General features: G+C 70.9%; 46 protein-coding genes, 2 tRNA genes, 2 pseudogenes and 1 riboswitch (2 of these 51 running past the window's edge). Of the genes and pseudogenes, 27 read left to right on the plus strand and 23 right to left on the minus strand.

Annotated elements, in window-relative coordinates; all coding sequences use genetic code 11:
* Nucleotides 1–423, minus strand: the 5' portion of a protein-coding gene (locus tag ACFC09_RS24720; RefSeq protein ID WP_376532022.1) for a GNAT family N-acetyltransferase. Its footprint begins 39 nt before the window's first position; only the first 423 of its 462 coding nucleotides appear in the window; its start codon is at nt 421–423; its stop codon lies beyond the left edge, outside the window.
* Nucleotides 424–685: 262 nt separating this feature from the next.
* Here ACFC09_RS24720 and ACFC09_RS24725 point away from each other — a divergent pair, with 262 nt between their 5' ends.
* The gene (locus ACFC09_RS24725; RefSeq protein WP_376532024.1) at nt 686–1,453 is read left to right on the plus strand and encodes a LuxR C-terminal-related transcriptional regulator; all 768 of its coding nucleotides are present in this window, start codon (nt 686–688) and stop codon (nt 1,451–1,453) included.
* Here the strand turns inward: ACFC09_RS24725 and ACFC09_RS24730 are convergent.
* Nucleotides 1,412–1,909 carry a MarR family winged helix-turn-helix transcriptional regulator gene (locus ACFC09_RS24730; RefSeq protein WP_376532137.1) on the minus strand — a complete coding sequence of 166 codons (498 nt, stop codon included), beginning with the start codon at nt 1,907–1,909 and terminating at the stop codon, nt 1,412–1,414. The genes ACFC09_RS24725 and ACFC09_RS24730 overlap by 42 nt on opposite strands.
* 133 nt (nt 1,910–2,042) lie before the next feature.
* On the opposite strand from ACFC09_RS24730, the gene ACFC09_RS24735 reads away from it, so the two are divergent.
* Complete coding sequence (locus tag ACFC09_RS24735) at nt 2,043–2,858, plus strand: trans-aconitate 2-methyltransferase (RefSeq protein WP_376532026.1); 816 nt, start codon at nt 2,043–2,045, stop codon at nt 2,856–2,858.
* A gap of 100 nt (nt 2,859–2,958) precedes the next feature.
* Here the strand turns inward: ACFC09_RS24735 and ACFC09_RS24740 are convergent, their stop codons facing one another.
* The 3 genes from ACFC09_RS24740 to ACFC09_RS24750 all read right to left on the minus strand — a co-directional run bounded on the left by ACFC09_RS24740 (nt 2,959) and on the right by ACFC09_RS24750 (nt 5,361).
* A complete protein-coding gene (locus ACFC09_RS24740) occupies nt 2,959–3,573 on the minus strand; it encodes a Uma2 family endonuclease (RefSeq protein WP_376532028.1) in 615 nt (204 codons plus the stop codon).
* A gap of 109 nt (nt 3,574–3,682) precedes the next feature.
* A complete protein-coding gene (locus tag ACFC09_RS24745; protein WP_376532030.1) occupies nt 3,683–4,357 on the minus strand; it encodes a TetR family transcriptional regulator in 675 nt (224 codons plus the stop codon).
* Entirely contained in the window at nt 4,354–5,361 is a 1,008-nt protein-coding gene (locus tag ACFC09_RS24750; protein ID WP_376532032.1) for an acyl-CoA desaturase, read from the minus strand. Before ACFC09_RS24750 ends, ACFC09_RS24745 begins: the two co-directional genes overlap by 4 nt.
* A gap of 356 nt (nt 5,362–5,717) precedes the next feature.
* Between ACFC09_RS24750 and ppc the strand changes: the two genes are divergently transcribed.
* The gene (gene ppc / locus ACFC09_RS24755) at nt 5,718–8,450 is read left to right on the plus strand and encodes a phosphoenolpyruvate carboxylase (protein WP_376532034.1); all 2,733 of its coding nucleotides are present in this window, start codon (nt 5,718–5,720) and stop codon (nt 8,448–8,450) included.
* Nucleotides 8,451–8,756: 306 nt separating this feature from the next.
* Here ppc and ACFC09_RS24760 read toward each other — a convergent pair whose 3' ends face one another.
* Entirely contained in the window at nt 8,757–9,251 is a 495-nt protein-coding gene (locus ACFC09_RS24760) for a hypothetical protein (protein ID WP_376532036.1), read from the minus strand.
* Here ACFC09_RS24760 and ACFC09_RS24765 point away from each other — a divergent pair.
* Nucleotides 9,238–9,378, plus strand: a pseudogene (locus ACFC09_RS24765) (DUF397 domain-containing protein); the annotation flags it as partial. The gene ACFC09_RS24760 and the pseudogene ACFC09_RS24765 sit on opposite strands and share 14 nt — an antisense overlap.
* A 130-nt stretch (nt 9,379–9,508) precedes the next feature.
* On the opposite strand, the gene pth reads toward ACFC09_RS24765, so the two are convergent.
* The 6 genes from pth to ACFC09_RS24795 all read right to left on the minus strand — a co-directional run bounded on the left by pth (nt 9,509) and on the right by ACFC09_RS24795 (nt 14,675).
* A complete protein-coding gene (pth, locus tag ACFC09_RS24770; RefSeq protein ID WP_376532038.1) occupies nt 9,509–10,105 on the minus strand; it encodes an aminoacyl-tRNA hydrolase in 597 nt (198 codons plus the stop codon).
* A gap of 77 nt (nt 10,106–10,182) precedes the next feature.
* Nucleotides 10,183–10,779: a 50S ribosomal protein L25/general stress protein Ctc gene (locus tag ACFC09_RS24775; RefSeq protein ID WP_376532040.1), complete on the minus strand. Its 597-nt coding sequence runs from the start codon at nt 10,777–10,779 to the stop codon at nt 10,183–10,185.
* A 267-nt stretch (nt 10,780–11,046) separates the two neighbouring features.
* Nucleotides 11,047–12,027 carry a ribose-phosphate diphosphokinase gene (locus ACFC09_RS24780; protein ID WP_376532042.1) on the minus strand — a complete coding sequence of 327 codons (981 nt, stop codon included), beginning with the start codon at nt 12,025–12,027 and terminating at the stop codon, nt 11,047–11,049.
* Nucleotides 12,028–12,156: 129 nt separating this feature from the next.
* Entirely contained in the window at nt 12,157–13,605 is a 1,449-nt protein-coding gene (gene glmU, locus ACFC09_RS24785; protein ID WP_376532044.1) for a bifunctional UDP-N-acetylglucosamine diphosphorylase/glucosamine-1-phosphate N-acetyltransferase GlmU, read from the minus strand.
* 111 nt (nt 13,606–13,716) lie between these two features.
* A tRNA-Gln gene (locus ACFC09_RS24790) sits at nt 13,717–13,791 on the minus strand.
* 23 nt (nt 13,792–13,814) lie between these two features.
* Nucleotides 13,815–14,675 (minus strand): hypothetical protein, encoded by an 861-nt coding sequence (locus ACFC09_RS24795; protein ID WP_376532046.1) that lies wholly within the window; start codon nt 14,673–14,675, stop codon nt 13,815–13,817.
* A 166-nt stretch (nt 14,676–14,841) separates the two neighbouring features.
* Between ACFC09_RS24795 and ACFC09_RS24800 the strand changes: the two genes are divergently transcribed.
* Nucleotides 14,842–16,155, plus strand: coding sequence for a sensor histidine kinase (locus ACFC09_RS24800; protein ID WP_376532048.1), 1,314 nt, complete (start codon nt 14,842–14,844; stop codon nt 16,153–16,155).
* A 44-nt stretch (nt 16,156–16,199) separates the two neighbouring features.
* Here the strand turns inward: ACFC09_RS24800 and ACFC09_RS24805 are convergent, their stop codons facing one another.
* Nucleotides 16,200–16,697, minus strand: coding sequence for an SUKH-3 domain-containing protein (locus tag ACFC09_RS24805; protein ID WP_376532050.1), 498 nt, complete (start codon nt 16,695–16,697; stop codon nt 16,200–16,202).
* Between the two features lie 125 nt (nt 16,698–16,822).
* Nucleotides 16,823–17,374, minus strand: a complete 552-nt coding sequence (locus tag ACFC09_RS24810; protein ID WP_376532052.1) for a YwqJ-related putative deaminase — start codon at nt 17,372–17,374, stop codon at nt 16,823–16,825.
* Nucleotides 17,375–17,673: 299 nt separating this feature from the next.
* Here ACFC09_RS24810 and ACFC09_RS24815 point away from each other — a divergent pair, with 299 nt between their 5' ends.
* The gene (locus tag ACFC09_RS24815) at nt 17,674–18,702 is read left to right on the plus strand and encodes an SMI1/KNR4 family protein (RefSeq protein ID WP_376532055.1); all 1,029 of its coding nucleotides are present in this window, start codon (nt 17,674–17,676) and stop codon (nt 18,700–18,702) included.
* Nucleotides 18,703–18,867: 165 nt separating this feature from the next.
* Here the strand turns inward: ACFC09_RS24815 and ACFC09_RS24820 are convergent, their stop codons facing one another.
* On the minus strand, nt 18,868–19,020 hold the full coding sequence (locus ACFC09_RS24820; protein WP_376532147.1) for a hypothetical protein: 153 nt from the start codon (nt 19,018–19,020) through the stop codon (nt 18,868–18,870).
* 55 nt (nt 19,021–19,075) lie between these two features.
* Between ACFC09_RS24820 and ACFC09_RS24825 the strand changes: the two genes are divergently transcribed.
* Both ACFC09_RS24825 and ACFC09_RS24830 read left to right on the plus strand, forming a co-directional pair.
* Nucleotides 19,076–21,949 carry an SUKH-4 family immunity protein gene (locus ACFC09_RS24825; protein ID WP_376532139.1) on the plus strand — a complete coding sequence of 958 codons (2,874 nt, stop codon included), beginning with the start codon at nt 19,076–19,078 and terminating at the stop codon, nt 21,947–21,949.
* A gap of 164 nt (nt 21,950–22,113) precedes the next feature.
* A complete protein-coding gene (locus ACFC09_RS24830; RefSeq protein WP_376532057.1) occupies nt 22,114–23,001 on the plus strand; it encodes a cellulose-binding protein in 888 nt (295 codons plus the stop codon).
* A 267-nt stretch (nt 23,002–23,268) separates the two neighbouring features.
* On the opposite strand, the gene ACFC09_RS24835 is transcribed toward ACFC09_RS24830, so the two are convergent.
* The gene (locus tag ACFC09_RS24835) at nt 23,269–24,762 is read right to left on the minus strand and encodes an MFS transporter (RefSeq protein ID WP_376532059.1); all 1,494 of its coding nucleotides are present in this window, start codon (nt 24,760–24,762) and stop codon (nt 23,269–23,271) included.
* Between the two features lie 639 nt (nt 24,763–25,401).
* Here ACFC09_RS24835 and ACFC09_RS24840 point away from each other — a divergent pair.
* Nucleotides 25,402–26,190 carry an ABC transporter ATP-binding protein gene (locus ACFC09_RS24840; RefSeq protein ID WP_376532061.1) on the plus strand — a complete coding sequence of 263 codons (789 nt, stop codon included), beginning with the start codon at nt 25,402–25,404 and terminating at the stop codon, nt 26,188–26,190.
* Nucleotides 26,187–28,751, plus strand: a complete 2,565-nt coding sequence (locus ACFC09_RS24845) for an ABC transporter permease (protein ID WP_376532063.1) — start codon at nt 26,187–26,189, stop codon at nt 28,749–28,751. The genes ACFC09_RS24840 and ACFC09_RS24845 overlap by 4 nt, the downstream gene beginning before the upstream one ends.
* An 84-nt stretch (nt 28,752–28,835) precedes the next feature.
* Here ACFC09_RS24845 and ACFC09_RS24850 read toward each other — a convergent pair whose 3' ends face one another.
* Nucleotides 28,836–29,036, minus strand: a complete 201-nt coding sequence (locus ACFC09_RS24850) for a type II toxin-antitoxin system RelE/ParE family toxin (RefSeq protein WP_376532141.1) — start codon at nt 29,034–29,036, stop codon at nt 28,836–28,838.
* A 50-nt stretch (nt 29,037–29,086) separates the two neighbouring features.
* Nucleotides 29,087–29,362: a type II toxin-antitoxin system Phd/YefM family antitoxin gene (locus tag ACFC09_RS24855; protein ID WP_376532066.1), complete on the minus strand. Its 276-nt coding sequence runs from the start codon at nt 29,360–29,362 to the stop codon at nt 29,087–29,089.
* 143 nt (nt 29,363–29,505) lie between these two features.
* On the opposite strand from ACFC09_RS24855, the gene mfd reads away from it, so the two are divergent.
* The 15 genes and pseudogenes from mfd (at nt 29,506) to ACFC09_RS24930 (ending at nt 50,924) form a co-directional block, all read left to right on the plus strand.
* Nucleotides 29,506–33,105 (plus strand): transcription-repair coupling factor, encoded by a 3,600-nt coding sequence (gene mfd / locus ACFC09_RS24860; RefSeq protein ID WP_376532068.1) that lies wholly within the window; start codon nt 29,506–29,508, stop codon nt 33,103–33,105.
* A gap of 367 nt (nt 33,106–33,472) precedes the next feature.
* A complete protein-coding gene (locus ACFC09_RS24865) occupies nt 33,473–34,198 on the plus strand; it encodes an HNH endonuclease family protein (RefSeq protein ID WP_376532143.1) in 726 nt (241 codons plus the stop codon).
* Nucleotides 34,199–34,604: 406 nt separating this feature from the next.
* The gene (locus ACFC09_RS24870) at nt 34,605–35,432 is read left to right on the plus strand and encodes a glycoside hydrolase domain-containing protein (RefSeq protein ID WP_376532070.1); all 828 of its coding nucleotides are present in this window, start codon (nt 34,605–34,607) and stop codon (nt 35,430–35,432) included.
* A 374-nt stretch (nt 35,433–35,806) separates the two neighbouring features.
* Nucleotides 35,807–36,457, plus strand: coding sequence for a SurA N-terminal domain-containing protein (locus tag ACFC09_RS24875; protein ID WP_376532072.1), 651 nt, complete (start codon nt 35,807–35,809; stop codon nt 36,455–36,457).
* A gap of 229 nt (nt 36,458–36,686) precedes the next feature.
* Nucleotides 36,687–37,694 (plus strand): nucleoside triphosphate pyrophosphohydrolase, encoded by a 1,008-nt coding sequence (locus ACFC09_RS24880; RefSeq protein ID WP_376532074.1) that lies wholly within the window; start codon nt 36,687–36,689, stop codon nt 37,692–37,694.
* 176 nt (nt 37,695–37,870) lie between these two features.
* Entirely contained in the window at nt 37,871–40,102 is a 2,232-nt protein-coding gene (locus tag ACFC09_RS24885; RefSeq protein WP_376532076.1) for a hypothetical protein, read from the plus strand.
* Complete coding sequence (locus ACFC09_RS24890; protein ID WP_376532078.1) at nt 40,099–41,379, plus strand: cytochrome P450; 1,281 nt, start codon at nt 40,099–40,101, stop codon at nt 41,377–41,379. Before ACFC09_RS24885 ends, ACFC09_RS24890 begins: the two co-directional genes overlap by 4 nt.
* A gap of 194 nt (nt 41,380–41,573) precedes the next feature.
* On the plus strand, nt 41,574–42,662 hold the full coding sequence (locus tag ACFC09_RS24895) for a transglycosylase family protein (RefSeq protein ID WP_376532080.1): 1,089 nt from the start codon (nt 41,574–41,576) through the stop codon (nt 42,660–42,662).
* Nucleotides 42,663–42,844: 182 nt separating this feature from the next.
* Nucleotides 42,845–43,012, plus strand: a riboswitch (cyclic di-AMP (ydaO/yuaA leader).
* Nucleotides 43,013–43,016: 4 nt separating this feature from the next.
* Nucleotides 43,017–43,715, plus strand: coding sequence for a transglycosylase family protein (locus ACFC09_RS24900; RefSeq protein WP_376532082.1), 699 nt, complete (start codon nt 43,017–43,019; stop codon nt 43,713–43,715).
* A 560-nt stretch (nt 43,716–44,275) separates the two neighbouring features.
* Entirely contained in the window at nt 44,276–45,562 is a 1,287-nt protein-coding gene (eno, locus tag ACFC09_RS24905; RefSeq protein WP_376532145.1) for a phosphopyruvate hydratase, read from the plus strand.
* A gap of 199 nt (nt 45,563–45,761) precedes the next feature.
* Nucleotides 45,762–46,238 (plus strand): septum formation initiator family protein, encoded by a 477-nt coding sequence (locus ACFC09_RS24910; RefSeq protein ID WP_376532084.1) that lies wholly within the window; start codon nt 45,762–45,764, stop codon nt 46,236–46,238.
* Nucleotides 46,239–46,267: 29 nt separating this feature from the next.
* A pseudogene (locus ACFC09_RS24915) lies at nt 46,268–46,816 on the plus strand (DUF501 domain-containing protein); the annotation flags it as partial.
* Nucleotides 46,817–46,980: 164 nt separating this feature from the next.
* A complete protein-coding gene (locus ACFC09_RS24920) occupies nt 46,981–47,922 on the plus strand; it encodes an exopolyphosphatase (RefSeq protein WP_376532086.1) in 942 nt (313 codons plus the stop codon).
* A 200-nt stretch (nt 47,923–48,122) separates the two neighbouring features.
* Nucleotides 48,123–48,854, plus strand: a complete 732-nt coding sequence (locus ACFC09_RS24925; protein ID WP_376532088.1) for a dienelactone hydrolase family protein — start codon at nt 48,123–48,125, stop codon at nt 48,852–48,854.
* Between the two features lie 672 nt (nt 48,855–49,526).
* A complete protein-coding gene (locus ACFC09_RS24930) occupies nt 49,527–50,924 on the plus strand; it encodes an NAD(P)/FAD-dependent oxidoreductase (protein WP_376532090.1) in 1,398 nt (465 codons plus the stop codon).
* 493 nt (nt 50,925–51,417) lie between these two features.
* Here the strand turns inward: ACFC09_RS24930 and ACFC09_RS24935 are convergent, their stop codons facing one another.
* The gene (locus ACFC09_RS24935) at nt 51,418–51,606 is read right to left on the minus strand and encodes a hypothetical protein (protein WP_376532092.1); all 189 of its coding nucleotides are present in this window, start codon (nt 51,604–51,606) and stop codon (nt 51,418–51,420) included.
* Between the two features lie 312 nt (nt 51,607–51,918).
* On the opposite strand from ACFC09_RS24935, the gene ACFC09_RS24940 reads away from it, so the two are divergent.
* Nucleotides 51,919–53,205 (plus strand): class I SAM-dependent methyltransferase, encoded by a 1,287-nt coding sequence (locus ACFC09_RS24940; RefSeq protein ID WP_376532094.1) that lies wholly within the window; start codon nt 51,919–51,921, stop codon nt 53,203–53,205.
* A gap of 77 nt (nt 53,206–53,282) precedes the next feature.
* On the opposite strand, the gene ACFC09_RS24945 is transcribed toward ACFC09_RS24940, so the two are convergent.
* Nucleotides 53,283–55,811: an ABC transporter permease gene (locus tag ACFC09_RS24945; protein WP_376532096.1), complete on the minus strand. Its 2,529-nt coding sequence runs from the start codon at nt 55,809–55,811 to the stop codon at nt 53,283–53,285.
* Between the two features lie 33 nt (nt 55,812–55,844).
* Nucleotides 55,845–56,666, minus strand: a complete 822-nt coding sequence (locus ACFC09_RS24950) for an ABC transporter ATP-binding protein (RefSeq protein ID WP_376532098.1) — start codon at nt 56,664–56,666, stop codon at nt 55,845–55,847.
* A 380-nt stretch (nt 56,667–57,046) separates the two neighbouring features.
* On the opposite strand from ACFC09_RS24950, the gene ACFC09_RS24955 reads away from it, so the two are divergent.
* Nucleotides 57,047–57,131 (plus strand) — tRNA-Leu (locus tag ACFC09_RS24955).
* Nucleotides 57,132–57,279: 148 nt separating this feature from the next.
* Here the strand turns inward: ACFC09_RS24955 and ACFC09_RS24960 are convergent.
* Nucleotides 57,280–57,495: a hypothetical protein gene (locus ACFC09_RS24960; protein ID WP_376532099.1), complete on the minus strand. Its 216-nt coding sequence runs from the start codon at nt 57,493–57,495 to the stop codon at nt 57,280–57,282.
* 34 nt (nt 57,496–57,529) lie between these two features.
* Nucleotides 57,530–57,671, minus strand: partial view of a BTAD domain-containing putative transcriptional regulator gene (locus ACFC09_RS24965; RefSeq protein WP_376532101.1) — the final stretch only. The gene runs 683 nt beyond the window's last position; the window shows 142 of its 825 coding nt (coding positions 684–825); the start codon falls outside the window, past its right edge; the stop codon is at nt 57,530–57,532.

Consider the following 57,671-nt stretch of genomic DNA (forward strand, 5'->3'; position numbering starts at 1 on the left):
GACCCCCGGCGGATAGTCCGGGATCACGCACACCACCTCGAACCCCTGCTTCCGGTAGAACTCCGGCGCCTGGAAGTCCCAGGTCTCCACCCGCGCCGCCCGGCAGCCGCGGCCCTCCCCGGCCAGCCGCTCCGCCTCCGTGAGCAGACGGGCACCGAGGCCCGCGCGACGGTGCCGGGCGTCGACCCAGAGGTACGTCAGGTGCAGCCAGGCCGCCCAGGTGTGGCCGACCAGCCCGCCGGCCAGCTCCCCCGAGGCGTCCAACGCCCAGACGTGCAAGGGGGCTTCGCGTGCGCCGGGCGTGCCGCTGAGGGCGGCCAGGACGGGGGACGCCGCCGTATTGGTGTCCCGCAGCCGGGACCGGAGCAGATCACGTCGGGCCTTGTCGACTTCTGCCTCAATACGAAACATGCGGCACACCATAAACGCGTCGGCCGACGAGTTCTGCGAATCCGCTTCCCCTTCCGGCCCCCATCCGTACCCTGAGGAGCAGCACCGGTGGGGGCCGGTGCCGATCAGGGGGCGAGACAGGCGGGTACGACGCCCCGGGTGGGGGTAGCAGTGACAGCACGGCGGCGGCCGTGTGGTCGATTCCGCCAGCCACAGCGTCGTACCCGCGAGGTCGTCGTCCGTCTGACCTCTGGGGGCATCCCCTGCTCGTCGAGAGCATGGGGAAGGGGGTTTCATGGTGCGTATCCGAGTCCTGGTCGTCGACGACCACCGCATCTTCGCCGAGTCGCTCGCCGCGGCTCTGGCCGCCGAACCGGACGTGGAGGTCTCCGCGGCCGGCAGCGGCCCGGCGGCGCTGCGCAGCCTGGAGCGGGCGGCCGGTGAGGGCCGCCGCTTCGACGTGCTGCTCGTCGACGCCGATCTGGGCGGCCACCTGCCCGGCGCGCGAGCGGCGGTGCCGGTGCAGGCGAGCAACGAAGAGGGCCTGGTGGACGGGATCTCGCTGGTCGCGGGGGTCCGTTCGGCACACCCCGGGGTGCGGACCGTCGTCCTCGCCGAACGGGACGAGGCACGCCGCGCCGCACTCGCCCTGCAAGCCGGCGCGTCCGGCTGGGTCGCCAAGGACTGCTCACTGTCCCGGCTGCTCAACGTCATCCGGGGCGTGCTGCGCGACGAGACGCATCTGCCGCCCGCGCTGCTCACCGGCGTGCTGCGCGAGCTGACCGCCGCGCGCAAGCACCGCACCGAGAGCGAGCGGCTGGTCGAGTCGCTCACCCCGCGGGAGCGGGAGGTGCTGCGCTGCATGGTCGCCGGGCTCGGCCGCAAGGCGGTCGCCGAGCGGCTGTTCCTGTCCCCGCACACCGTGCGCACCCACATGCAGAACGTCCTCGGCAAGCTCGGCGTCCACTCCACCCTCGCCGCCGTGGCCCTGGCCCGCCGGGCCGGGGTGGGGCCCGCCGACCTAACCAGGGATGTTGTCGAACGGGGCGGTCAGCTGGCGTAGCAGCGCGGCCAGTTCGGTGCGCTCGGTGCGGGACAGCTCCGCGAGGATCGCCCGCTCCTGCTCCAGCAGGCCCGCCAGCGCCTCGTCCGCGCGGTCCTGGCCCTCCGGGGTGAGGCGGACCAGCACACCGCGCCGGTCGCTGGGGTCGGGCAGTCGCTCGACCAGGCCCTTCTTCGCCAGCCGGTCGATGCGGTTCGTCATCGTGCCCGAGGTGACCAGGGTCTGGGTCAGCAACTGCCCGGGAGAGAGCTGGTAGGGCGTCCCGGCCCGCCTGAGCGCGGTCAGGACGTCGAACTCCCAGGGCTCCAGCTGGTGCTCGGCGAACGCCAGCCGACGCGCCCGGTCCAGGTGCCGGGCCAGCCGGCTCACCCGGCTCAGCACCTCAAGGGGTTCCACGTCGAGGTCCGGGCGCTCCCGACGCCACGCCGCGACCAGCCGATCGACCTCGTCCTCCATGGCGATCAGTGTAGTGGTTGTGTCGACATTGAGTCTCTTGAGGTGGAGTATCTTCATCTCAAGTATCTTGACGTCGAGGTATTACGGGAGGAGAGTGGCGATCACAACGGTGTACGAACCCGAGGAGCCCGCCATGCCCGTCACCTCTCCCACCTGGGATCCCGCCCAGTACCTCAGGTACGCCGGACCCCGCGCCCGCGCCTTCACCGACCTGCTCGCCCGCGTCCCCGACCCGCCCGCGGCGGCGCCCCGCATCGCCGACCTCGGCTGCGGCCCCGGCAACGTCACCCGCCTGCTCGCCGACCGCTGGCCCACCGCGCACATCACCGGCTACGACAACTCCCCGCAGATGCTCGCCGACGCCGGGGCCCACGCCGGCCCCACACCCGGCGGCGGCCACCTCGACTTCGCCCCCGCCGACCTCGCCGACTGGACACCCGCCGGGACGTACGACCTGATCGTCTCCAACGCCACCCTCCAGTGGGTCCCGGGCCACCTGGACGCCTTCGCGGGCTGGCTGGCCGCCCTCGCTCCCGGCGGCACCTTCGCCTTCCAGGTGCCGGACAACATCGACGCGCCCCTGCACGCCCTGATGCGCGAACTCGCCGCAGGACCCCGCTGGCGGTCCCGCCTCGCCCACGTCCCGCGCCGCACCGACTCCGTCCACCCTCCCGCCGTCTACCTGGACCGCCTGGCCCGGCTCGGCTGCACGCCCGACGTATGGGTGACGACGTACCACCACGTCCTGACCGGCGAGGACCCCGTCCTCGACTGGGTCAAGGGCTCCGGCCTCAGGCCCGTCCTCACCGCCCTGGCGGACGATCCCGAGGCCCGTGCGGCGTTCCTCGCCGACTACCGCGACCTGCTGCGCGAGGCGTACCCGAGCACCGGGTACGGCACCGTCCTGCCCTTCCAGCGGCTGTACGCCGTCGCTGTGAAGGAGGCATGAGGATGATCGCCGCACTCGACCACGTCCAGCTCACCGCCCCCGCCGGGTCCGAGGACCGGCTACGGGCGTTCTACGCGGGCGTCCTTCCCGGAGCCGACCGTCACAGCTCGTCGAGCGCTCCCGAGCTGATGTCGATGTCGATGCCGAAGGGCACGGACAGCTCCAGCTTGTCGTGGTGGATGCCGGTGAGCGCGTAGGTCTTGCCGATCGGGTCCAGTTCGTAGGTCCGGACCACCGGGTGCTGATCCCCCTCGGCCATCTCGACCAGCCAGAAGTGCGGGATGCCGGCGGCCGCGTATTTCAGGGGTTTGGAGTCACGGTCACGGGCCTCGGAGTCCGGCGAGACGACCTCGACGGCGAGGAGCAGGTCTTCGGCCCGGTACCGGGTCTGCTCCCGGCCGGTGAAGGCATCCGCTCGCAGGACGCAGACGTCGGGTTCCGGGGCGTTGCGGTGATCCAGGACGACAGTCATCTCGCGACGCACCTTCAACCCGCTCGGCAGCTGCCGCCGCAGGCCGACCATCAGCAGGTCGATGACAACGCTGTGGAAATCACGCTGCGGACTCACGAAAACCAGGCTCCCGTCGATCAGCTCGGTGTGCGGCGGGAGGTCCGGCAGGGTGAACAGGTCGTCGACCGTGAAACCCCCGGGCGGCGGCACGGGCAGGCGGATGCCGGGCTCGGAGTCGTGTGCGGTGCTCGGCTCGGCAGTCATGGTGATTCCTCCCATGAGCGGGATTCTCGGCCTGGATATCCACGGTAGCCGTCGCATCAGGCACAGGTCATCACAATGGGTGATCAACACCCGGTCGTGGTGGACACCGCTAACTCCTCCGGTGCCCGATCAGCCGCGGCTTCGGCTCCAGGCCGTCCAGGCCGTGCCACGCCAGGTTCACCAGGTGCGCGGCCACCTCCGCCTTCTTCGGGCGGCGCACGTCCAGCCACCACTGGCCGGTCAGCGCGACCATGCCGACCAGGGCCTGCGCGTACAGCGGGGCCAGCTTCGGGTCGAAACCACGGCTCTTGAACTCGCGGCCCAGGATGTCCTCCACCTGGGTGGCGATGTCCGAGATGAGCGAGGCGAAGGAACCCGTCGACTGCGGGATGGGGGAGTCACGGACCAGGATCCGGAAGCCGTCCGTGTACTCCTCGATGTAGTCCAGGAGCGCGAAAGCGGCCTGCTCGCACAGTTCGCGGGGGTGGCCGGCCGTCAGCGAACCGGTCACCATGTCCAGCAGGCGGCGCATCTCGCGGTCGACCACCACCGCGTACAGCCCCTCCTTGCCGCCGAAGTGCTCGTAGACCACCGGCTTGGAAACCCCGGCCTTCGCCGCGATCTCCTCCACCGACGTGCCTTCGAAACCCTTCGCCGCGAAGAGGGTGCGACCGATCTCCAGCAACTGCTGGCGGCGCTCGGCACCGGTCATGCGGGTGCGGCGCGCTCGCCGCGGCTTCTCTGGACTTGGGGTGCTGGAGTCGGTCGCCACGGCGTCAATCATGCCGTCTGCGCGGTCTCCGCCCCGCGTCCGGAACCGCCTTCCCCGGTGTTGCGGCGCGAATCGATACGTGAGCGTGACGGCCAGCGCACGTCGTACGCCCAGCCGAACTGCTCGAACCGGCGGATGAACCACGCCGAGGAGTCCAGCTGACCGCGCTCCACACCGTGCCGGGCCGACGTCGGGTCGGCGTGGTGCAGGTTGTGCCAGGACTCGCCGCACGACAGGATCGCCAGCCACCACACGTTCCCGGACCGGTCGCGGGAACGGAACGGCCGCTTGCCCACGGCGTGGCAGATCGAGTTGATCGACCAGGTCACGTGGTGCAGCAGCGCCACCCGGACCAGCGACCCCCAGAAGAACCCGGTGAACGCACCCCACCACGACATGGTGGCCAGGCCGCCGACCACCGCGGGCAGCGCCAGCGACACCACCGTCCACATCACGAACTGGCGGGAGACCGCACGGATCGCCGGGTCCTTGATCAGATCCGGCGCGTACTTCTCCTGCGGCGTCTGCTCCTCATCGAACATCCATGCGATATGGGCCCACCACAGGCCCTTCATCAGCGCGGGCACGCTCTCCCCGTAACGCCACGGCGAATGCGGGTCGCCCTCCGCGTCGGAGAACTTGTGGTGCTTGCGGTGATCGGCCACCCACCGCACCAGGGGACCCTCGACCGCCATCGACCCCATGACCGCCAACGCGATCCGCAAAGGCCGCTTGGCCTTGAACGAGCCATGGGTGAAGTAGCGGTGGAAACCGATCGTGATGCCGTGGCAACCGAGGAAGTAGAAGAAGACCAGCAGACCGAGATCCAGCCAGCTGACACCCCAGCCCCAGGCCAGCGGCACCGCCGCGACCAGCGCGAGGAACGGGACGGTGATGAACAGCAGCAGCGTGATCTGCTCGATCGAGCGCTTCTGCTCGCCACCCAGCGTGGCGGACGGGACCAAGGGATCGGTGGCCTTCCGGTCGTCTTCGATCACATCGGAACTACTGGTCATGGGACGTCCCCTGGGGAGTCGAGGGCCGAGACGGATGCCGGGCCGCCAAAACCGGACGGGACGGAGCGGTCGTCCCTACGGTTCCGTAACCTACGGCGTCGTAAGTATGGCAGCGCCGCGTGCCGCGGCAAGAGCCCGTGAGCCTGCGCGTCCGCATGGACACCTATCCTTGAACTCGGTCGGACAGCGCGGTCCGCTCTGATTACTTCCCGGCTGTCCCGCCCGTATGCGGCACCCGCCGCCCCGGCGGACGACCGGGTACACCACCGGACGATCCCCCTCCCGTCTCCCACCACCACCCTTCCGGGGAGTCGCTGACGCGACGCACCTCCTCAACACTGCAAGGAGTCGCATCTGTGAGCAGTGCCGACGATCAGACCATCACGACCAGCACTGAGCTGCGCGCCGACATCAGGCGACTGGGTGACCTCCTCGGCGAGACCCTCGTGCGGCAGGAGGGTCCCGAACTGCTCGAACTGGTCGAGAAGGTCCGCCGCCTCACCCGCGAGGACGGCGAAGCCGCCGCCGAGCTGCTGCGTGGCACCGAACTGGAGACGGCCGCCAAACTGGTACGCGCCTTCTCCACCTACTTCCACCTCGCCAACGTCACCGAACAGGTCCACCGCGGACGCGAACTGCGCGCCCGGCGCGCCGCCGAGGGCGGCCTGCTCGCCCGCACCGCCGACCGCCTCAAGGACGCTGACCCCGAGCACCTCAAGCAGACGGCCCGGCACCTGAACGTCCGCCCCGTGTTCACAGCACACCCCACCGAGGCCGCACGCCGCAGCGTCCTCACCAAGCTCCGGCGCATCGCCACGCTCCTGGAGACCCCCGTCATCGAGTCCGACCGCCGCCGCCACGACACCCGGCTGGCCGAGAACATCGACCTGGTCTGGCAGACCGACGAACTGCGCGTCGTACGGCCCGAACCCGCCGACGAGGCCCGCAACGCGATCTACTACCTCGACGAACTGCACGCCGGCGCCGTCGGCGACGTCCTGGAGGACCTGACCGCGGAACTGGAACGCGTCGGCGTCAAGATCCCCGACGCCAGCCGCCCGCTCACCTTCGGCACCTGGATCGGCGGCGACCGCGACGGCAACCCGAACGTCACCCCCGACGTCACCTGGGACGTCCTCATCCTCCAGCACGAGCACGGCATCAACGACGCCCTGGAGATGATCGACGAACTGCGCGGCTTCCTCTCCAACTCGATCCGCTACACCGGCGCCACCGAGGAACTCCTGAAGTCCCTGCACACCGACCTCGACCTGCTGCCCGAGATCAGCCCCCGCTACAAGCGGCTCAACGCCGAGGAGCCCTACCGGCTCAAGGCCACCTGCATCCGCCAGAAGCTCGTCAACACCAAGCAGCGCCTCGCCACCGGCACCCCGCACGAACCGGGCCGCGACTACCTCGGCACCGCCGAGCTGATCGGCGACCTGCGCCTCATCCAGACCTCCCTCAGGGAACACCGCGGCGGCCTGTTCGCCGACGGCCGCCTCGGCCGCAACATCCGCACCCTCGCCGCCTTCGGCCTCCAGCTCGCCACCATGGACGTACGCGAACACGCGGACGCCCACCACCACGCCCTCGGCCAGCTGTTCGACCGGCTCGGCGAGGAGTCCTGGCGCTACTCCGACATGCCCCGCGAGTACCGCGCCAAGCTCCTCGCCAAGGAACTCCGCTCCCGCCGGCCCCTCGCGCCCACCCCGGCACCCGTGGACGCCGCAGGCGCCAAGACCCTCGGCGTCTTCCAGACCGTCAAGCGCGCCCTTCAGATCTTCGGCCCCGAGGTCATCGAGTCGTACATCATCTCCATGTGCCAGGGCGCCGACGACGTCTTCGCCGCCGCCGTCCTCGCCCGCGAGGCCGGCCTGATCGACCTGCACGCCGGCTGGGCGAAGATCGGCATCGTGCCGCTCCTGGAGACCACCGACGAACTGAAGGCCGCCGACACCATCCTGGAGGACATGCTCTCCGACCCCTCCTACCGGCGGCTCGTCGCCCTGCGCGGCGACGTCCAGGAGGTCATGCTCGGCTACTCCGACTCCTCCAAGTTCGGCGGCATCACCACCAGCCAGTGGGAGATCCACCGCGCCCAGCGCCGGCTGCGCGACGTCGCCCACCGCTACGGCGTACGGCTGCGCCTCTTCCACGGCCGCGGCGGCACCGTCGGCCGCGGCGGCGGCCCCTCCCACGACGCCATCCTCGCCCAGCCCTGGGGCACCCTCGAAGGCGAGATCAAGGTCACCGAACAGGGCGAGGTCATCTCCGACAAGTACCTCGTCCCCTCCCTCGCCCGGGAGAACCTGGAACTGACCGTCGCGGCCACCCTCCAGGCATCCGCCCTGCACACCGCCCCCCGGCAGTCCGTGGAAGCCCTCGCCCGCTGGGACGCCGCCATGGACGTCGTCTCCGACGCCGCCCACACCGCCTACCGGCACCTCGTCGACGACCCCGACCTGCCCGCCTACTTCTTCGCCTCCACCCCCGTCGACCAGCTCGCCGACCTGCACCTCGGCTCACGGCCCTCGCGCCGCCCCGACTCCGGCGCCGGACTCGACGGACTGCGCGCCATCCCCTGGGTGTTCGGCTGGACCCAGTCCCGGCAGATCGTCCCCGGCTGGTTCGGCGTCGGCTCCGGCCTCAAGGCGCTGCGCGAGGCGGGCCTCGACACCGTCCTCGCCGAAATGCACGAACAGTGGCACTTCTTCCGCAACTTCATCTCCAACGTCGAGATGACCCTCGCCAAGACCGACCTGCGGATCGCCCGCCACTACGTCGACACCCTCGTCCCCGACGAGCTGAAGCACGTCTTCGACACCATCACCGCGGAACACGAACTGACGGTCCGTGAAATCCTGCGGATCACCGGCGAGGACGAACTGCTCGACGCCCAGCCGGTGCTCAAGCAGACCTTCGCCATCCGCGACGCCTACCTGGACCCCATCTCCTACCTCCAGGTCACCCTGCTCAAGCGGCAGCGGGACGCGGCCACCGCACAAGCGCAGCCCGACCCGCTGCTCTCCCGGGCCCTGCTCCTGACGGTCAACGGCGTCGCCGCGGGCCTGCGCAACACCGGCTGACCCCGGCCACCCGACACGACGGTGCCCCCACGCCCGAACGGCGCGGGGGCACCGCCCTTGTCAGCCGGCCGAAGCCACCCACGCGGCCCGGACCACCGAAGCCGTCCGTACGGCCAGGACCACCGAACCCACCCGCACGGCCGCGAACGCGGAAGCCGCCCGCAGGGCCAGGAACACCGAAGCCACCCGCAGGGCCAGGAACGCGCAGAACCCACCCGCACGGCCGCGAACGCGAAAGCCACCCGCAGGGCCAGGAACGCGCAGAAGCCACCCCCACGGCCGCGAACGCGGAAGCCGCCTGTCCGCCTATATGGCCAAGAACGCCGCGGTGAGCAGCACGAACCCCGCGCCCGCGAGCATCCACGCGATCCGGGCCAGCCGCAGCCCGCCCGCCACCACCACCGCGGCCAGCAGCAGCGCACCGCCCAACGGCACCCAGGCGCCCAGGACTCCGGCCGGACCCGACCGCACGACCTCGTCGGTACCCGGCTTCACCACCACCGCGTACGTCTCGTTCTTGCGCACCGCCACACTCTTCGTGATCACCACGCTCCGGCGCGCCCTCGCCCCCGCCGAAGCCGGCGCGAACGGCCCCGAACAGGTGTCGTCGCCGCAGCTCGTCACCTTGACCGTGCCGCGCTCCCGGCCCTTCGTCAGCATCGGGTACTGCGCGGTCCCCCACGAACCCCACACCCCCGCCACCAGAATCAGCACGGCGACCGCCCCCATCGCCGCGAACCGCAGCGCGGTGACCGAGGACTGACGGGACGTGGCGGCAGTGGCAGGCATGGCCGGGATCATTGGCCATAACCACGCCGCGCGTCAAACCCCCCGCAGAAGCCACCACACCGAGGGCGGCAACTGCGTCGAGATCACCCAAGACTCTCCCGGGCAGCTGCCGGCACGCGACAGCAAGCGACCCGCAGGAACTGCCGCCGTCCCGCCATCGACAGCAGTGGTGTCAGGACGTCCTTCGTGGCCGCCGCCCGGGACGGCGGGACCTGAGCCGAGGCGGACACCCACCGCCCGAGCCCCGCCACCCGTCCCGGCGGCGGGGCTCACGAGTTGTACGAACTCTGCGCCCGCTCCAACCCCTCCGCCACCAGACACTCCACCGCGTCCGCCGCACGGTCCACGAAGAAGTCCAGCTCCTTGCGCTCCGCCGACGAGAAATCCTTCAACACGAAATCGGCCACCTGCATCCGCCCCGGCGGCCGCCCGATCCCGAACCGCACCCGGTGGTAGTCCGACCCCATCGCCTTAGTGATCGACTTCAACCCGTTGTGCCCGTTGTCCCCGCCGCCCAGCTTCAGCCGCAGCGTCCCGTAATCGATGTCCAGCTCGTCATGGACCGCCACCACGTTCGCCACCGGCACCTTGTAGAAGTCCCGCAACTGGCTCACCGGGCCACCCGACAGATTCATGTACGACTGCGGCTTGGCCAGGATCACCCGCCGGCTCCCCGGACCCGCCGGACCGATCCGGCCCTCCACGACCTGCGCCTGCGCCTTCTGCGCACGCTTGAACTTCCCACCGATCCGCCCCGCCAGCAGATCGGCCACCATGAACCCGACATTGTGCCGGTTCATCGCGTACTCGGGTCCCGGATTGCCCAGCCCGACGATCAGCCAGGGGGCACCTACAGGGGTGGTCACGGCCTTCTCCTTCACACACAACAGCCGCCGCTCCCCCCAGGGAGCGGCGGCTGGAGCCTATACCGCCGAACCGCCGATCACGCCTCGGCAGTCGCCTCCTCGCCCTCGGCGGCCGTCTCAGCGGCCTCCTCGGCCTGCGCGGCCAGCACCTGGAGGACCACCGCGTCCTCCTCCACCGCCAGCGTCACACCCGACGGCAGGACGATGTCCTTGGCCAGGACCGACGCACCGGCCTCCAGACCCTCCACGGACACCGTGACGGCCTGCGGGATGTGCGTGGCCTCGGCCTCCACCGGCAGCGCCACCAGCACGTGCTCCAGCAGGTTGCCACCCGGGGCCAGCTCACCCTCGGCCTGCACCGGAACCTCGACCGTGACCTTCTCGCCCCGCTTGACCAGCAGCAGGTCGACGTGCTCCAGGAAACCCTTGACCGGGTCACGCTGCACGGCCTTCGGGATCGCCAGCTCGTCGGACTTGCCGTCGATGTCCAGCGCGATCAGGACGTTCGGCGTACGCAGCGCGAGCAGCAGCTCGTGACCCGGCAGCGTCAGGTGCAGCGGCTGCGAACCGTGACCGTACAGAACGCCGGGAACGTTGTTGTCACGACGGATACGACGCGCGGCACCCTTGCCGAACTCGGTACGCGTCTGAACGGCGAGCTTCACCTCGGACATGATCACTCCTCGTAGAGGCAGTAGGACTACGGGCAACCCCGGCCCACTCGAAGCCTGGGGAAAGTCACCCGGCCACGAACGGCCTGCTACGAAGAGCGCGTCGATAACGGACCACCACGCCCCGCCCAAAACGGGACACGGCCTCCCTCGCCGAGCAACCCGAGCAGTCTACTCGGCAAGGAAGGCCACACCCAAAAGGATCTTCAAGCCGGCGACGACCCGGCCCCACCCGGCGGAAAAACGCTCAGCCGGACCCCAGCAGAAACCTCACTGCTCGTCGAAGAGACTGGTCACCGAACCATCCTCGAACACCTCACGCACCGCACTCGCAATCGTCGGAGCGATCGACAACACCGTGATCTTGTCCAGATCCCGACCCAGCTCACCCGGCGTCGGCAACGTGTTCGTGAACACGAACTCACCCACCCGCGAGTTCTTCAACCGATCCGCCGCCGGACCCGACAGCACACCGTGCGTCGCCGTCACGATCACATCCTCCGCACCATGCGCGAACAACGCGTCCGCAGCCGCACAGATCGTCCCACCCGTGTCGATCATGTCATCGACCAGCACACACACCCGGCCCTTGACCTCACCCACCACCTCGTGGACCGTCACCTGATTCGCCACGTCCTTGTCCCGCCGCTTGTGCACGATCGCCAGCGGCGCCCCCAACCGGTCACACCACCGATCCGCCACCCGAACCCGGCCGGCATCCGGAGAAACCACCGTCAGCTTCCCGCGATCCACCTTCCCGCCCACATAATCCGCCAGCAACGGCAACGCGAACAGATGATCCACCGGACCATCGAAGAAACCCTGGATCTGATCCGTGTGCAGATCAACGGTCAGGATCCGGTCCGCACCCGCCGTCTTCATCAGATCCGCGATCAACCGCGCCGAGATCGGCTCACGCCCACGATGCTTCTTGTCCTGACGCGCATACCCGTAGAACGGCACGATCACCGTGATCGAACGCGCCGACGCACGCTTCAACGCATCGATCATGATCAACTGCTCCATGATCCACTTGTTGATCGGCGCCGTATGGCTCTGAATCAGAAAACAATCCGCACCACGAGCCGACTCCTGGTACCGGACATAGATCTCACCATTGGCGAAATCGAAGGCCTTCGTCGGGACAACCCCGACCCCCAGTTGATGGGCGACCTCCTCAGCAAGCTCGGGGTGGGCGCGGCCGGAGAAGAACATCATCTTCTTCTCGCCGGTCGTCTTGAACCCGGTCACAGCACTGTCTCCTCAGAGGTGTCGCCAGCCCTACGAGCAACCCCCCCCAGAACAAGAGAGGCCCACTCGGCTGGTCCGTGCGGATGTGCACTTATCACGGTACGCCGTGTTCCACGTACCTGTTTCCGGTCAGTCTTCGCTACGCCCCTGCCCCGACGCCGCCTCCGCAGCCTTCGCAGCAGCACTCCCCGGACGCTTACGCGCCACCCAACCCTCGATGTTCCGCTGCTGACCACGGGCCACAGCCAACGAACCAGGCGGCACATCCTTCGTGATCACAGACCCCGCCGCCGTATACGCACCGTCCCCCACCGTGACCGGCGCCACAAACATGTTGTCCGCCCCCGTACGACAATGCGCACCCACCGAAGTGTGATGCTTGTCCTGCCCGTCATAGTTCACGAACACACTCGCCGCACCGATGTTCGTGAACTCACCGATCGTCGCATCACCGACATACGACAGATGCGGCACCTTCGTACCCTCCCCGATCCGGGCATTCTTCGTCTCCACGAACGTCCCCACCTTCCCCCGCACACCCAGACGCGTCCCCGGACGCAAATACGCGAACGGACCCACACTCGCCCCCGCCCCGATCTCCGCCCCATCCGCCACCGTCGCATCCACCCGCGCACCCGCACCCACCACCGTGTCCGTCAACCGCGCACGCGGCCCGACCACCGCACCCTCAGCCAACACCGTCGAACCACACAACTCCGTACCAGGATGAACCACCACATCCTGCTCGAACGAGACCATCACATCGACCCACGTCGTCGCCGGATCCACCACCGTCACACCCGCCAACATCGCCCGCTCCAACAACCGGTCATTCAAAATGCGACGCGCCTGCGCCAACTGCACACGGTTGTTGATACCGGCGATCTCCCGATGATCACCCGCCACACACGCACCCACCCGATGCCCCGCCCCCCGCAGGATCCCGAGAACATCCGTCAGATACTCCTCACCCTGACTGTTGTCCCGGCGCAACTTCCCCAGAGCCTGCGCCAGCAACTGCCCGTCGAACGCGAACACACCCGAATTGATCTCACGGATGGCACGCTGCGCCTCATCGGCGTCCTTGTGCTCCACGATCTCCGTGACCGCACCCGAGACACCGTCACGCACGATCCGCCCGTACCCGGTCGCATCCGGCACCTCCGCCGTCAGCACCGTCACGGCATTGCCCTCGCCATGGTGCGCCGCCGCGAGCCGCCGCAACGTCTCACCCGTCAGCAGCGGAGTGTCCCCGCAGACCACGATCACCGTCCCGTCGACACCACCCCCCAGCTCCTCCACGGCCATCCGCACGGCGTGCCCCGTGCCGTTCTGCCGGTCCTGCACGGCCGTCCGCGCCTGCGGATCCAGCTCGGCGAGATGCGCGGCGACCTGCTCCCGCGCGTGCCCCACCACGACGACCAGCTCCTGGGGGGACAACTCACGTGCGGCGGCCAGCACATGGCCGACCAGGGAACGACCACAGATCTCGTGCAGGACCTTGGGTGTGGCTGACTTCATACGGGTGCCTTCACCCGCTGCGAGAACGACGACGGCGGCCGGGTGAATGGCGCTCACGGAGTTTGCCCTTCGGCTTTGACGGGTGGAGGACATCCGCAGGATACCGGGGCGATTTGTTGGGGACATGAGAGCGGGCCCTGACTGGGGGGTCAGGGCCCGAACCTAGCGTGGCTCCCCCGCCAGGACTCGAACCCGGACAGATGGCACCAAAAGCCACAGTGCTGCCAATTACACCACGGGGGAACATTCTCGACCAAACCGGACAATTAGTCGGTCTGTCGAGTGGCGCCTCCTACTATGCCGTACCAGGCGCCCTCGGCGCGACGATACAAGTCGGCGCTTCCGAGTACATAGATGGTCAGACAGCCGTGGTACGCCTCCGACGTGTTCTTCCGGCTCGTCTTCGGGTTGTGCTTCTTGAGGGTGGCCCGCTGGAAGGCGGACGGCGCCACGCCCACCAGTCCCGCCCAAAACTCTTCGGCGTCGATCACGTCGGCCGACTCGTGGATGCTCACCCGGAAACGCAGGCGTTCGCGCTCCACCCCGAGTACTTCGAGCCAGCGCAGGTACAGCCGGATGACATTCGGGTCGCTGTTGATGAATTGCAGTCTTTCGCGACGGTTGTACGTCTTGTCCTTGGCGCCCTCTGCCCAGTAGAGGACCACGCCCGCCAGGAACATCTCGCGGTCGGACAGGTCACCGATCGCTTGTTCCGCGGTCGCCTTCGTCCGGCGGCGCTCCTCGTCGCGGATGCGGAGCCTCTCCTCCCAGCCCTTGCGGGCGATGGCGGCTGCCTCTTCTGTGGTCCGCCTCCGTTCCGGCTTCGGCAGATCCCGGACCCACAGGGAGATGGAACTCTTCGAGCACCCCAGCTCCACCTGGATCCGGTCGTACGTCCAGCCCTGAAGGCGCAGTTCCCGGGCCCGGTCCCGCAGGTCATCCTTGGCGTTCGGCCGTTTTGTCCATTCCGGCGGTGGCTCGCCCTCCAGGAGTCGGTTGAGGATGGCGTTGTTGTCGAGGTGTAGTCGGTCCCGGATCTGCCGGCGGCTGAGGCCCGCCCGTCGCAGCGCCACCGCCCGCTCCCGCAGTCCTTCGAAGTCGGCGTATTTGCCGTTCATCTGTTCCATGGACATACCGTCCGGCTGGAATGATCCGTTCCGGGGGTAGATGGGAATGGTTCAGCAGTTCGGGGGATATCCGTGGATTTCGGGGTCGTCCGCTCACGGAGTGTGGTGGGTGCGCATAGACGAAACTCACCGGAAAAGCGGCACCCGGCGCCCGTAGGCTGGACGCATGACCACGACGGGGGAAGACCGCACGGCGGCCCATGCCGGGCCGTGGTGGTGGGCGAGGTGGCGCAGTGCGGCGCTCGATGTGAGCCTTGCGGCGGTGTCGGCCGCGGAGTGTGGGGCGGAGGGTCTGCCGTTCGCCCGGGACGCGGGGATCCCGGTGCCGGTCGGGGTGCTGTTCGGGGTGTTGGCCGGTTCCGTGCTGTTGTTGCGCCGGAAGTGGCCCATCGCCGTCGTTCTCGTGGCGATTGCGATCACTCCGGCCCAGATGGGTTTCCTGATGGGTGTCGTCGGCCTGTACACGTTGGCCGCCGCTGAGCTGCCGCGTCGGATCATCGTGGCGTTGGCCGGGATGTCGCTGGTCGGGACGGCGATCGTCACGTTCGTGCGGGTGCGGCAGGACATGGCGCGTGGGGATCTGACGCTCGGTGACTGGTTCGAGCCGTTCGCGTCCATCACGACGTCGTTGGGGTTGACGGCTCCTCCGGTGCTGCTGGGGTTGTACGTGGGTGCGCGGCGCCGGTTGATGGAGAGTCTGCGGGAGCGTGCGGACAGTCTGGAGCGGGAGCTTCAGTTGCTTGCGGAGCGGGCTGAGGAGCGGGCGGAGTGGGCGCGGGGTGAGGAGCGGACGCGGATCGCGCGTGACATGCATGACGTGGTGGCGCATCGGGTGAGTCTGATGGTGGTGCATGCGGCGGCGTTGCAGGCGGTGGCGCGGAAGGATCCGGAGAAGGCGGTGCGGAACGCGGCGCTGGTGGGGGATATGGGGCGGCAGGCGTTGACGGAGTTGCGGGAGATGTTGGGGGTGTTGCGTTCGGGGGATGGTGCGGTGCGGGCTCCGGCTCCGGTGCCGTTGGCGGCTGTGGGGGTGGCTGCTGCGGCGGCGGCGTCGCGGGCGGCGGCGGAGGACGGGGTGGGGGAGGGGCCGTGTCTGTCGGAGTTGGATGAGTTGATCGGGCAGTCGGCTGCTGCGGGGATGGTGGTGGATCTGTCGGTGGAGGGGGTGGAGCGGTCGTATGCGCAGGAGGTGGAGCGGACGGCGTATCGGGTGGTGCAGGAGGCGTTGACGAACGTCCACAAGCATGCGGCGGGTGCGAAGACGTATGTGCGGTTGGCGCATCGTAGGTCGGAGATCGCGATGCAGGTGGAGAACGGGCCGCCGCCCGAGTTGTCGTCGGCTTCGGTGGCGGGGTTGCCGTCGGGTGGTAATGGTCTGCTCGGGATGCGGGAGCGGGTGGTGGCGCTGGGTGGTGTTTTTGTGTCGGGGCCGACGGATGCGGGGGGTTTTCGGGTGTCGGCGGTTATTCCGGCGGTGTGAGGTCGGTGGTGCGTGGTGTGGTGGTGGGTTTGTGCGTGGTGGGGTCAGTTCGTGGTCAGGCGGGTGGGTTGGGTGCCGGCGATGAGGGTGGTGAGGCCGCGGTCGATGTCGGGGCCGAGGTACCAGTCGCCGGTGTGGTCGAGGGCGTAGACGCGGCCTTCGATGTCGATGGCGAGGAGTGCGCCGGTGTCGGGTTCGGCGCCGAGGGGGCAGATCTGGGTGTCGAGGGCGCGGCCGAGGTCGGCGAGGGTGCGGGCGTGGTGGAGGCCGTGCAGGGGGTCGAGGTGGAGGGCGGCGGGGGCGACCTGGCGGCCGGGGCCGGTGGGGGTGATGTGGAGGCTGCCGAATTCGGCCCAGGCTTCTACGGCGGTGGGGAAGACGGCGTGGCGGTGTCCGGCGGGTGAGGTGTGGGCGCGTAGGGCGTCGGCCCAGATCTCGGCCTGGTGTATGGCCCAGCGTCCGGGCTGCCAGCCGGCGGCGCGCAGGGCGGCGTCGACGGGTACGGCGAAGCGGGTGGTGGAGGTGGTGCGGTCGGTGTGCATCTGCCCTTTGTCGGTCGGGATCTTGGTGTGGTGCGGGTGGTGCGGGTGGTGCGGGTGGTGTGGATTGCGGGTGGTGCGGGTGGTGCGGGTGGTGTGGGTGGTGCGGGTGGTGGTCGGGGGTGGGGTCAGCGGTTTGTCGTGGCGGGGTCGATGATGCGGACGCCGAAGTGGTCGCTGAGGGCGGTGCAGGCGCGGCAGGGTGTGGCGAAGGTGCCGTGCAGGGGGTCGCCGTCCTCGCGTATGCGGCGGGTGGTGAGTTTGGCGTGTTTGAGGGCTTTGCGGGCTTCGCCGTTGGTCATGGGTTTGCGGGCGGCGCGTTTGCTGCGGGCGGCGTCGGCGGTGGTGATGTGGCGTGAGATGAGGATGGTCTCGGCGCAGCGTCCGGTGAAGCGGTCGCGTTGGTCGCTGGTGAGGGTGTCGAGGAAGTCCTGGACGAGTGGGTGCAGGGAGGGGGTGTGGTCGCTGCGGGCGGCGGTGCCGGTGAGGGTGTCGCCGCGGACGGAGAGGGCGGCGGCGACGGTCGGCAGGATGCCGTCGCGGCGGTGGAGCAGGGTGGGGACGTGGGGTGATTCGGTGTGGCTCCAGCCGATGCGGGGGTCGCCCGATGGCCCGTCGCCGGTGCCGGCCCGCGCTTCGGCGTGGGCGTTCGCATGTGGTCCCGTCTGCGTCGCGTTCATGATCGTCTTTACCTCCCCGGGCATCCCCCGAAGGACACAGAGTGCCAAATGCCGTGGCGGGTGCGGAAGCTGGGGCGGTGCGACACGCCCGGGTTTGGGCAGGCTGTCACGGTGCGGTGACCTTTGGTCACGGAAGTGGAGGCCCGGTGACCGGTGCTTGTGCACCGCATAGGCTGTCGGCACCGCGCTGGGTGCGGTCAACGCGTCGGTGACGTTGGAGAGACAGTCGGATACGGGTCGTGGCGCGCCGTGCGTGGTGTGGTTGTGGCTCGTACAGAGTGCCGCAGGGGGCAAGCGCCATGACGACAGGTCGGCCCGTGCTGGGGGCGCCACCCGGCCGCCAGGCTGGGGGAGGGGTCGCGCCGCCGAACGCGGCTTATGCCGGGCAGGTCGTGCACTTTCCGGATCCGGTGCGGGCGGCGCGGCATCCGAGGGGGGTGCGGGTCGATGAGCGTGGTTATCCCGATTTCTCTCCTTATGCGCGTGCGGCGGCGGAGATCGCCGATCCGCCGGAGGGCTTCGGCGTCGACGAGTTGCGGTTGACTGACTATGTGTCGGCGAACGCGGCGTTGTCGGCGTCGGGGCACGAACTGTGGGACACCGTTGCGGAGGTGGCTACTCCGCATGGCTGGACCTGGCATCACGTGGTGGGTTCGCGGCGTCTTGAGCTGGTTCCGGTCGAGGTGAAGGCGTTGTTGCGGCATCACGGTGGGGTGGCCACGACCCGTGTCGACCAGGGCAAGCGGGGCACGCGGCCGTTGCAGGAGACGCGTCCGGCGCATTTCGGGCTGCCCAAGTCGGGTGTGGCGGTGACGGAGCAGCAGGTGCAGGGGGTCGAGGAGGATCTGGGGTATCGGTTGCCGGGTGGGTACCGTTCTTTTCTGAAGGCGGCGGGTGGTTGTGCGCCGGTGGGTACGGCGTTGGACGCCGAGTTGGGGCTGTTGCTGGACCAGCCGTTCTTCACCGTGCGGGACGAGGCGGCGGTCAACGACCTGGTGTATGTGAACAAGTGCCTGCGTGATCATCTGACCAAGGACTATCTGGGTGTGGCTTTCGTCCAGGGTGGTTTGCTGGCGGTGAAGGTCCGGGGTGAGCGGGTCGGTTCGGTGTGGTTCTGCGTGTACGACGATGCGCGGGACGTGGATCCGGCGTGGCCGCCGGCGGAGCGGGTGGCGCGGTTGCTGCTGCCGTGCGGTGAGGATTTCGATGCCTTCCTGTCGCGGCTCGCGGGCAGTCCGCCGGAGTTGTCGACGGTGGCGAATCTGATGGTGGACGGCGGTTTCGCGGCTGCGGTGCCGGTGTCGTCGGCCGGGTCTGCGGGGGAGTGAGCTTGCGATGGTGACGTTTGCGCAGGCGCAGGATCGCGCGGAGGAGTGGATCAACGGGGACGTGCCCGCGTACCAGCATCGTGAGGTGCGGGTGCGGGAGTTCGAACTCGGTTTCGTGGTGTGGGGTGAGGACCGGGCCGCGGGGCCGCGTTCGGACGCGGGTGGTCAGCGGTTGGTGATCGCGCGGGACAGCGGGGAGGCGACGTTGTGGCCGGCGTTGCCGGTGGGGGAGGTGATCCGTCGGTTCGAGGAGGAGTACGGCCGGGCGGCGCACGAGGCCGAGGGGCCGCGGGCGCCGGTGGCGCGGGTGGATCTCAACCAGACGTCGTTCCTGCTGAGTCCGCCGGAGTGGTTGCAGGAGGCGGCGGACAAGTTGGGGATGTCGCAGGGGCGTTCGTCCGGGGGGTCTTCAGGGGGTTCTTCCGGTGGTTCTCCGGGGGGTGCGTCGGGTGGCGTCGGGCTGCCGGGGACGTCGGCCGGGGATGGGGGTGTGTCTCCGCCGTCCGTGGCGCGGGGGTCGTCGGCGGGCGCGGACACGGGCGTGGTGTCGGGGGCGGGGACGGGGGCTGGTTCCGGTGGGTCTTCCGGTGCGGGTTCCGGCGGGTCGGCCGGTACCGGCGGCACCGGTGCTGGTGCTGGTGCTGGGACTGGTGGTTCGTCCGGTACGGGGTCGGCGGCGGCCGGGGGTTCCGGTCCGAGGTGGCCGGCGGCCGGGGGCGCCGGTGCCGGGGTGGGTGCCGGTGCGGTCGCGCCGTCCGTGCCCGTGGGGGCGACGCCCTGGACGGGTACGGACACCAACGCGGACCTCGGCGAGGACCGTTCCGTGCCGCTTCCCCAGACGGTGTTCGCACCGCCGTTGGGCGACTCGGACGACGATCCCGAGCCGCCCGCCGTCGCGCCGGATGCGCGGACGGCTCTGATGCCGGGTGGCAGTCGACTGCCGCGTACGGCGATCGAGCCGCGCTCCGGCGTCCCGGGCGTGCCGGGGACGCCGGGTGGTCCCCAGGGCAGCACGCCGCCGCCCGTGCCGACTCCGCAGGGGAGCGCGCTGCCGCCTCCGCCGCCGGGTGCGCCGGATGTGCCGCAGGGGAGCGTGCCGCCGCCCTCGCCGGTTCCGCCGCGGGGCAGTGCGCCGCTGCCTCCGCCGGGCGTGCCGTCGTACGGCTATCCGCAGGGGCCGGTGGCTCCCGGAACCGCGGTGCCGGGAGCGGTGCAGGGTGGTCCTTCTCATCCGCAGGGGCCCACCGCGCCGCCTTCTCCGGGTGTGCCGCAGGGCAGTACGCCGCTCGTGGCGGGTGCGGGTGACATCACGGGCGCCGCCACGAGCAGGTCCGTGCCGCCGCGCCGCGGGGGCAGCGGTCCGGGCGTGCCGCCTCCGCCGCCGGGTGCTCCGGGCAGCCCGGGTGCGCGGCCGGGGAGCGCGCCCCCGCCCGCCGCGGGGCCCGGTGCGCCGGGTGTGCCGCCCGGCGGTCACGCGCCCACGCGGTTCGTGCCGCCGCACGGCGCCGACGACGGTCCGGGCGGTGCCGGTCCCGGTGCGTCCGGCGCCCCGAAGCCGCCCGGTGCCCCGGGCGACACCCCGCCCGGCAACGTGCACCACGCGGCCACCGTGTTCGCCGGCATGAACCGGCCGGACCTCGGCGACGGCACGGGTGGGGACGCTCCGCGGTCTCCCGGTGCCCCGCGGCCTCCGGGTGCTCCGCGATCCCCGGGTGCTCCGGGTGTGCCGAACCCGTCGGCCGTTCCCGGTGCGCCTCCGGTACCCGGCGCGGCCCCCCAGTCGTCGGTGCACCTTGAGGAGACCATGCTGGCCGCGCGCCAGGTGACCGGTCCGGGCACGCCCGCGCCGCCGCAGGCGCCCGGGATGCCGCCGGGCCCGCCGCGGTCGATGCCGCCGGGCCCGCCGCCGTCGGTGCCGCCGAGCGCGGTCCCGCCGCCCGCCGGGCCGGCACCGGGGCAAGCCGCGCCGGGGCAAGCCGCGCCGGGGCAGCCCATGCCCGAGCCCATGCCCGGCCGGCCGGTACCGGGCCGACCGGCTCCGCAGCAGTCCGTCCCAGGTCAACCCGCCGCAGGCCAGCCCGTGCCGGGAGGCCCCGCGCCTGGTCAGCCCGTGCCGGGAGGTCCCGTGCCGGGAGGTCCCGTACCGGGAGGTCCTGTGCCGGGTCAGCCCGTACCGGGTCAATCCGTGCCGGGGGCGCCCGCCCCGGCACATCCCGCCCCCGGACTGCCCGCCCCCGGGCAGTCCCCCGCGTACGGGTATCCGCAGCAGGCGCAGCCGACGGTCGGTCCGGGCTATCAGGCCGTGCTGCGCTATCGCGCGCAGGACGGTTCCGAGCAGCAGTTGATCCGGCGGTCGGCGCCGGGTACGCCGCACCCGGAGTGGCAGATCTTCCACGAGTTGCGTGCCATGAACGTCCCGCCGGACCAGGTGCTCGAACTCCACACGGAGCTGGAGTCCTGCGAACTGCCCGGCGCCTACTGTGCGCGGATGATCCGGGAGCAGTGGCCGCAGGCGCGGATCACGAGCATCGCGCCGTACGGTACGGACCACGCGAGCCGGCAGCAGGGCGTGCGGCAGTTGCTCGCGCACCAGGGTGAGTTGCACCAGGTGGCGGACGGGCCCGCGCGGCCGGGGCCGGTGCGGGCGCCGCTGCCGCCGGTGCAGGTGGCGCCGCCGGTGCCGCCGGAGGGGATCGGGCAGGAGCTGGCGGCGGTGTTCGGGCCGGGCGTGTACCGGTTCGAGCAGGCCGCGGTGGACCGGCAGGGGGTGCCGCCGGTGGTGGCGCACACGTTGGTCGTGGCCGGGCTGCCGGTGGACCTGGGCCCGTTCTTCTGGGCGCAGACCCAGCCGGGCCGTCCGGTGCCGACGCTGGCGGAGCTGGCGCAGGAGCGGGGGGTGCGGGCGGCTCTGGACGCGGCCTCGTACCTGGTGATGGGTACCGACTTCGGCCGGTCGGTCTGCGTGCAGTACGGCACGGCGAACATCGTCGCCGTGCCGATGGAGGCGGGGCCGGGCGGGGTGTCCGTGCCGCCGCAGTTCGTGAACACCGGGCTGCCGGAGTTCGTGCGCTGTCTGGCGCTGCTCGGCCGGATGTGGCGGCTGCGGTACGGGTTGAACCAGGAGCAGGCGGGCCGTTGGACCGTCGACTTCCAGGCGCAGCTCGCCTCGCTCGACCCGGCGGCGCTCGGTTCGCCGGAGAGCTGGTGGTCGGTGCTGCTGGAGCAGATGTGGGACGGCCTGTTGTAGTCGCGTCCAGGTGAGCCCTTGGGGCCGGGTCCGGTCGAGTGATCGGACCCGGCCCTTTTTGCGTGTCGTAAACATTTGCGGCTGATTACCAGTTGTGCCTGTTTCATCCTGTTGTGCGGCGAAATCATCATTTCGTGTGCGTTCGACGGAGAGGGGTTCCCAGGATGAGCAGCGCATCGATGTCGTCGCACGGCTTCCTGGCCGTCCGGGGGCGCGGCTACCGCGCCGGGCAGGTGGACGCGTACCTGGCGGCGCTCTGGCAGGAGCGGGACGCGGCGTGGGAGCGGGCCGCGCGGCTGACCGTACTGGCCAGGGACATGGAGGCGGAGGCGGACCGGCTGCGGGAGGCAGCCGCGCGGGCGGTGCCGCAGACGTACGAGACGCTCGGCGAGGGGCCGCGGCAGATCTTCCGGCTGGCCGAGGAGGAGGCGGCGGCGCTGCGGGAGTCGGCCCGGCGGGACGCGCGGGAGGAGGTGGCGCGGGCCGAGGAGTACGCGCTCGGGGTGCGTCGGCCGGCGGAGGAGGAGGCGGTCGTGGTCCGCGAGGAGGCCGAGGAACGGGCCCGTCGGCGGCTGCTCGCGGCGCGGGCCGAGGCGGACGAGATCCGCATCGGTTGCCGGCGTGCGGTGAAGGAGCAGCGCGGTGAGGCACTTGCCGCGCTGCGGGAGGTGCGGCAGCGGACCGCGGGGATGCTCGCCGAACAGGCCAAGGAGCAGGCGGCGGTGTGGGCGGCGGCGGATCACGAGGAGCTTGAGCTGGCCGCGGCGCGGGAGACCGGGGACGCCGAGGCGGTGGTCCGGGCCGAGGCCGCGCTGGTCGCGGCGCAGCGGGAGTTCGGGGCGGCGCAGGAGGCGGCGCGCCGGTACCAGGAGGAGGCGCACGTGCGGGCCGCCGAGGTCATCGCCGAGGCGCGGGTGCAGGAGGAGCGGATCGCGCGGGAGACCGAGCGGGTGCTGCGTGAGCACGGTGAGGTGTGGGACGAGATGCAGGCGCAGATGGACTGCGTGCGCGACAGCCTCACCTCCCTGACGGGCCGTACCGCCTGGGAGTGACCCGCGCCCGCGGCGGCCGGTCGTCGTGCCCGTACGTCGTGCCCGTACGTCGTGGCCGGTCGTCGTGCCTGGACGTCGTGCCCGGTCGTCGTGACCGGTCGCCGTGCCCGTACGTCGTGGCCGGTCGTCGTGCCTGGACGTCGTGCCCGGTCGCCATGACGTACGGCCATGCCCGTACGTCATGGCCGTACGTCACGCCCGGTCTTCATGCCCGGGGGCCCGTCCTTGCGGCGGCAGGCCCCGGGCGGAGCCGCGGGGTCGTCGCTGTCAGTCCTTCAGTACCGGGAAGCGGCGCGGGGCGAGGAGCAGCAGGACCAGGAAGGCGAGGGCCGCCGCGCAGGCCGCTCCCAGGTACACCGCGTGCACCGCGTCGGCGATCGCGTGCCGGGTGGCTTCCGCGGCGGTGCCGTCGTCCAGGGAGCGGGTGACGGAGTCCAGGTCGCCCGCGCCGCCGAGGCGGGCGGCCAGGACGCCGTTGGCGATGGCGCCGAACACGGCGGCGCCGATGGTCTGTCCGGTCTGCCGGCAGAAGAGGATGGAGGCGGTGGCCGTGCCGCGCTCCGCCCAGCCGACCGTCGACTGGACGCCGACGATCAGCGGTAGCTGGAACAGGCCGAGCGCGGCGCCGAGCAGCAGCATGAGCAGCGTCGGCTGCCAGGCCGCGCCCGGGTAGGGCAGGAACGGGAACGCGAACAGGATCAGCGCGGCCGTGCCGATGCCGAGCAGCGCGGTGTCGCGGAAGCCGATGCGCCGGTACACGTGCTGGCTCAGGGCCGCGGACACCGGCCAGCTCAGCGTCCAGACGGAGAGCACGAATCCGGCGGCCACGGGGGCGAGGCCCAGTACCGACTGCGCGTACGTCGGCAGGAACACCGTGGGCGCCACCATCAGCAGGCCCAGCGCGCCCAGCGCGAGGTTGACGGCCGCGATGGCGCGGCGGTGCCACACCCAGCCGGGGATGATCGGCTGCGCCGCCCGGCGTTCGACCCACACCACGACCGCGACCAGGGCGAGGCCCGTGGCGAACAGCGCGAGGGACGGCGCGGACAGCCAGGCCCAGGCCACGCCGCCCTGCACCAGCGCGGTCAGCAGCGTCCCGCCGCACGCGAACACCGCGAGCGCGCCGGCCCAGTCGACGCGCGGAGTGCTGCGCGGTTCGCGTGCGGGCTCGTGGAGGTGGCGGACGATCAGCCACAGGGCCGCCGCGCCGATGGGCAGGTTGACCAGGAAGATCCACCGCCAGTCCGCGTAGGCGGCGAGGACGCCGCCGAGTCCGGGGCCCGCGACCGCGGACACCGCCCACACCGTGGACAGCTTGGACTGGATCTTCGGGCGTTCCTTCAGCGGGTACAGATCGGCCGCGAGGGTCTGCACCGTGCCCTGTAGGGCCCCGCCGCCCAGGCCCTGCACGATGCGGAACGCGATCAGCGCCCCCATGTTCCAGGCGAGCGCGCACAGCAGTGAACCGATGAGGAAGACGATCGCGCCCGCGACCAGGACCGGTTTGCGGCCGAAGGTGTCGGAGAGCTTGCCGTAGACGGGGAGGGTGACGGTGACGGCGAGTAGATAGCCGGAGAACAGCCAGGAGAAGACGGAGAAGCCGCCGAGGTCGCCGACGATCTGCGGGACGGCCGTGGAGACGATGGTGGAGTCGAGTGCGGCGAGTGCCATCGCGAGCATGAGGGCCGCGACGACCGCGCCCCGACGGCTCGTTCCGGTCTGCTGAGCGGCGTCCCGTATCGCGGGTTTCGTGCGGCTCACCCGGAGTCCCTCCCCTGTTCTGTTGCCCTGTACAGCTGTCCGCCGTACACAGCTTCCCACTTGAGCCTGACGCCGCGGGAGGGCGCAGACTTCCTGGACGGGAGGGCGCGGACCCACCGGGTGGGAGGGCGCGGACCCACCGGGTGGGAGGGAGTGGGCGTCCCGGTCGGGAGGGCGCGGACCCACCGGGTGGGAGGGCGCGGACCCACCGGGTGGGAGGGAGTGGGCGTCCCGGTCGGGAGGGTGTGGGCGTCCTGGGCGGGAGAGTGCGGACATCCCGGGCGAGCGGATGCCCTCGCCGGTCGGGTGGAGACGGCATCGCAGGAGGGGAGGACGGGTCGCCGGAGGAGGTCCACCCGGTGGTGGACGACCCTTAGGGGGACCTCCGTACTGGGGCCGGGGGAGGGTTCGTACCGGCGGAGGACGAAACGCCGTGGCCGTCGTCCTTAGTCTGGCTTTACGTCGCTGGGGGGCGACGCTCCCAACGGCGGGGGTGGGGTTTTCCCCAGGAGAAGACGGGGCCGCGCACCAGCGCGTCGCACCCCCGTCGGCCATGAGACTCATCGTCGTACCGCTGCGCGTCTTCACACGCCTACCGGCACCGGCATACCACGAGCAAACCGACATAGGAGACTTACCGTGACATCGGCTGTGACCATTCCCAGGCATGGGGGTACTGGAGGGCGTACGGCCGTTGCCGCGCGGGCGCGGCAGGTCGTGAAGGCGTACGGCTCGGGGGAGACCCGGGTCGTCGCACTCGACCACGTCGACGTGGACATCGCCCGCGGCCAGTTCACCGCGATCATGGGCCCCTCGGGGTCCGGCAAGTCCACTCTGATGCACTGCCTCGCCGGTCTCGACACGGTGACCGCCGGACAGATCTACCTGGACGAGACCGAGATCACCGGCCTGAAGGACAAGAAGCTCACCCAACTGCGCCGGGACCGGATCGGGTTCATCTTCCAGGCGTTCAACCTGCTGCCGACGCTGAACGCGATCGAGAACATCACCCTGCCCATGGACATCGCCGGCCGGAAACCGGACAAGGCGTGGCTGGACCGGGTCGTGGAGACCGTCGGACTGGCCGGCCGGCTCAAGCACCGGCCCACCGAGCTGTCCGGCGGGCAGCAGCAGCGGGTCGCCGTGGCCCGCGCGCTGGCCGCCCGGCCCGAGATCATCTTCGGTGACGAGCCGACCGGAAACCTCGACTCCCGTGCGGGCGCCGAGGTGCTGGGCTTCCTGCGCAGGTCGGTGGACGAACTGGGCCAGACCATTGTGATGGTCACCCACGACCCGGTGGCCGCCTCCTACGCGGACCGGGCCCTCTACCTCGCCGACGGCCGCATAGTCGACGAGATGCACCAGCCGACCGCCGAGCAGGTCCTGGACCGCATGAAGGACTTCGACGCCCGGGGGCGTACGTCATGACCGTCCTGAAGACCTCGCTGCGCAACTTCTTCGCGCACAAGGGACGCATGGCGCTGTCGGCGATCGCGGTGCTGCTCTCGGTCGCGTTCGTGTGCGGCACGCTGGTGTTCACCGACACCATGAACACGACGTTCGACAAGCTGTTCGCGGTGACCGCGTCCGACGTCACCGTCTCGCCCAAGGACGCCAAGACCGACCAGACCCCGCAGAACGGCGTGCCGCTGTCCCTGTCCACCGCCGCGCTGGACCGCGTCAGGACCGTGGACGGCGTCAAGTCAGCCGAGGGCGCGGTCAGTTCGACGCAGGTGACCGTCGTCGACAGCCACAACGACAACGTGGGCGCCACCTCCGGCGCACCCACCATCGCCGGCAACTGGACCAGCAACGACCTGCGGTCCATGGAGATCACCTCCGGGCACGCCCCGCGCGGCCCGACCGAGGCGATGGTCGACGCGGACACCGCCGACAAGCACCATCTGAAGATCGGCGACGAACTGCGTACCATCGCGCAGACCGGTGACTTCACGGCCCGGATCGTCGGCATCGCCACCTTCAAGGTGACCAACCCCGGCGCCGCCGTCGTCTACTTCGACACCCCCACCGCCCAGCGCCACCTGCTCGGCGCCACCGGCCGGTACACCCAGATCAACGCCACCGCCGCGGCCGGCGTCTCCGACGCCCGGCTCAAGCAGAACGTCGTCCGGGCGCTGGCCGGGCCGTACAAGGTGCAGACGGCCAAGGAGAACGCCGACGAGAACCGCAAGAGCGTCGGCTCCTTCATGGACGTCATCAAGTACGCCATGCTCGGCTTCGCCGGGATCGCGTTCCTGGTGGGCATCTTCCTGATCATCAACACCTTCTCGATGCTGGTCGCCCAGCGCACCCGGGAGATCGGCCTGATGCGGGCCATCGGCTCCTCCCGCGGGCAGGTCAACCGGTCGGTGCTGATCGAGGCGCTGCTGCTCGGCTTCGTCGGCTCGGTCCTCGGCGTCGCCGCCGGCGTCGGCATCGCGGTCGGCCTGATGAAGCTCATGGGCGCGGCGGGCATGGACCTGTCGACCCGGGACCTGACCGTCAAGGCCACCACCCCGGTGGTGGGCCTGGTGCTCGGCGTGGTCGTCACCGTGCTGGCCGCGTACCTGCCCGCCCGCCGGGCCGGCAAGGTCTCCCCGATGGCCGCGCTGCGCGACGCCGGCACCCCGGCCGACGTCCGCTCGGGCTGGATCCGCGCGCTGCTCGGCCTGGTCCTCACCGGCGCCGGCGCGGCCTCCCTGTACGCGGCGGCCAGTGCCCACAAGGCGAGCGACGGCTCGCTCGTGCTCGGCCTGGGCATCGTGCTGACCCTGATCGGCTTCGTCGTCATCGGCCCGCTGCTGGCCGGCATCGTCGTCCGGGCGATCAGCGCGGTCCTGCTGCGGGCCTTCGGGCCGGTCGGCCGGCTGGCCGAGCGCAACGCCCTGCGCAACCCGCGGCGCACCGGAGCCACCGGCGCGGCCCTGATGATCGGCCTGGCGCTGGTCGCCTGCCTGTCGGTGGTGGGCTCCTCCATGGTCGCCTCCGCCACCAGCGAACTGGACAAGTCGGTCGGCGCGGACTTCATCATCGAGGGCAACCAGCCGATCGTCCCGCAGGCGGAGAAGGCCATCGAGCAGACCCCGGGCCTGGCCCACGTCACCCGCTACAAGGTGCTCGACGCGACCCTCACCTCGGCCGACGGCAAGAAGGACACCTCGGGCATCACGGCCGCGGACCCGTCGTACGCCGACGACCTGCGGCGCCCGACCACCGAGGGCACCCTGAAGAACGCCTACGGCACCGACGCCATGTCGGTGGGCTCCGACTACGCCAAGAAGCACGGCGTGCACGTCGGCGACAGCATCACCGTCGCCTTCAAGGGCGGCCGTACGGCGAAGCTGAAGGTGGCCGCCGTCACCGACGACTCCACCGCGATCGACCGGGGCGCCCGCTACACCAGCATCGCCACCATGGAGAAGTACGTCCCGGGGAGCCAGATCCCGCCGAACGTGATCATGTTCGCGAAGGCCGACGACGGACGGGCGAAGCAGGCGTACGCGGCCCTGAAGACGGCGCTCAAGAAGTACCCGACCTACCAGGTGCGCAACCAGACCGACTACAAGCAGGAACTGAAGGACCAGATCGGCCAGCTCCTGAACATGGTCTACGGCCTGCTCGCCCTGGCGATCATCGTGGCGGTCCTGGGCGTGGTGAACACCCTGGCGCTGTCGGTGGTCGAGCGGACCCGGGAGATCGGCCTGATGCGGGCCATCGGCCTCTCCCGGCGCCAGTTGCGCCGCATGATCCGGATGGAGTCCGTGGTCATCGCCCTCTTCGGCGCCCTCCTCGGCCTCGGCCTGGGCATGGGCTGGGGGGCGACCGCGCAGAAGCTGCTCGCCCTGGAGGGGCTGGGCGTCCTGGACATCCCGTGGCCGACGATCATCGGCGTCTTCGTCGGCTCGGCCTTCGTGGGCCTGTTCGCCGCGCTGGTCCCGGCGTTCCGGGCGGGCCGGATGAACGTACTGAACGCGATCGCGACCGAGTAGCGGCCCAGCGGACCACAGTCACCGCGGACGGGGGTGCGGGGGAGGGGCCGGGCCCGGTGGATCATCCACCGGGCCCGGCCTTCGTCATGCCGTTCGACGGCCGAGATGGATCACCAGGACGGTGACGGTGCTTTCGGTGATCTCGTACATGACGCGGTACTGCCCGACGCGCATCCGGCGCAGATTGCGCGAGCCGTATTCGGCGGTTTCCGATGGTCGGGGATCGGAGGCGAGACGATCGGTGGCGGCGAACACCTGGCGTAAGCCGTCGGGGTCTTCGGCCAGGTACTTGGCCGCCGTGTCGAGGGCCGGTTCGTCCTAGAGGACCGTGTAGTTCACCGGCGCTCCAGCCCGAGTCGTGCGCGCGCTTCGTCCTGCGGGATGCCGATGACCTCACCGCTGGCCTGTCGGGCTCGGTACTGGGCCAGCGCCAGTTGATCCTCCAGGTCCTCAAGTCGCGACTCCAGTTCCGCCAGCTCCTGAGGGTTTATGAACACGGTCGCGGCCTGACCGTGATCCGTGATGGTGATGCGCTCGCGTGCGGTCGCCGTCCGGCGCACGAGGGACCCGAACTGGGCGCGAGCCTCGGTGATGGGGAACGATGCACTCATGTGCAGAACTGTACAGTTCACTCTCCGTAGAGTCGATCGCTCTCCTGGGTGAACGCTTCCCGGGCGTCGTAGGCTGGAGACCCCCGGCCCGCCCCGCGTGTCGGGTGGTTCGCGTTGCCCATACCAGGACGGAAACCCCCTCCATGAGCCTGCACGGTCTGCTCGACGCCGTCGTCAAGGACGCCGCCCTCGCGGAAGCGATCAAGGCGGCGACCGACGGCAACCGCATGCACGTCGACCTGGTCGGACCCCCGGCGGCCCGTCCCTTCGCGATCGCCGCGCTGGCCCGCGAGGCCGCCCGCCCCGTGCTGGCCGTGACGGCGACGGGCCGCGAGGCGGAGGACCTGGCCGCCGCGTTGCGTTCGCTGCTGGATGCGGAGCGAGTCGTCGAGTACCCCTCCTGGGAGACCCTGCCGCACGAGCGGCTCAGCCCGCGCAGCGACACCGTCGGCCGCCGCCTCGCCGTACTGCGCCGCCTCGCCCACCCCAGCCCCGACGACCCCGCGACCGGCCCCCTCTCCGTCGTCGTCGCTCCCGTGCGCTCCGTGCTCCAGCCGCAGGTCAAGGGGCTCGGCGACCTCGAACCGGTGTCCTTGCGGACCGGCCAGAACGCCGATCTGAACCAGATCGTGGACGCGCTCGGCGCCGCCGCGTACGCGCGCGTGGAACTGGTCGAGAAGCGCGGCGAGTTCGCGGTGCGCGGCGGCATCCTCGACGTGTTCCCGCCCACCGAGGAACACCCCCTGCGCATCGAGTTCTGGGGCGACGACGTCGAGGAGATCCGCTACTTCAAGGTCGCCGACCAGCGCTCCCTGGAAGTCGCCGAGCACGGCCTGTGGGCACCGCCCTGCCGCGAGCTGCTGCTGACCGACGACGTACGCGCGCGTGCGCGTGCCCTCGCCGAGGACCACCCCGAGCTGGGCGAACTGCTCGGGAAGATCGCCGAGGGCATCGCGGTCGAGGGCATGGAGTCCCTGGCTCCCGTGCTGGTCGACGACATGGAGCTGCTGCTCGACGTGCTGCCGCCGGGCGCCATGGGCGTCGTCTGCGACCCGGAGCGGGTCCGCACGCGCGCCGCCGACCTCGTCGCCACCTCGCAGGAGTTCCTACAGGCGTCCTGGGCGGCCACCGCCGGCGGCGGCGACGCCCCCATCGACGTCGGCGCGGCCTCCCTGCGCTCCATCGCCGACGTCCGGGACCGGGCCCGCGAGCTGGACATGATGTGGTGGTCGGTGTCCCCGTTCGCCGCCGACGAGTCCCTGACGGCTGTCGCCGACGCGACGGGGGAGCCGGCGGGGGACGCGGACACGAGGGACGCCGACACGAGGGACGCGGACACCCTCAAGCTGCGCATGCACGCCACGGAGACCTACCGCGGCGACACCGCGAAGGCGCTCGCCGACACCAAGGGCTGGCTCGCCGACGGCTGGCGCACCGTCTTCGTCACCGAGGGCCACGGACCGGCCGCCCGTACCGTCGAGGTGCTCGGCGGCGAGGGCGTCGCCGCCCGCCTGGACATCGACCTCGGGGAGATCGCGCCGTCCGTCGTGCACGTGGCGTGCGGCTCGATCGACTACGGCTTCGTCGACCCGGACCTGCGGATCGCCGTCCTCACCGAGACCGACCTCTCGGGTCAGAAGGCGGCCGGCAAGGACGGCGCCCGGATGCCCACCCGCCGCCGCAAGACCATCGACCCGCTCACCCTGGAAGCGGGCGACTACATCGTCCACGAGCAGCACGGCGTCGGCCGCTACGTCGAGATGGTGCAGCGCACCGTGCAGGGCGCCACCCGCGAGTACCTGGTCGTCGAGTACGCCCCCGCCAAGCGCGGCCAGCCCGGCGACCGCCTCTACATCCCCACCGACCAGCTGGAGCAGATCACCAAGTACGTCGGCGGCGAGGCCCCCACCCTGCACCGGCTCGGCGGCGCGGACTGGACGAAGACCAAGGCACGCGCGAAGAAGGCCGTCAAGGAGATCGCCGCCGACCTGATCAAGCTGTACAGCGCGCGGATGGCCGCCCCCGGACACGCCTTCGGCACGGACACCCCCTGGCAGCGCGAACTGGAGGACGCCTTCCCGTACGCCGAGACGCCCGACCAGCTGACCACGATCTCCGAGGTCAAGCAGGACATGGAGAAGTCCGTCCCGATGGACCGGCTGGTCTGCGGCGACGTCGGCTACGGCAAGACGGAGATCGCGGTGCGGGCCGCGTTCAAGGCGGTGCAGGACGGCAAGCAGGTCGCGGTGCTGGTGCCGACCACGCTGCTGGTGCAGCAGCACTTCGGGACGTTCGGCGAGCGCTACGCCCAGTTCCCGGTGAACGTGCGCGCCCTGTCCCGCTTCCAGACCGACACCGAGGCCAAGACGGTCCTGGAAGGGCTGAAGGAGGGCGCCGTGGACGTCGTCATCGGCACCCACCGCCTGTTCTCCTCGGAGACCCGGTTCAAGGACCTCGGCCTGGTCATCGTCGACGAGGAGCAGCGCTTCGGCGTCGAGCACAAGGAGCAGCTGAAGAAGCTGCGCGCCAACGTCGACGTGCTGACGATGTCCGCGACCCCGATCCCCCGGACCCTGGAGATGGCGGTCACCGGCATCCGTGAGATGTCCACGATCACCACCCCGCCGGAGGAGCGGCACCCGGTGCTGACCTTCGTCGGACCCTACGAGGAGAAGCAGATCGGCGCCGCGATCCGCCGCGAACTGCTCCGCGAGGGCCAGGTCTTCTACATCCACAACCGGGTCGAGTCGATCGACCGGGCCGCGGCCCGGCTACGGGAGATCGTCCCCGAGGCGCGCATCGCCACCGCGCACGGCCAGATGTCGGAGTCGGCGCTCGAACAGGTCGTCGTCGACTTCTGGGAGAAGAAGTTCGACGTACTGGTGTCGACGACGATCGTCGAGTCCGGCATCGACATCTCCAACGCCAACACGCTGATCGTGGAACGCGGCGACACCTTCGGCCTCTCCCAGCTGCACCAGCTGCGCGGCCGGGTGGGCCGCGGACGCGAACGCGGGTACGCCTACTTCCTCTACCCCCCGGAGAAGCCGCTCACGGAGACCGCGCACGAACGGCTCGCGACCATCGCCCAGCACACCGAGATGGGCGCCGGCATGTACGTCGCGATGAAGGACCTGGAGATCCGCGGCGCCGGCAACCTGCTCGGCGGCGAGCAGTCGGGACACATCGCGGGCGTCGGCTTCGACCTGTACGTCCGCATGGTGGGCGAGGCCGTCGCCGACTACCGGCGGCAGCTGGAGACCGGCGGGATCCAGGAGGAGCCGCCGCTGGAGGTCAAGATCGAGCTGCCCGTCGACGCGCACGTCCCGCACGACTACGCGCCCGGCGAGCGGCTGCGCCTCCAGGCGTACCGGGCCATCGCCTCCGCCAACTCGGAGGACGACATCAGGTCCGTACGCGAGGAACTCGCCGACCGCTACGGCAAGTTGCCCGAGCCGGTGGAGAACCTGCTGCTGGTGGCCGGCCTGCGGATGCTCGCGCGCGCCTGCGGGGTCGGCGAGGTCGTCCTCCAGGGCACCACCATCCGTTTCGCGCCGGTCGAGTTGCGCGAGTCGCAGGAACTGCGGCTCAAGCGGCTCTACCCGGGCACCGTCATCAAGCCGGCCGCCCACCAGGTCCTGGTGCCCCGCCCGAAGACCGCGAAGGTGGGCGGCAAGCCCCTGGTCGGCCGCGAACTGCTGGCCTGGGTCGGCGAATTCCTGACCACGATCCTCGGCTCGTAGCGGATCGACGCGGAGCCAGGCCCGGCGGCGGATCGATGCCGCCCCCTGGCCGGTGGGTTGTCGATCCCTCTGGCCGGCAGGGGACCGATGCCACCCCCTGGCCGGTAGGTTGTCGATCCCCCTGGCCGGCAGGGGATCGATGCCGTCCCCCGGCCGGTAGCGGATCCGCGTCGGTTCCCGTCCCGTAGCGGATCCGTGCAGTTGGGGGGCGGGGATCGGCGTATTCCGGAGCGCGACCGGAATACGCCCGGCCTGCCCCCAATGCCCCTGTGAGCGCGCTGTGCTGCCCGTCGGCCGGTCGCTACGGTGGGACAGCAACGATCTGCTCCAGGGTGGGGCGGAGCAGAGAACCAGGGGGACGCGCGTGATGCGTCTGAGGGGCGGGGCCGTCACCGCCGCCGTCGTACTGTTCGCCGTGGCCGGCTGCACGGAAGGCCAGACAAAAGGTTCCTCCGGACCCGAAGGGGCCGGGAGCGGGGGAGCAAGCGGGGGTGAGGCCCTCGCCGCGGCGAAGTCACTGACCGTCAAGGGCCGGGCGCCGAAGACCGGTTACTCCCGTGACCGGTTCGGCACCGCCTGGGCCGACACCGACTCCAACTCCTGCGACACCCGGGACGACATCCTCAAACGCGACCTGCGGGAGGTGAAGTTCACCGACGGCGACTGCAAGGTCTCCTCCGGCGTGTTGGAACCCGACCCGTACTCCGGCAAGGACGTCACCTATCGGCGCGGTCGCAGCCAGGTGGACATCGACCACATCGTCGCCCTCTCGGACGCGTGGCAGAAGGGCGCCAAGTACTGGGACGCCGGCAAGCGCATAGCCCTCGCCAACGACCCCCTCAACCTGCTCGCCGTCGACGCGAGCACCAACCGCGGCAAGGGCGACGGCGACGCGGCGACCTGGCTGCCGCCCGACAAGTCCTACCGGTGCGCGTACGTCGCCGCGCAGGTCGCGGTGAAGAAGAAGTACGAGCTGTGGGTGACGGCCGCGGAGCGGTCCGCGATGGAGAAGGTCCTCTCCGCCTGCCCGAACGAGAAACTCCCCACCGGCGGCAACCCGACGAAGGCGCCTTCCCGCTTCCACGCGAAGTGAGCCGGGCCGGGAGAAATTCCTTTGCCGTGCCGGGAGAGATTCTTGTCATGATCAAGAGGAACTGGTTCCCGGGCTGACGGGCAGCCTCCGATATGGTGCTGCTTCTTCGGGCGCCGCCCAAGTCCCGCGCGCACGCCCACAGGTCCGTCGCGCGCAGGTGCACAGGTCCGTACGGGACGCTGCCGCGCCGGACGCGTGACCCGTCAGGGCGGCAGGTACGGGGGGCCGGGGGACCAGTATCTTTCGGTGGACGCCGTGAGCGTCCACCTGTCGTGGACATCGCGTATGCGCCGCATGTCGCGCACGTCATGAGTATTACGAACATCGCGAACGTCACGTACACCACGTACACCACGTACGTCACGAACATCACGAACATCACGAACACTGTGAACCAGGGGTGGAGATGGCCGGTCACCGGCAGTCGAAGAGACGCAGATACATCACGTGGGGCGTGGCGGGGGCCGCCGTCCTCGCGGGCGCCGGGATAACGGCGCAGACCTCGATGGCGGCCACGACCTGGCCCGCGCAGAAGACGTACACGGGCCGGGCCTTCGACGCCTGCACCGCGCCGTCGCTCGCCGCGATGAAGGCGTGGAAGGGCGGCCTCTACGGCGCAGCGGCCGTCTACGTCGGCGGCAAGAACCGAGGCTGCGCGCAGCCCAACCTGACCGCCTCCTGGGTCAAGTCCGTCAGCTCGGTCGGCTGGAAGCTCATCCCGCTCTACGTCGGCGCCCAGCCGCCCTGCCAGACCGGCACCAGGTCGGAGAAGCTCACCGCCGCCAACGCGACCTCCCTCGGCGCGACCGACGGCAAGGACGCCGTGGCCAAGGCAGCAGCGCTCGGGATGAAGGCGGGCAGCCCGATCTACCTCGACATGGAGTCGTACGACATCACGAACAAGTCGTGCAACGACGCCGTACTGGCATACGTCCGCTCCTTCACCAAGACCCTGCGGGACAAGACCTACCGCGGCGGCTACTACGGCTTCGCCTCCTCCAGCGCCAAGGCGATCGCCACGGCGACGAACAAGACCGACCTGCCGGGCAACCTCTGGTACGCGCTGTACGACCAGAAGAACACCACGACCACGGACTGGCCGTGGGGCGCGACCCAGTTCACCAACCACAGCCGCGGGCACCAGTACTTGGTCAACAGCAAGGAGACGCGGGGCGGTTACACCATCACCGTCGACCGCAACGCCTGGGACGCGCCCGTCGCCATCACCGGCTGACCGGGATCCCGACGCCGACGCGGCCGCAGGAGCCGACCACATCGGAGGTCGATCGACGGCCCTGGACGCGGATCTGATCGACGGATCTGATCGACGGCCCTGGACGCGGATCTGATCGGCGGCCCCGATCGACGGCCCCGGACGGCAGACGTGGACGACGGACCTCTGGCCTGAACGAAGGACCGCTACGGCGGCCGGAACAGCAGGCCGGAGGGGCGGCGGTGCGGGGCGGTCCAGAACGGCGGCGCCGACCAGCGGTACCCGAAGACCCGGCGAATCGTTGGTCCAATGGGTTGGCCAGAGCCTGCCCACTGCCTACCATCGATCACCGCAAGACTTTGTGCACCGTCGCACAATCTCCTCGGGAGGCTCCCTTGCACCGCCGCCGTCGCACCGCGCTCGTCCTGTCCGCCGCGATCGCCGCCGCGGCACCCCTGCTCACCGCCTGTGGAAGCGACGCGCATCCGGGCGCGGCGGCCGTCGTCGGCGGTGAGCGGATCACGGTCGCCCAGCTGGAGGGCCGGGTGAACGAGGTGCGCCGGGCCCAGCAGGCCGCGGTGCCCGACGAGACCCAGTACCAGCAGGTTCTCGCCTCCACCAGCGCCCTCACCCGGGACACGCTGCACAACATGGTCCTGGACCGGGTGCTGCACCGCGCCGCGCAGGACCAGCACGTCACCGTGGACCGCAAGGAGGTCCAGCAGATGCGCACGAGCCTGGAGCAGCAGGCGGGCGGCGCGACGGCGCTGGAGACGACGTGGCTCCAGCGGTACGGTGTCGCCCCCCGGCGGCTCGACGACAACCTCCGGCTCCAGCTGGAGGCCCAGAAGCTCGCCCAGAAGCTCGGCACCGACACCACGACGCCCGCCTTCTGGAAGGCCCTGTCCTCCGCTTCCGCGGAACTCCACGTCGACCTCAATCCGCGCTACGGCGCCTGGGACGTCGAGAAGAGCAGCCGCGTCGACGTGAAGACACCGTGGCTGCGGGAGATCGCGGAGAACGGGCCCCAGCAGCAGACGGCGTAGCCGACCACGGCGGGCCGGCCGCGGGTGAGGATGCGGAGCGCGTGACGGTGCGGAGCCGGTGAGGATGCGGAGCCCCTGACGGTGCGGAGCCCCTGACGGTGCGGAGCCGGTCGCCGGGGCGTCCGCAGCGGAGGGTCTGCGCCAGTGACGCAGTCATACGATCGCACCGACCGCCTCGGCCTGTGGACAACTCGCGGGGCGGTCGGCGGGTGTGCGTTACGTTCGATGCGTGAACACCACCAGCCTCGATGCCGCCGCTCAGCAGCCGGGCCCGGACGCCCCGCCGGGCCGCGTCATCCTGCTCACCACCAGCCACCGTGTCGCGCCCGGCCTGCTCTCCTGGCCCGCCTGGCAGGCGCTGCGCGCCGCCGACCGGGTGCTGTGCGCGGACGGCGCCCACCCGCAGCTGCCCTATCTGCGCGAGGCCGGCATAACCGTGGACGAGGCGTCCCCCACCGCCGGGGAACTGGTCGACGCGTGCGCCGGCGGGCACACGGTGGCGGTCGTGGCGACCGGCGAGGGCGAACCGGCCCTCACCGACGGACTGGCCCGGCTCGCCGGCTCCGGCCGCGTCCGGATGCCCGAGCTGGAACTGCTCCCCGCCTCGTACGACCTCCCGGGTGCCCGGCTGCTCGACCTGGTCCAGGTCATGGACCGCATCCGCGCCGAGTGCCCCTGGTCGTCCCGGCAGACCCACGAGGGCCTGGCGAAGTACAGCATCGAGGAGGCGTACGAACTCGTCGAGGCGATCGAGGCCGGCGACCGCGCCGAACTGCGGGAGGAACTGGGCGACGTCCTGCTCCAGGTCGTCTTCCACTCCCGCATAGCCGAGGAGGACACCGACGCGCCGTTCTCCGTCGACGACGTGGCCGGCGGCATCGTGGCCAAGCTGATCCACCGGCACCCGCACGTCTTCGGCGACGAGACGGCCGAGACCCCGGAGGACGTCAAGGAACACTGGCTGCGTAAGAAGGCGGAGGAGAAGCGGCGCGCCTCGGTGACCGACGGCGTCCCGCTCGGCCAGCCCGGTCTCGCCCTGGCCGCCAAGCTCGCCTCCCGGGTGCGCACGGCCGGTCTTGAGGTGCCGCTGCCCAGAGGCGAGGGCATCGGTTACGAACTGCTGGCGCTGGCGGCGGGGGCCGAGGCGGCGGGCGTGGACCCCGAGGCGGCGCTGCGGGCGGCGGCTCGGGCCTACCGGGACGCGGTGCGGGCCGCGGAGGGGGTGGTGGACGCCTGAGAGCCACGACGGCGCCGCAGACGAACGACGGCACCTCGCGGCGGCGCCGCGCCCACCTCCAGCGGAGCGCTCGGCCATCGACCGGGGCCCGCTCGGGAAGCGCTCGGAGGCCGCCGGGCGGATCAACCGCGAGTACGGTTGACCACACGGGTGGCGGCTACGCGTGGGGGCGTTGCATGGAGCGGGAGTTGGACTGGCTCGTGGGCAAGCTCCTGGAGATGCCGGACGCGCAAAGGGAGTTACAGTTCCCCGGCTGTGCTAGCCGTGAGTCGTTGCGCAGCTACCTGCTCGCGCTGCGGGAGCAGAGCCCGGACGCCTACCGTCGGCTGGTCGACCGGATGCGGACCACCGGCCGCCCCGCGCCCGCGCCCGAGCGGTGGTTCCCGCCCCGCCCCGACTCCGTCAACGCGCTCTCCGAGGCGGCGCTCACCGACAGCACACTCATCACCGACCGCACCCGATCCGACCTGGCCCACCCCGACCTCGCTCACTCCGACCGCACCCACTCCGACCCCATCCATTCCGACGAGGTCCGTCCCGAGACCGCCCGCTCCAAGACCACCTACTCCGAGACCGCCTACTCCAAGACCGCTCACTCCGAGACCGCTCACTCCGACACGGCCAACGGCTCAACCACCCCCGGCGCCCCCGCCGACGCCCTCGCCCCGGCCCCACTCGTGGACACCCGTGCCCCGGCCCCACAAGCGGACGCCCCCGCACCACAGCCACTCGTGGACTCCCCTCCACCAGCCCCACTCACTGACACCCCCACACCGGCTTCGCCCGTCCACCACCCCGTACCGGCTTCGCCCGGCCTCGCTCCCGCACCGGCTTCGCCCGTCCACCACCCCGCACCGGCCTCGCCCGGCCTCGCTCCCGCACCGGCTTCGCCCGTCCACGACCCCGCACCGGCCTCGCCCATCCGCGCCTCCGCACCGGCACCGTCCGTCCACGACCCCGCGGAGGCGTTCGCCCAGGACCACGGGTCGGCGCGGCCCGCCGACCACGTCGACTTCCGGGACGCCACCTTCCACGGTCAGGTGGTCGGCGTGCAGTACCTCAGCTACCCGGCCGCGCCGGGGCCCGCGACCGGGCAGTGGGGTCCCGTGGACGAGGCCGACCCCGTGTGGTTCGGGGTGCGGCCGACCCGGCTCGTCCCCGGACTGCCGGAGGTGCCGCCGTACGTCCCCCGGGACTGCGACGCGGAACTGGGGGACCTGCTCGGGCGGGGCGGGCTGGTGGTGGTCCTGGGCGAGCCGTGCGCCGGCAAGTCGTACACCGCGTGGAACGCCGTACGGTCGCTGGCGGCCGAGGGCTACCTGCTGCACGCCGCCGATCCGCACGACGACCTGCGCAGGCTGCCCGGCGAGCTGAAGGACGATCCGGGCAAGCGGGTCCTCTGGCTCGACGAGCTCAGTGACCACCTCGGAGCGGGCGGACTGGACCGGCGGCTGTTGCAGCGCTTCACCGGCCGCGGTGTGGTGGTGCTCGGCACGATGTCCGCGGGGGAGTACTACCGGCGCCGTTCCGGGACCGGCCCGGCGGAGAGCGTGCTGGCGCTGGCCCGCACGGTCGAGCTGGCCCGGGAGTGGAGCGAGGCGGAGCTGGAGCGGCTGGCCGGGCACACCGACGACCCGCGCGCGTACCCGGCCTACCTGTGGAGCGGGCGGGAGGGCGCCGCCTCCTACTTCGCGATCGGGCACCTGCTGTACGACGAGTGGCAGCGCCTCGGCACGCAGGCCGAGCATCCGCGTGGGCGGCTGCTGGTGCGGGCGGCCGTCGACCTGGTGCGGTGCGGCGTCACGGAGGCCGTGTCGGTGGAGCTGCTGGTGCGGGCGGCGGCCGGCTATCCGGCCCACGGCGCGGAGCGGGAGCCCTTCGAGGCCGCGCTGACCTGGGCCACGGCGCCGATGTTCGGGATATCGGGGCTGCTCGTGGCGGGGGAGAAGACCGGCACGTGGCGGGCGTACGGGGCGCTCGTCGCGGAGGCGCTGCGGTCGGGCGGCCTGTCGCCCGTTCCGGACGACGTGTGGTGGACGCTGCTCGGGGACCGGGAGGTCGACCGCGCGGCCGTCCTGGACGCGGCGCGGGCCTCGCTGCGCGCGCGGGTGGACGGGGGTGACATCCCGGTCATCATGCGGTTCGCGTCGCTGACCGAGGGGGCGGAGCGGGAGGACTGGTACCGCAGGGCCGCGGACCTCGGGCACCAGCAGGCGGCCCTCCAGTTGGCGACGCTGCTGCTGCGCCGTGGCGACGACGGGCAGGCGATCCCGTACCTGGAGGTGGCGGCGCGGCGCGGCGTGGCGGAGGCGGCCCGGCAGCTCGCCGTGATCTACGAGGTCCGCGCCCGGTACTGGTGGGACCGGAGCCGTTCCCACCTGCCCGCGCCCGATACCGTCGAGGAGTGACCGACCAGCCCCTCCCCCCGGCCTCCGCCCCTGCCGCGCCCTCCCTCTTCACCTGGGAGTTCGCCGCGGACCCCTACCCGGCGTACGCCTGGCTGCGTGAGCACGCCCCCGTGCACCGGACGGAGCTGCCCAGCGGGGTCGAGGCATGGCTGGTGACCCGTTACGCGGACGCGAAGCAGGCGCTGGCCGATCCGCGGCTGTCGAAGAACCCGGCGCATCACGACGAGCCCGCGCACGCCAGGGGCAAGACCGGGATCCCGGGGGAGCGCAAGGCCGAGCTGATGACGCATCTGCTCAACATCGACCCGCCGGACCACACCCGGCTGCGGCGGCTGGTCAGCAAGGCGTTCACGCCGCGGCGGGTCGCCGAGTTCGCCCCGCGGGTGCAGCAGCTCAGCGATCAGCTCATCGACCGGTTCGCGGACCGCGGCTCGGCCGACCTCATCCATGAGTTCGCCTTCCCGCTGCCCATCTACGCCATCTGCGACCTGCTCGGCGTCCCCCGTGAGGACCAGGACGACTTCCGGGACTGGGCGGGGATGATGATCCGGCACGGGGGAGGGCCCCGGGGCGGGGTGGCCCGGTCGGTGAAGAAGATGCGCGGCTACCTGGCCGAGCTGATCCACCGCAAGCGCGCCGCGCTGCCCGCCGAGCCCGCGCCCGGCGAGGACCTCATCTCCGGCCTCATCCGCGCCTCGGACCAGGGCGAGCACCTCACCGAGAACGAGGCGGCGGCGATGGCGTTCATCCTGCTGTTCGCCGGGTTCGAGACGACCGTCAACCTCATAGGCAACGGCACCTACGCGCTGCTCACCCACGCCGAGCAGCGCGACCGACTGCAACGGTCCCTCGCGGCCGGGGACCGTGCGCTGCTGGCGAGCGGGGTGGAGGAACTTCTGCGGTACGACGGCCCGGTGGAGCTGGCCACCTGGCGGTTCGCCACCGAGCCGGTCGACATCGGCGGGCAGCGGATCGCGGCCGGTGACCCCGTCCTGGTCGTCCTGGCCGCCGCGGACCGGGACCCGGAGCGGTTCGCCGATCCGGACGTGCTCGATCTCGGCCGGCGTGACAACCAACACCTCGGCTACGGGCACGGCATCCACTACTGCCTCGGCGCCCCGCTCGCCCGGCTGGAGGGCCAGTCCGCGCTCGCCACCCTCCTCACCCGCCTCCCCGACCTGCGACTTGCGGTGGATCCGACCGATCTGCGGTGGCGCGGTGGGCTCATCATGCGTGGATTGCGCACTTTGCCGGTGGAGTTCACTCCTGTCCGGTGATCGGCCGGAGTGCGCAATGCCGTAGACCCTTGCGGGAAAGGGAAAATGACAGCCTTTCACGGCTGTGATCTTCGCGTGATCTGTGCGGCATTAACTTGTGACTAGGGATCGTATGCCTATACGTTCACCCCTCGGTGCGGTAGTCCGGCACGATCCGCCGCACCGGTCAGTGCCGTCGCGCGAAAGGCTTCCGCATGCTCACCGGGAACGGACGTCACCGTCGCCCCCGTCAGGCTCCGGCCCTCGTCGTCGCGGCCGGAGTGACCGGCTCCGCGATTGCCATCCCGCTCCTCGCCGCCACCGCCGCGAGTGCCGCCGACGGCACCACCTGGGACCGGGTGGCCGAGTGCGAGAGCGGCGGTTCATGGAGCGCCAACACGGGCAACGCGTACTTCGGCGGACTGCAGATCTCGCAGCGGGACTGGGACGAGTACGGCGGCGACACGTACGCGGTCACCCCGGACCAGGCCAGCCGCCAGCAGCAGATCGCGGTCGCCGAGAAGATCCTCGCCGACCAGGGGACCACCCCCTGGGCGACCTGCGCCCTGCTGTCCGGGCTCACCGCCAAGTCCGGCCACATCGGGGTCGACACCGGTGTCACGGACGGCTCCTCGTCCGGCAAGAAGGGTTCCTCGGAGGATTCGCACGGGTCGGGTTCATCGGGTTCATCTGATTCATCCGGATTGCCCGGCTCGCCGGGCTTGTCCGACTCGCCCCCGTCGTCCGACACCTCCTCGGACCCGTCCTCGGATTCCACTTCGGGCTCCCTTCCGAGCGGTTCACCGTCCGGCTCTCCGTCATCGAGCGCGAGCCCGAGCACGGGTTCGGGTTCGGGTTCGGGTTCGGGCCACGGTGTGACGGACGGGCCTGCGAAGCCCAGTAAGTCCGACAAGTCGGCATCGACTGACTCCAGTGCTTCGCCGGGAATCGGCGATTCGTCCACGGAGTCCCCCGACCCCGGCGGTGCGGACAACTCCTGGCGGACCGGCGGCTCCTGGAGTCTGGTCGACACCGGCTCCCTGGACGGCGGCGGCCGTCATCGGGGCGACAGTGCGGATGAAAGCGGGACAACCGGGACGGGTGGTCGAGGGGCCGCCCCGTCCGGCAAGCACGCCTACACCGTCCGAGCCGGCGACACCCTCGGCTCCATCGCCGACTCGCTTGGCGTGGACGGCGGATGGCATGCGCTCTACGCGGCCAACGAGAAGGTCGTCGGCTCCGACCCGGACCACATCACCCCCGGTCAGGCCCTGAAGGTCGGGACCGAAGGGCACGCCGGATAGCGGGAGTTGGCGCCCCGCTTCGGGCTTAATGTCCGGTTTGGTGAAAGTGTGGGATGAGTCTCAGAAGCCTTGATCGTCTTTGAAATTCCACGAAGCGCGTGTCTACGGTCATGACCGCTCGCCACCGCGGGCCCCGGCTGCCGCAACGCCTAATCCTGCCAACGGCCGTACGGGAACAGTCGTCGCGTCGAGCGCCGTAGGCAGGAGCGGGGGACCCAAGGTAGGTGCCGCTGCGGTCGGTTGACCGAAGCGGCTCGGGGTGAAGCCGTGCCTCCACATCGAGGTGCGGCCGGGCAACTCAACCGGCCCGAACCCGACAGCTCACCTCGCAGGCGTCGGTGAGGGGATCGATCCATGCTGTTCTCCAGCAAGGGCAAGCACCGTCGCCCGTCCAAGGCCACCCGCGTCGTCGCGCTCGCCGGTGTCACCGGTGCCGCCGTCGCCGCCCCGCTGATGGCCGTCGGCGACGCCTCCGCCGCCACCGCCTCCCAGTGGGACGCCGTCGCCCAGTGCGAGTCCGGCGGCAACTGGTCCATCAACACCGGCAACAGCTACTTCGGCGGCCTGCAGTTCTCCGCCTCCACCTGGGCCGCCTACGGCGGCACGCAGTACGCGGCTTCCGCCGACAAGGCCACCAAGGCGCAGCAGATAGCCGTCGCCGAGAAGGTCCTCGCGAGCCAGGGCAAGGGCGCCTGGCCGGTCTGCGGCACCGGTCTGTCCAGCACCCCCTACTCCGGTGGCGACTCCAGCGGTTCGGGTTCCGGTTCCAGCGGTTCCGGTTCGACCGGCTCCACCGCCGACCGTGCCACCGGGCAGCAGGCCGCCTCGCGCTCCGCCGACCGCCCGGCCGCGAGCAGGACCGTCACCACCCCGACCGGCAAGAAGGTCAAGAAGGGTGACGGCGAGTACAAGGTCGTCAAGGGCGACACCCTCAGCTCGATCGCCGAGAAGCACCGCGTCACGGGCGGCTGGCAGAAGCTGTTCGAGCTGAACAAGGACATCGTCGAGAACGCCGACCTCATCTACCCGGGCCAGCAGCTGCACCTGAAGTGACCCCGGCGGTCCGCTCCTGAAGGTCCCCCGCCGGACCGCTCCTGGTTCGACCCCGGCGGGCGCTCCCGAGGCGACAGCCGATCGGCAGCCCGGTCACAGCCCCCGCACAGCGGCGGCCTCCATCGTGGAGGACGCCCGGGGGCAGCCCCCGTCCCCACGGGCTCCCCGCCCCGACGCGCTCTCCCCCGTGCGCGCCGGGGCGGGTTCTTTCCTTTCTGTTCCTTTCTGTTCCGTTCCTTTCCGCGCGGCTCGTCCGTACGGCTCGTCCGTGCCGCTCGTCCTTACCGCTCGCCCATTGCCCCGCGTCCGCCCGCGTCCGCCCGCATTCTGCGTTTCCCGGGCATTCCCGCGCTTCCGCGCCGCCGTTTGCTCCGCGCACCCTGAGCCGGCACCGGCGGTTTTCGTTCCCCCCTTTGTTCCGTTCAGAAACAATGTGTACCGTCAGCTGTCGTCACCCTGTCCACGGGGCGGTCGGCTACCGGCCGAGGCCCCCGGGCCGGTTAGGCTCTAGTCGCAAGGCGCACAGCCCCGCACTTCCAGCGTCACATTCCATGAAGGAGATGCTCGTGCCGTCCATCGACGTCGTCGTAGCCCGGGAAATCCTGGACTCCCGAGGCAATCCCACGGTCGAGGTCGAGGTCGGCCTCGACGACGGCAGCACGGGTCGTGCCGCCGTCCCGTCCGGCGCCTCCACCGGCGCCTTCGAGGCCATCGAGCTGCGCGACGGTGACCCCAACCGCTACCTGGGCAAGGGCGTCGAGAAGGCCGTCCTCGCCGTCATCGAGCAGATCGGCCCTGAGCTGGTCGGCTACGACGCCACCGAGCAGCGCCTGATCGACCAGGCCATGTTCGACCTGGACGCCACCGACAACAAGGGCTCGCTCGGCGCCAACGCCATCCTCGGTGTCTCCCTCGCCGTCGCCCACGCGGCCTCCGAGGCCAGCGACCTCCCCCTCTTCCGCTACCTGGGCGGCCCGAACGCGCACCTGCTGCCGGTGCCGATGATGAACATCCTGAACGGCGGCTCGCACGCCGACTCCAACGTGGACATCCAGGAGTTCATGATCGCCCCGATCGGCGCGGAGTCCTTCTCCGAGGCGCTGCGCTGGGGTGCCGAGGTCTACCACACCCTGAAGTCCGTCCTGAAGACCAAGGGCCTGTCCACCGGCCTCGGCGACGAGGGCGGCTTCGCCCCGAACCTGGGCTCCAACCGCGACGCCCTCGACCTGATCCTCGAAGCGATCAAGCAGGCCGGGTACGTCCCCGGGGAGCAGATCGCCCTCGCCCTCGACGTCGCCGCCTCCGAGTTCTACAAGGAGGGCAAGTACGTCTTCGAGGGCAAGGAGCGCTCCGCCGCCGAGATGACGGAGTACTACGAGGAGCTGGTCGCCGCCTACCCGCTGGTCTCGATCGAGGACCCGCTGTTCGAGGACGACTGGGCGGGCTGGAAGGTCATCACGGACAAGCTCGGCGACAAGGTGCAGCTGGTCGGCGACGACCTGTTCGTCACCAACCCGGAGCGGCTGGCCCGCGGCATCGAGGAGGGCACCGCCAACGCCCTGCTGGTCAAGGTCAACCAGATCGGCTCGCTGACCGAGACCCTGGACGCCGTCGAGCTGGCCCAGCGCAACGGCTTCAAGTGCATGATGTCGCACCGCTCCGGTGAGACCGAGGACGTCACCATCGCCGACCTGGCCGTCGCCACCAACTGCGGCCAGATCAAGACCGGTGCCCCGGCCCGCTCCGAGCGCGTCGCCAAGTACAACCAGCTGCTGCGCATCGAGGAGATCCTCGACGACGCCGCGGTCTACGCCGGCCGCAGCGCCTTCCCGCGCTTCAAGGGCTGATCCGCCGAAGACCGAGGCTCAGCCAGTCGTACGTACGTCCCCGTACCCGGTCCCGTACCGTGTCCGGGGACGTACGCGCGTATGACGCGCACGGAGCACGCACGCGAAAGCACAGCGGAAGCGATCCGGCAGCACGCCGGAAGCACGCCGGAAGTATGCGGGAAGCGGGCGGGAAGCAGGCAGGGAAGGGGAGGCGGAGATGGCCGCGAAGGACCGGGACCGGTTCTCCACCACGACCCGGCTGCGGCTGCTCGGGGAGCAGACGGCGGCCCGGGTGTACCGTTCCCAGACCCGGCGGCAGGACCGCCGCTCCCGGCTCACCGGACGCGCCGCGCTGCTCGCCCTGGTCCTGTGCACGATGGTGGTGGCACTCGCCTATCCGATACGGCAGTACGTCTCCCAGCGGGGCCAGATCGCCGACCTGGAACGGCAGCGCCGGCAGGCCGAGGAACGGGTCGAGCGGCTGCGCGACCTCAAGGCACGCTGGCAGGACGACGCGTACGCGGAGCAGCAGATCCGGGAGCGGCTGCACTATGTGATGCCCGGCGAGACCGGCTACATCATGATCGACCCGAACGCGGCCAAGCAGGCCCGCGCCGACCTCGGCGCGGCGCACCGCCCGTGGTACGCGAACGTCTGGGACGGCGTCGACAAGTCCGACGCCTCCGACCAGTGAACCGACAGAGAGACACCCCGAACACAGTCATGGACACGCCTCCGCCGCCCACTCCGCGCACCGAACCGACCGCCGCGGACGTCGAGGCATTCAAGCAGCAGCTCGGGCGTCCGCCCCGCGGGCTGCGCGCGATCGCCCACCGCTGCCCGTGCGGACAGCCGGACGTCGTGGAGACGGCCCCGCGGCTGCCGGACGGCACCCCCTTCCCGACGCTGTACTACCTGACGTGCCCGCGCGCCTCCTCGGCGATCGGCACACTGGAGGCGAACGGCGTCATGAAGGAGATGACGGACCGCCTGGCCGCCGACCCCGACCTGGCCGCCGCCTACCGTGCCGCGCACGAGGACTACCTCCGGCGCCGGGACGAGATCGAGGAGCTGACCGGCTTCCCGAGCGCGGGCGGCATGCCGGACCGGGTGAAGTGCCTGCACGTCCTGGTCGCCCACGCACTGGCCGCCGGGCCCGGGGTGAACCCGCTGGGCGACGAGGCGATCGCGCTGCTGCCCGAGTGGTGGCGCAAGGGACCGTGCGTCACGGCCCCCTCCACCGACACCGAAGACACCTCCGGCACCGAAGACACCGCCGGCACCGAAGACACCGCCGGCACCACAGGCGTCTCCGGCACCACAGGCACGGCAGGCGCCTCCGGCACCACAGGCACCATGGACACCATGGACACCGAAGACATCGCCCACACCAAAGACACCGACGGTGTGAAGCCCACCCCGGAGGGGGACGACCAGTGACCCGCGTGGCCGCCGTGGACTGCGGTACGAACTCGATCCGGCTGCTCGTCGCCGACGCCGACCCCGCGACGGGCGAACTCGTCGACCTGGACCGGCGGATGACCATCGTGCGGCTCGGCCAGGGCGTCGACCGCACCGGCCGGCTCGCCCCCGAGGCCCTGGGGCGGACCTTCGCCGCCTGCCGGGAGTACGCCGCGGTCATCAAGGAGCACGGCGCCGAGCGGCTGCGGTTCGTGGCGACCTCCGCCTCCCGGGACGCGGAGAACCGGGACGAGTTCGTACGGGGCGTGCTGGACATCCTCGGCGTGGAGCCCGAGGTGATCTCCGGGGACCAGGAGGCCGCGCTCTCCTTCACCGGGGCCACCGCGGAACTCCAGGGCCGCGACGACCTCGCCCGGCCCTACCTGGTCGTCGACATCGGCGGCGGCTCGACCGAGTTCGTGGTCGGCGACGATCGGGTGCGCGCGGCGCGCTCCGTCGACGTGGGCTGTGTCCGGATGACCGAGCGCCACCTGGTCTCCGAGGGCGCGGTGAGCGACCCGCCGTCGAAGCGGCAGATCGCCGCCATGCGGGCCGACATCGAGGCGGCGCTGGACCTCGCCGAGGAGACGGTTCCGCTGCGCGAGGCGCGCACGCTGGTGGGGCTCGCGGGGTCCGTGACCACCGTGTCGGCGATCGCCCAGGAGCTGCCCGCCTACGACTCCGCCCGCATCCACCACTCCCGTGTCTCCCGTGACCGGGTCCGCGAGATCACCGAGTGGCTGCTGCGCTCCACGCACGCCGAGCGGGCCGCGATCCCGTCCATGCACCCCGGGCGCGTCGACGTCATCGGCGCGGGGTCGCTCGTACTGCTGGCGATCATGGAACGCACCGGCGCGCACGAGGTCGTCGTGAGCGAGCACGACATCCTCGACGGCATCGGATGGTCTTTGGCCTGACCGCCTACGGGTTGCGGTACACCCTGCGCGAAAACCCGTTGGCGGACCACGGCGGCCACTGCTACCTTTCCGGAGGCCGTGCGAGAGATCGAGGAGGTGGTACCCGTGAACGTATCGACATGGGTGCTCCCCTCCGGGGTCACGGTCGGGCGGTAGGTCGTCCGGGAGCGCCGCTCTGAGCACTCCCGAAAGGCACGACAGTGCGATTCATTTCTGAACGGCGCCTCGACGACGGCGTCATCGAGCGCGAGTTCTCCCTCGGCGAGATCCCCGGCACCCTGTGGACGCCCGAATCGGCGTCCGCGTCCGCACCGGTCCCGCTGATCCTGATGGCCCACAACAACGGCCTGCCCAAGGCGGAACCCCGGCTGGTGGCCCGCGCCCGGCTCTCTGCCGCGTACGGCTACGCGGTGGCCTCCATCGACGCCGCCGGGTGCGGTGACCGGCCGCGTTCCGCCGCCGACGAGCAGGCCCGCACCGACCTCCGCCGGGCGATGCGGGCGGGCGAGCCGACCGACGAGATCTTCGAGTCCTTCGTCGGCCCGCTGGTCGAAAAGGCGGCCCCGGAATGGCGGACCACCCTGGACGCCCTCCTGTCTCTGCCCGAGACCGGCGGCCCGGTCGGGTACTCGGGGTGGACCGCCCTCGGCATCCGCCTCGCGGTGACCGAACCGCGTATCGCCGCCGCCGGTCTCTTCGCCGGGGGTTTCGTGCCCCGCGCCCAGCGCGAGGAGGCCCGGCAGGTCACCGTTCCGCTGCTGTTCCTGTTGCAGTGGGACGACGAAGGGAACCCCCGGCAGCGGGCCCTGGACCTGTTCGACGCCTTCGGCAGCAAGGAGAAGACGCTGCACGCCAATCTGGGCGGGCACACCGGCACCCCGTGGTTCGAGAGGGAGGACGGGGACCGGTTCTTCGGCCGCCACCTGAAGTGAGGCCGGGCCGCCGGGCCGGCAGCACACGCTAGGCGGTGCCGGCCGGTGCGCCGCTCGTCGAGGACGGGTCCCGGCCCTCCTCGATGACGGTGGCCGGCCGGCGCACCACCGCCCCGATCGCGGCGGTACCGGCCATCGGCGGTACCGGCCATCGGCGGTACCGGCCGGTCGGGGCGGCGCCAGGCCGCCGGTGCCGCCCTCAACCGGGCTGGTCCCCGAGGCCGTTCTCCACCCGGCCTCCACCGATCTTTCACCCGTCGGCGGCACTCCGCTGAGCTATCCGGATAACATATGAGCGGCTTGCGAGGGCCCCGACGTGCCGTCCCGCGACGCGCCGCCGGAAAACTTCGTGAAGTTCTTCACAAGGATTTCCTGCCGGGTGTCGGGCCGAACGGGTCGGGGCCTGTCGACAGGGGGCTCAACGGCCCTGCGGGCGTGCTCAAGGGAGCGATCCGGAGGGGTCGTGCGGCGGTGTCGGAAGGGGTTGTCCGCCTCACCCGGAAGTCCGGACGGGCAGCTCACGCGCCATTGACAACGGTCGGTACCGGACACGGGTCCCGCGGTCCCGCCATGCCCTGGTCCGAGTGGGCCGCGGAGTCTAACACAAGGCCCCGCGAAGCTTGTGAAGGGGCGCACGAGCTACCCCCCTGAGGCAGGTGGATACTCAATGCCATGAGCACCACGGAGCGTCCCAGGATCCTCGTAGTAGGCGGTGGGTACGTAGGCCTGTACGCGGCTCGGCGCATCCTCAAGAAGATGCGCTACGGCGAGGCGACCGTCACGGTCGTCGACCCCCGGTCGTACATGACCTACCAGCCCTTCCTCCCCGAAGCCGCCGCCGGCAGCATCTCCCCTCGCCACGTCGTCGTCCCCCTGCGACGCGTGCTGCCGAAGGCGGAGGTCCTCACCGGCCGGGTCACCACCATCGACCAGGACCGCAAGGTCGCGACCGTCGCCCCGCTCGTCGGCGAGGCGTACGAACTGCCCTTCGACTACCTGGTGATCGCGCTCGGCGCGGTCTCCCGCACCTTCCCGATCCCCGGCCTCGCCGAGCAGGGCATCGGCATGAAGGGCGTCGAGGAGTCCATCGGCCTGCGCAACCACGTCCTCGAACAGCTCGACAAGGCCGACTCCACGACCGACGAGGAGATCCGCCGCAAGGCGCTCACCTTCGTCTTCGTCGGCGGTGGCTTCGCAGGCGCGGAGACCATCGGCGAGGTCGAGGACATGGCCCGGGACGCGGCCAAGTACTACAACAACGTCTCCCGCGAGGACATGCGGTTCATCCTCGTCGACGCCGCCGACAAGATCCTCCCGGAGGTCGGCCCCAAGCTCGGCCTGTACGGCAAGGAGCACCTGGAGAGCCGCGGCGTGGAGATCTACCTCTCCACCTCCATGGACTCCTGCGTCGACGGCCACGTGGTGCTGAAGAACGGGCTGGAGGTCGACTCCAACACGATCGTGTGGACCGCGGGCGTCAAGCCCAACCCGGTCCTGTCCCGCTACGGCCTGCCGCTCGGTCCGCGCGGCCACGTGGACACCGCGGCGACCCTCCAGGTGCAGGGCACGGACTACATCTGGGCCGCCGGTGACAACGCCCAGGTGCCGGACCTCGTCGGCCGCAAGGCCGGCAACCCGAACGCCTGGTGCCCGCCCAACGCCCAGCACGCGCTGCGCCAGGCCAAGGTGCTCGGCGACAACGTCATCTCCGGCATGCGGGGCTTCAAGCAGAAGGACTACGCGCACGCCAACAAGGGCGCGGTGGCCGGCCTCGGCCTCCACAAGGGCGTCGCGATGATCGTCATGGGCAAGATGAAGATCAAGGTCAAGGGCCGGCTCGCCTGGTACATGCACCGTGGCTACCACGGCATGGCCATGCCGACCTGGAACCGCAAGATCCGCATCTTCGCCGACTGGACCCTCGGCATGTTCCTCAAGCGCGAGGTCGTCTCCCTCGGCGCCATGGAGCACCCCCGCGAGGAGTTCTACGAGGCCGCCAAGCCGGCGCCGGTCGCCGCCGCGGCCGTGGCCGGGTCCGACAAGAACGAGGCCAAGGCCAAGGCATCCTGACCGGCCGAGCCCGACCGGGGCTCCCGTCCGCCTCGTCCAGCCGCCCGAAGGGGCCGCCCGCCATCCGTGGTGCGGGCGGCCCCTTCGGCGTGCGGCGGCCATCCGCCCTGGTGCGGGGCCCCGGCGCCGGGCGGCCTGCCCGGTGCGCGGCCGGTTCGCGTGCCCCTCGACACCGCCCCGTCCGGCGGGCGGGCACGCGCACCCCTCGCAACGGCTTCCTCGGCACGGACCCCTCGGCACGGCCCCGTCGGGCGGGTGCGCGGTTGCATCCCTCCGGCAGCGGCCCGTTCGGGTGCGGGCGCGCGGGCCAAGCTCGCCGCCCGCTACGAGGTGGTCCTGCGCAGCCTCGACCGGCTGCGCGAACAGGGCTGATACCGGGAGTGGATACGACGCTGGGAACGGCTCCAGAGCGGTTTTGACTGCCGGCCCGTGTTCATGACCGCCGAGGGCTTCCCACACGACGTCCGTGACGCGTCCGGGCTGGTCGCACAGCTCAAACGCGGCCCTGACTGCCCGCCACGGAGCTGAGGGGGCGTCGGACGTCGTGCAGCAGCGCCGTGACGGCCGGTCGCAGTGTCGGGTCGTCGAGGGACGGCAGGTCGTCGATCAGCATGTCGTTCAGGTCGGGGAGCCAGGGCCTGGCATCGACTGCGACTTCCCCCGCCGGCGCTTCGGAATTCATGGGGGATGGTGTCATACACGTTCGTGGGACGCTTCTCAAATGCCCGGCCCGGACGGTGTGTCGCGGCGCTCGTCCCGGCGGGTGCGCAGCGCCCCGATCCGCCTATCGGGTGTCCGTGGCCGAACTATCGGGTGTCCTGTGGACGAACGGCGGCGTCAGTGTGGCGGTGGTGTGGCGGTACGGGCATGGTGGCGCCGGTGGCAGCGTTGGGGAATGACGTCGCCCAGTGCGATCGTTGCCTGAGGTGACCGAATCCAGTGGCAGATTCCGCAGGTTCCGTCTCACCAGATCCCTCTTCCGGAGGTGTGCATCATGGCCGACGCCGCGTCGCGGCTGAAGAGTCTTGTCGAGCAGCTGCTGGGAGCACCGCTCCCGGTCCGCGTCCGCGCCTGGGACGGTTCACAGGCCGGCCCGCCGGGCGCGCCGGTCCTGGTCGTCCGCAACCGGCGCGCCCTGCGCCGGCTGCTGTTCAAGCCGGGCGAGCTGGGCCTGGCACGGGCCTGGGTCTCCGGCGACCTGACCGTCGAGGGCGACCTCTACTCGGCGCTCGCGCTGATGTCCCCGCTGGTGTGGGAGCGCAGCGAGGACACCCGTCCGCTCGGCCGCAGGCTGCGCGAGCCCGGGGTGCTCGCCGCCGCCGGTGAGCTGCTGAGGATGGCCGGACCGCCGATCCCGCCCGCCCCGCCCCGCGAAGAGGTCCGCAGGCACCGGCACCTGCACACCAGGCGCAGCGACAAGCAGGCCATCAGCCACCACTACGACGTCGGCAACGACTTCTACGAGATCGTCCTCGGCCCGTCCATGGTGTACTCCTGCGCCTACTGGGAGGAGGCCGGGACCCTGGAGTCCGCGCAGCGCGACAAGCTCGAACTCGTCTGCCGCAAGCTCGGCCTCACCGCGGGCCTGCGGCTCCTCGACGTCGGCTGCGGCTGGGGCTCGATGGCGATCCACGCCGCCCGCGAGCACGGCGTGCACGTCGTCGGCGTCACCCTCTCCCAGGAACAGGCCGCCTTCGCCCGCAAGCGGGTCGCCGAGGAGGGGCTGACCGACCGGGTGGAGATCCGGGTGCAGGACTACCGGGACGTCGTCGACGGCCCCTACGACGCGATCTCCTCCATCGGCATGGCCGAGCACGTCGGCGCCGAGCGGTACCTGGAGTACGCGACGGATCTGTACGCCCTGCTGAAGCCCGGCGGACGGCTCCTCAACCACCAGATCGCCCGCCGTCCGCAGCGGGACGAAGCGGCCTACCGGGTGGACGAGTTCATCGACTCCTACGTCTTCCCCGACGGCGAGCTGGCCCCGGTCGGCAGCACCGTGACGCTGCTGGAGCGGGCCGGTTTCGAGGTCCGGGACGTGGAGGCGATCCGCGAGCACTACGCGCTCACCCTGCGCCAGTGGGTGACCCGCCTGGAAGCCGACTGGAATCGGGCGGTCCGCCTCGCCGGGCCCGGCCGCGCCCGCGTCTGGCGCCTGTACATGGCGGCCTCCGCGCTGGCCTTCGAGACCAACCGCATCGGCGTGAACCAGGTCCTCGCGGTGCGCACGCCCGAGTCCGGGAAGTCCGTGCTGCCCCTGCGCACCCGCACCTGGAACTGACCGGACCGCAGACAGGAACGCGGGCCCCTTCCGCAACCGGAAGGGGCCCGCGCACATCCGTACCGGATCGCCGGCGGTCACTCCGACTTGATCGCCGCCAGCGTGTTCAGCCGGGACGCCCGCCGGGCGGGCCACAGCGCGGCCAGGATGCCGACCACTCCCGCGAGCAGCAGGAAGATGCCCATCCGGGTCCACGGCAGGACCAGTTCGTAGGTCGACAGCCGGGCGCCGATCAGCTGTCCGGCGGCCCAGCCGAAGAACACCCCGAGGCCGAGGCCGAGGATGCCGCCGAAGAGGGAGATGACCAGGGACTCCAGGCGGACCATCCGCTTGACGGCCTTGCGGTCCAGGCCGATCGCGCGGAGCATGCCGATCTCCTGGGAGCGCTCGAACACCGACATGGCCAGGGTGTTGACGACCCCGAGGACCGCGACGATCACCGCCATCGCGAGCAGGCCGTAGACCATGTTCAGCACGATGGTGAACACCTGCGCGATGCTGTCGGACAGGTCCTTCTTGTCCTGGACCAGGATCGCCGGGTTGGAGCCGAGGGCCTTCTCCAGCCGGTCCTTGGTCGCGCTCGACGCGCCGTCCGCGGTCTTGACCATGACCTGCATGTCGGCCGCGTCCACCTGGTGCGGCGCGAGGGTCGTGGTGTCGAGCATGATCCCGCGGATCATGTCGTTGCCCTCGTAGACGCCGGCCACCGTCAGCCGCTGCTGCTTGCCGTCCTCGTAGTGCACGGTGAAGTCCGAACCGGCCTTCCAGCCGCGGGACTTGGCGGTGTCGTCGTCGACCACGACCCGGGTGCCGGCCACCGTGAACGAGCCCGCGTCGACCTTCAGGTCGGTCAGCTTGCCGATGGCCGAGCCGTTGACGCCGGTCAGGAACTCGGTCTCGCCGTCGATGCGGGAGGGCGCGTTGCGCAGCGGGCTGCTGGCGGTCACGCCGCTCGTCGCCGCGAGCTCGCGGGCGACGTCGGGGGAGAGCTGGTTGCCGTTCGCCATCGACACGACGTAGTCCGCGCGCAGCGCCGAGCCGGCCATCTTGTCGATCGCCTGCTGAAGACTGCCCGCCATCACCGTCATGCCGGTGATCAGGGTCAGGCCGATCATCAGCGCCGACGCGGTGGCGGCGGTGCGGCGCGGGTTGCGCACCGAGTTCTGCCGGGCGAGCTTGCCCGCCACCCCGAAGACACGCAGCAGCGGGGCCGCCGCCGCGATCAGCGGGCGGGACAGCAGCGGCGTCAGGACGAACACACCGATGATCAGCAGTACGGCGCCCAGGCCCATCGGCGCCTGGCCGTCGGAGCCTTCCATCCCGGTGGCCGCCACGATCACCGCGACACCCGCCGCCGAGAACAGCGCGCCGATCGTGTTGCGCAGCACCAGCGACTTGGTGGTGGCCTGCGCGTGCAGGCTGCTCATCGCGGCGACCGGCGGGATCTTCGCCGCCCGGCGGCCGGGCAGCCAGGCCGCCAGCATGGTGATGACGATGCCGACCACGAGGGCGGCGGCCACCGTGCCGGGCGTGACGACCAGCGGTCCGTCGGGCATCGTCTGGCCGAACGAACCCATCAGCGAGCGCAGTCCCGCGCCGATGCCGATGCCGGCGAGCAGACCGGCCACACCGGCGACCGCGCCGACCACGAACGCCTCGATCAGCACCGACCGGGTGACCTGGCGGCGGGAGGCGCCGACCGCCCGCAGCAGCGCCAGTTCCTTGGTGCGCTGGGCGACCAGCATGGTGAAGGTGTTGGCGATGATGAACGTGCCGACGAACAGCGCGATGCCGGCGAAGACCAGCAGCCCCTGCCGCAGCCCGCTCATGCCGGAGGCGATCTGCTCGGCCTGGTCGTCGGCGAGCTTCTTACCGGTGGTGGTCTCGGTCAGGCCCTTGGGCAGGGCCGCGTCCAGTTGCGTCTTCAGAGCCGCCTGGCCGGTGCCCGGCTTCGCCCGGACGTCGATCTCGTCGTACGTGCCCGGCTTGCCGAACAGCTTCTGCGCGGTCGCCGTGTCGAACAGGGCGAGGCTGCCGCCCGCGGACACGTTGCCGTCGTCGGTGGTGAAGATGCCGGCGATCTTCGGGGTGAGGACCGGACCGTCGACCGAGACGCGCACGGTGTCGCCGACCTCGTAGCCGGCCCGCTCGGCGGTCTTGGAGTCGATGAGGACCTGGTCCGGGCCGCTCGGGGCGTGGCCGCCGATGAGCGGGTACCGGGCGTCCTTGTCGCCCCAGTAGTTGCCGCCGCGGGACTGCCAGCCGCCGCCGACGAGCTTGCCGTCCTTGTCGGCGATCGCGGTGAAGCCGCTGACGACACCGGTGGCGGAGGCGGCACCCGGGACCTTGGCGCTCGCGTCGAGCACCGACTGGGTCAGCTCCGGGGTCCTGCCGGTCCGGTCGCCCTCGGCGTCCTGGTGCTTGGGCTGTACGGCGACGTCGACGCCGTCGTAGCCCTGCGCGGAACTGTTCTGGTAGGCGTCGGAGATGGTGTTGGTGAAGACCAGGGTCCCCGACACGAAAGCCACGCCGAGCATCACGGCGAGGACGGTCATCAGGAGCCGGGCCTTGTGCGCGAGTACGTTGCGCAGGGCGGTGCGGAACATGGTGTTCTCTTCAGTCCGTGGTGGGGTCGGGGGTCAGCTGGTGCGGCCCTTGGCGTCGAACCGCTTCATGCGGTCCAGGACCGAGTCCGCGGTCGGCCCGTACAACTCGTCGACGATGTGTCCGTCCGCGAGGAACACCACCCGGTCCGCGTAGCCCGCCGCCATCGGGTCGTGGGTCACCATCACCACCGTCTGTCCCAGCTGGCGCACCGAGTTGCGCAGGAAGCCCAGCACCTCGGCGCCGGAGCGGGAGTCCAGGTTTCCGGTCGGCTCGTCACCGAAGACGATGTCCGGCTTGGCGGCCAGGGCGCGGGCGACGGCGACGCGCTGCTGCTGGCCGCCGGAGAGCTGGGCGGGCCGGTGGCTGAGCCGCCCCGACAGGCCCACCATCTCGATCACCGTGTTCAGCCACTGCTTGTCCGGCTTGCGGCCCGCGATGTCCATCGGGAGCGTGATGTTCTCCAGCGCCGACAGCGTCGGCAGCAGGTTGAACGCCTGGAAGATGAAGCCGATCTTGTCCCGGCGCAACTTGGTGAGCTGCTTGTCCTTCAGGGAGCCCAGCTCCGTGTCGCCGATCCGCACGGAGCCGGAGGAGAACGTGTCGAGGCCCGCGACGCAGTGCATCAGCGTGGACTTGCCGGAGCCCGACGGCCCCATGATCGCGGTGAACTGGGCCTGCTGGAAGTCGACGGAGACCCGGTCCAGGGCGACCACCTGGGTCTCGCCCTGCCCGTAGATCTTCGACAGCTCCGTGGCGCGAGCGGCCACGGCGGTGGCCTGGTGGGCGGCGATGGGTGTGGTGGTCACGGGAGGGTGCTCCTGTCGGGACGACGGCTTCGTGGGGACTGCGTCCATCGTCCCGGCCGCCCGGGGCGCTGGAGTCAGCCGCTGTTCCCGTTCTCGGGGCCGACTCCGGTCGGAGGGGAGCGGGCGGTGTCATACCTGGGGATGACGGTGGGACGACCCGTGAGCAGGAGACGCCGCCGCCCGCCGGGCACCGGCCGGTGACTTGCCAAGAACAGGTGGAGCGCCCTCGTAGGGACGGTGAAATTCCGTCATTCCGCGTACGCACGTACCCACCGGCCGTCACGCTATTGGCAAGTGCGGATGGACCGTACCGTGGTCTGATGCACCCTCAGACATCAATAAAATAAGACAACATCGGTCCGCGTGCCCGCTGTTCAGGGGGACCGTCCCGATAGGCTCGGGACCCCCGAAAAGCGGAGCCAAGGCCTGCCCGGATGGTGGAATGCAGACACGGCGAGCTTAAACCTCGCTGCCCTCGCGGGCGTACCGGTTCAAGTCCGGTTCCGGGCACCACTTGGTACATCGGCGCTGACCTGCGGAAACGGCTGGTCGGCGCCATACTTTTGCCGTGCCGCGGAAGCATGACGGGAACACCGGTGGATGCACTGGTGCGGCCCGTGGCCGGGCGAGGTCGGGTGAGGTCGGGTGACGTCGGGTGAGGTCACTCATCCGGGGCCGTGATGCTCTCGGTCCACCGCTGGAGCCATGCGGCGACCTGCCGGCAGACGTCGTCCGGACCCGCGGCGGTCGCGTAGACGACAGGGGGGTGCAGGGCGCTGTCGGCGACCAGCAGGCGGGCCCGTAGAGCCGGGGTCTGTCCCGGCTCCCACCAGACACGGATGACGAGTACTCCGGTGTGAGTGTCAGGAACAGTCATGGCTCCAGCGTCGCGGGCCGCCGCCACCCGAACGTCACCGTCGCGTGCGCAGGGCCGCGACCGCGCTGTCCATGCGACGGCACAGCGCCGGGGAGGGTTCGAGCCCGAGTTCGGTACGGAGCAGCTCGCGCAGCTCGCCGAAGTGCCTCAGGGCCGCGCCGGTGTTCCCCTCCGCG

This window comes from Streptomyces sp. NPDC056161, assembly GCF_042268025.1.
Classification (GTDB): Bacteria; Actinomycetota; Actinomycetes; order Streptomycetales; family Streptomycetaceae; genus Streptomyces.

Bases quoted from the DNA above. Each gene is read 5' to 3' on its own strand.
- ACFC09_RS24725 (WP_376532024.1), top strand. From the start codon at position 686: ATGGTGCGTATCCGAGTCCTGGTCGTCGACGACCACCGCATCTTCGCC.
- ACFC09_RS24730 (WP_376532137.1), bottom strand. From the start codon at position 1,909: ATGGAGGACGAGGTCGATCGGCTGGTCGCGGCGTGGCGTCGGGAGCGC.
- ACFC09_RS24735 (WP_376532026.1), top strand. From the start codon at position 2,043: ATGCCCGTCACCTCTCCCACCTGGGATCCCGCCCAGTACCTCAGGTAC.
- ACFC09_RS24740 (WP_376532028.1), bottom strand. From the start codon at position 3,573: ATGACTGCCGAGCCGAGCACCGCACACGACTCCGAGCCCGGCATCCGC.
- ACFC09_RS24745 (WP_376532030.1), bottom strand. From the start codon at position 4,357: ATGATTGACGCCGTGGCGACCGACTCCAGCACCCCAAGTCCAGAGAAG.
- ACFC09_RS24750 (WP_376532032.1), bottom strand. From the start codon at position 5,361: ATGACCAGTAGTTCCGATGTGATCGAAGACGACCGGAAGGCCACCGAT.
- ACFC09_RS24760 (WP_376532036.1), bottom strand. From the start codon at position 9,251: ATGATCCCGGCCATGCCTGCCACTGCCGCCACGTCCCGTCAGTCCTCG.
- ACFC09_RS24775 (WP_376532040.1), bottom strand. From the start codon at position 10,779: ATGTCCGAGGTGAAGCTCGCCGTTCAGACGCGTACCGAGTTCGGCAAG.
- ACFC09_RS24795 (WP_376532046.1), bottom strand. From the start codon at position 14,675: ATGGAACAGATGAACGGCAAATACGCCGACTTCGAAGGACTGCGGGAG.
- ACFC09_RS24800 (WP_376532048.1), top strand. From the start codon at position 14,842: ATGACCACGACGGGGGAAGACCGCACGGCGGCCCATGCCGGGCCGTGG.
- ACFC09_RS24805 (WP_376532050.1), bottom strand. From the start codon at position 16,697: ATGCACACCGACCGCACCACCTCCACCACCCGCTTCGCCGTACCCGTC.
- ACFC09_RS24810 (WP_376532052.1), bottom strand. From the start codon at position 17,374: ATGAACGCGACGCAGACGGGACCACATGCGAACGCCCACGCCGAAGCG.
- ACFC09_RS24815 (WP_376532055.1), top strand. From the start codon at position 17,674: ATGACGACAGGTCGGCCCGTGCTGGGGGCGCCACCCGGCCGCCAGGCT.
- ACFC09_RS24830 (WP_376532057.1), top strand. From the start codon at position 22,114: ATGAGCAGCGCATCGATGTCGTCGCACGGCTTCCTGGCCGTCCGGGGG.
- ACFC09_RS24845 (WP_376532063.1), top strand. From the start codon at position 26,187: ATGACCGTCCTGAAGACCTCGCTGCGCAACTTCTTCGCGCACAAGGGA.
- ACFC09_RS24855 (WP_376532066.1), bottom strand. From the start codon at position 29,362: ATGAGTGCATCGTTCCCCATCACCGAGGCTCGCGCCCAGTTCGGGTCC.
- mfd (WP_376532068.1), top strand. From the start codon at position 29,506: ATGAGCCTGCACGGTCTGCTCGACGCCGTCGTCAAGGACGCCGCCCTC.
- ACFC09_RS24865 (WP_376532143.1), top strand. From the start codon at position 33,473: ATGCGTCTGAGGGGCGGGGCCGTCACCGCCGCCGTCGTACTGTTCGCC.
- ACFC09_RS24870 (WP_376532070.1), top strand. From the start codon at position 34,605: ATGGCCGGTCACCGGCAGTCGAAGAGACGCAGATACATCACGTGGGGC.
- ACFC09_RS24885 (WP_376532076.1), top strand. From the start codon at position 37,871: ATGGAGCGGGAGTTGGACTGGCTCGTGGGCAAGCTCCTGGAGATGCCG.
- ACFC09_RS24895 (WP_376532080.1), top strand. From the start codon at position 41,574: ATGCTCACCGGGAACGGACGTCACCGTCGCCCCCGTCAGGCTCCGGCC.
- ACFC09_RS24900 (WP_376532082.1), top strand. From the start codon at position 43,017: ATGCTGTTCTCCAGCAAGGGCAAGCACCGTCGCCCGTCCAAGGCCACC.
- eno (WP_376532145.1), top strand. From the start codon at position 44,276: ATGCTCGTGCCGTCCATCGACGTCGTCGTAGCCCGGGAAATCCTGGAC.
- ACFC09_RS24910 (WP_376532084.1), top strand. From the start codon at position 45,762: ATGGCCGCGAAGGACCGGGACCGGTTCTCCACCACGACCCGGCTGCGG.
- ACFC09_RS24930 (WP_376532090.1), top strand. From the start codon at position 49,527: ATGAGCACCACGGAGCGTCCCAGGATCCTCGTAGTAGGCGGTGGGTAC.
- ACFC09_RS24935 (WP_376532092.1), bottom strand. From the start codon at position 51,606: ATGAATTCCGAAGCGCCGGCGGGGGAAGTCGCAGTCGATGCCAGGCCC.
- ACFC09_RS24940 (WP_376532094.1), top strand. From the start codon at position 51,919: ATGGCCGACGCCGCGTCGCGGCTGAAGAGTCTTGTCGAGCAGCTGCTG.
- ACFC09_RS24945 (WP_376532096.1), bottom strand. From the start codon at position 55,811: ATGTTCCGCACCGCCCTGCGCAACGTACTCGCGCACAAGGCCCGGCTC.
- ACFC09_RS24950 (WP_376532098.1), bottom strand. From the start codon at position 56,666: ATGGACGCAGTCCCCACGAAGCCGTCGTCCCGACAGGAGCACCCTCCC.
- ACFC09_RS24960 (WP_376532099.1), bottom strand. From the start codon at position 57,495: ATGACTGTTCCTGACACTCACACCGGAGTACTCGTCATCCGTGTCTGG.